Origin of the sequence: Stenotrophomonas sp. EMP41, from assembly GCF_047495535.1 — a bacterium.
Classification (GTDB): Bacteria; Pseudomonadota; Gammaproteobacteria; order Xanthomonadales; family Xanthomonadaceae; genus Stenotrophomonas; species Stenotrophomonas sepilia.
The window spans coordinates 1,302,844-1,357,546 of sequence record NZ_CP179923.1 but is presented as its reverse complement, the minus strand read 5'-3'; the positions used below and the strand labels follow the sequence as shown (position 1 = coordinate 1,357,546).

Below are 54,703 nucleotides of genomic sequence, written 5' to 3'. Positions count from 1 at the left end.
AAGCACCGCGTGCCGATGGACGAACTGGGCGCGCAGCGCGAGCGCATGCATGCCGAAGTGGAGCAGCTGCGTGGCGCCGACGAGCGCCTGCAGCGCCTGGCCGGCGAGATCGACAAGGCCGCCGCCGCCTGGCGCGTACAGGCTGAAGTGCTGACCGCCAGCCGCCGCAGCGCCGCTGCCGAACTGTCGGCCACCACCACCGGCATCATCGCCGAGCTCGGCATGGGCGGCGGCCAGTTCCTGATCGAACTGGAGCCACAGGACAGCGGCAAGCCCGACCCGCAGGGTGCCGAGCGCGTCGAGTTCCTGGTGGCGGCCAACGCCGGCCAGCCGCCGCGCGCCCTGCGCAAGGTGGCCTCGGGCGGTGAACTGTCACGTATCTCGCTGGCCATCGAAGTGGCCGCGCTGGACCTGGATGCAGTGCCGACCATGGTGTTTGACGAGGTCGACTCCGGCATCGGTGGCGCGGTGGCCGACATCGTCGGCCAGAAGCTGCGCGCGCTCGGCGAGAAGCGCCAGGTGCTGTGCGTGACCCACCTGCCGCAGGTCGCCTCCAAGGGCCACGCCCATTACCGGGTCAGCAAGGCCCCGGTGGAAGGCATGACCCAGAGCGCAGTGGAAAAGCTGGACAACAAGGCGCGCGAGGAAGAGCTGGCGCGCATGCTCGGCGGCGTGGAAGTGAGCAAGGAAGCGCGCGCCGCCGCCCGCAAGCTGCTGCAGGTGTAACGCCGGCCGAGCCGGGCATTGGCTCGGCTTCCGCACGGTAGTGCCGGCCGCTGGCCGGCACCCCGATGCGGGTGGATGAAGGTCATGGGGTTGCCGGCCAGCGGCCGGCACTACCCCCGTGGCTGCGTCAGATCGACCTGTTCCACCAGGAAATCGAGGAACGCGCGCACCCGCAGCGGCAGGTAACCGCCCTGCCCCAGGAACACCGCGTGCACCTCTTCCAGATCACCGGGATTGGCCTCTTCCAGCACCGGCAGCAAGCGCCCGGCAGCAATGTCCTCCTGCACCTGGAATGCCGCCAGCCGCGCCATGCCGAGCCCTCCCAGCACCAGCTGGCGCAGCGCATCGCCGTTGCTGGCACGGGCATTGCCACTGGGCAGCAGCATCCGCTCGCGCCCCTCCTGCAGCAGCGGCCACCCCTGCATCGCACGCGCATGGCCGATGTCCAGCCGGTTGTGCGACTGCAGTTCCTCGACGGTGCGCGGCAGCCCATGCCGCTGCGCGTACGCTGGCGCAGCCACGATCATCATCCGCGTCGCACCCAGCCGTCGCGCCACCAGACTGGAGCTCTTCAGCGGCCCGGCCCGCACTGCCACGTCGGTGCGCTGCTCCAGCAGGTCGATCACCTCGTCGTTGAGGGTCAGGTCCACGCCCACCTGCGGATTGCGCTCAAGGAACGCCGGCAGCAGCGGCAACAGGAAATGGCGGCCGAACGGCACGTTGGAGTTGACCCGCAGCCGCCCGCGCGGCTCGGCATGGGCGCTGGCACAACGCTCGGCCTCCTCCAGGTCGGCCAGCACGCGCAGGCCACGCTCGTAGAACGCGCAGCCTTCCGGGGTCAGCTGCAGCTGGCGGGTCGAGCGTTGCAGCAGGCGCGTACCCAGCCGCTGCTCCAGCCGGGCCACCAGCTTGCTCACTGCTGACGGCGTCATGTCCAGGGTGCGTGCGGCGGCGGAGAATCCACCGGTCTCGATCACCCGCACGAACACTTCCAGTTCGCCGGATCGGTTGATGTCGGGTCGCGCCATGGCAATGAATCCAGTTCACAGATGATTGTCCACGCGCAGTCTAGTTCACAGATAAGCTCGGAATCACCATGGCGGTCCCTCCACTCGGGACCGCCCGATGAACCGATTCAGCCAGCTCACCGCCACCGCCCTGCTCGCCGTGTCCGGCGCCGCCAGTGCCGCATCCGCCCCGCACTGGGTCGCCAGCTGGCAGGCCAGCCCGCAGCCGGTCTGGAACGCGGATTTCCTGTTCCCGACCCTGGTCCCGGGCACACTGCAGGACCAGACCTTCCGCCAGACGGCGCGCATCAGCCTGGGCGGCCCGCGGCTGCGGGTGCGGCTGAGCAATGCCTACGGCACCCAGCCGCTGCGGATCGGGGCGGCCAGCGTGGCCGCACGCGCGGGCGCCATCCCGCAACCGCTCAGCTTCGGCGGCCAGCCCGGGGTGTTGATCGGGCCCGGTCAGGAACAGCTGAGCGATCCGCTCCCGCTGGCCACGGATGACCGCCAGGCATTGCAGGTCAGCGTCTTTGTGCCGGGCCCGGCAACCGTTCAGACGTTCCATTGGGAAGGCCGCCAGACCAGTTGGATCGCCCCCGGCGACCAGAGCCGGGCCCAGGCCCTGAGCGCAGCCAGCAGCACCACCGCCCGCCTGCTGCTGACCGGAATTGACGTCGAGGCCGACGCGCGCAGCGTGGTGGTGATCGGGGATTCGATCACCGACGGTGCCACCGCCAGCCTCGACCAGGACCAGCGCTGGACCGATCATCTGGCCGCACGCCTGGCAGCGCGGGGCATAGCCGTGGTGAACGCCGGCATTTCCGGGGGGCGGCTGCTGCGCGACGGCATGGGTGAATCCGCCCTGGTGCGCTTCCGGCGCGACGCGCTGGACCAGCCTGCGGTATCCAGTGTGATCGTGCTGATCGGCATCAATGACATCAGCTGGCCTGGCACTGCGTTCGCCCGGAACCAGGCCCGGCCCACGCTGGCCGAACTGCAGGCGGGGTATCGCGCGCTGGCAGAACAGGCCCGCCATCGTGGCGTGCGGATCATTGGCGCCACCCTGCCGCCGTTTGCCGACGCCCTGCCCGGCACGCCACTGGACGACTACTACCACCCGGACAAGGATGCCCTGCGCCAACGGATCAATGCCTGGCTGCGCACGGACAGCCCGTTCGACGCAGTGATCGACCTGGACGCGGCGCTGCGCGACCCGGCCGATCCCTCACGGATGGCCGCCGCCTACGACTCCGGCGACCACCTCCACCCGGGTGACGCCGGCAACCGGGCCATGGCTGAGGCGGTGGACCTGGAGATCCTGCTGGGCCGCAAGGGGCCGGATCCCATTCCTGAAGGGAAAGGGCTCTGACCCCATCAACGAAAAACCCCGGGCAGGCCCGGGGTTTCGTCGCATCCAGCTGGCCGGAACGGCTTACTTGCGCTTCTTGCGCACGTACAGCACCAGCGAGTGCTCTTCCAGCTCGTAGCCATGGTCTGCGGCGATCTTGCGCTGCAGCTCCTCGATCTCGTGGCTTTCGAACTCGATGATCCTGCCACTGTCCACGTCGACCATGTGGTCGTGGTGGCCGCCACGGTCCAGTTCGTAGACCGCCTGGCCGCCCTCGAAATTATGCTTGAGCACGAGGCCGGCGGCCTCGAACTGGGTCAGCACCCGGTACACCGTGGCCAGGCCGATCTCGTCGCCATGCTCCAGCAGCTGGCGGTAGATGTCTTCGGCGGTCATGTGGTGCTGGGCATTGCGCTGCTCGAGCAGCGCCAGGATCCGCATCCGCGGATGGGTCACCTTCAGGCCGACTTTACGCAGGTCGTGGGTTTCCATAGGTCTCCGTTCATTGGCGATTTAGCGCCAGCTGCCTCGGATTGGGTCGCGGTGGCACGCCGGGAGTGTATCATCGGTTTGATTTCCCCAACCGCCATTCCCGATGCGCAATCTCCTGTTGGTCGCCGCCGTCGCCCTGTCCACCACCGGGTGCGGCATCATCTACAAGCAACCCATCTATCAGGGCAACCTGATCCGGGAAGATGCCGTGGCCAAGCTGCAGGTCGGGCAGAGCAAGCAGCAGGTCACCGCGCTGCTGGGCACCCCGTCCATTCCCGACCCGTTCCACGCCCAGCGCTGGGACTACACCTCCAGCCAGCGCGTGAACCGCCTGGGCCGTACCGAAGTGAAGAACTTCGTGGTGTTCTTCGAGAATGACGCCGTGACCCGCTGGGAAGGCGATTACTTCCCGGGCAACGACAAGGCCCTGGCCCAGCAGACCGTGCGCCAGTTCGGCCGCAATCTGCCGAAGGACAAGAAGAAGAAGGGCCGTTAATCGCCCATCCCCGTCCGCAGGGACGGGTTACCGGGATCAGCCGCCGAGCGCGCGACGCCGGCGGTTGTCCTTCGGATCTGCCAGCAGTGGGCGCAGCAGTTCGATGCGGTCGCCGTCCAGCAGAACCTGTTGCGGGCGCGCCAGTACGCCATGCACGGCGACGGCGGGACAATCGGCACTGCCGTCCAGTGCGGCCGCCGCGACAGCATCGGCGACGGTGGCCCCCTCTTCCAGCTGCAGGCGGCACGACAGCACCCGCTGCGGCCAGGCCAGGACCACCTCGACTTCGATCATCGCTCAGCCCTCGTCGGCGACGCGGACGAAATCGTTGACCATGCGATCGGCCAGCCCCTGGAAGCCGATCGCCAGCGCCGGACCGAGCAGGCGCGAGCTGGGTTCGAACTCCAGGGTCAGGGTGACCTTGCAGGCATCCTCGGCCAGCGCATGGAATTCCCAGCGGCCGTGCAGCTGCTTGAACGGGCCATCGCGCAGCTGCATATCGATGCTGTGCGGGCGCTGCAGGATGTTTTCGGTCTGGAACCAGGTACTGAACGAGCCCAGGCCCAGGTCCAGTCGCGCCACCAGGCGGTCTTCGCCCTCCTCAAGGATCTGGGCAGCCGAGCACCAGCGGAAACGGCGCGGATAGGCCTGGACATCATTGACCAGGTCGAACATGCGCGCGGCCGAATGTTCGACCAGGGCGCTGCGGCGGATAGTAGGCATGAATACAGGACGTTTCGGCAATCGACCGGGCGGGCCCGAATCGGAGACAATACGGAAATGAGCAAGAACAGCGGCAAGGATAAAGCAAAGAGCGCGACGGCCAACAAAACCATCGCGTTGAACAAGCGTGCCCGCCACGAGTACCACATCGAAGAACGGTTCGAGGCCGGCCTCGCCCTGCAGGGCTGGGAGGTCAAGTCGATCCGCGCAGGCCGCGGCAACATCATCGACGCCTACGCCTATGTGAAGCGCGGCGAGATCTACCTGATCGGCGCACAGATCACCCCGTTGATCCAGGCCTCCACCCACGTGGTGGCCAATGACCGGCGCGAGCGCAAGCTGCTGCTGCACCGGAACGAGATCGACAAGCTGATCGGCAAGGTCGAGCGCGATGGCTACACGATCGTGCCCACTGCCATGTACTGGAGCAAGAACAAGATCAAGCTCGAAGTCGCGCTGGCCAAGGGCAAGCAGACCCATGACAAGCGCGATGCCGCCAAGGACCGCGACTGGGCGATCGAGAAGCAGCGTGTGATGCGTCGCGGCAACCGCGACGCGTAAGGCCGCTCCATATCACCACGTAGAGCCGAGCCAAGCTCGGCTGACCGGCCATTCTGTAGAGCCGAGCCAAGCTCGGCTTCGGCACACAAGCAGTCGAGCATGGCTCGACGCCAGACAAGGCGGGTCACCCTGCCAACACGCCCTGCCCGCGCATGCGCGGTGCCAGCGCCGCGTGCATCACGGCCAGGTGCATTACGACTGCCAGTTCCGGGGCATGCCGGTCATCACCCGCGCGCCACTGCTGTGCCATCTGGGCCGCATCGGCCGGCAACAGGGCCAGCAGCTGGGCGTCATCCAGCGAATCGGCAGCGCCCTGCAGCTGTCGCGCCAGCTGCCGCGACTGCCACACATGCACACCGATGCTGAGGCTGGCCAGCGACATCAGGACCACGGCCAGCCCGTGCTCGAACCACTGCGACAGCACTTCCGGCCCCCACAGCAGGGCCGCCAACACCGCCATGCCCGGCAGACGCCAGCCCAGCCAATGGATGCGACCGCGCTGCGACCAATGCACCACCACCGCACTGGCGACCAGTGCTGCGGCCGCTGTGGCCGGCAGTTCGGTCAGCGCGGTGGCCGCAAGCAGCACACCCAGCACGGCCCAGACCCAACCGGGGGGCAAGGCCCGCCGCTGGTAGTCGGCCCCGACGGGTCCGACCAGCTGTCGCAGGCTGCGTTGTTGGCTTGCATCGGTCACCCACAGTCTCCGTGTTTGTCCTGGCCCGGATGGTCGCCGCCAGTGTGTCGCAAATTCGTGCCAGGGACGTTACCAATCCGCTATGACGGAGGCTCTACAACTTGTTGCGGATTGCCAAGGTGACTGTTCAGCTGTTTTGGCGTAGCATTGCCAGCGTTGGGCAGGCACTGAGCGTGGCGACACGAAACAGGCCTTGTACCTTGCAGAACTTGAAGAAACCGGGGGTGCATTGGTTTCGACGGGGGTTGTGAAGTCGCCTGGCGCATGCCGAGGGGGTAGCTTTCCTCGTAAATCCAGCTGCAAAACTCTAGTTGCCAACGACGACAACTACGCTCTGGCCGCTTAAGGCCTAAGCCTCGAAACCGCTTGTGTCCATGCTCGCGGTGTAGAGTCACTATCATGGAATCGCGCTGGACGGCTGCCTGTCAGTCCGGCACTAGAACACAACAGGCTGGTTCCCGGATGCGCTTCGCGCACCGTGCTGTTCGGGGACGAGATCCAACGGTGAGCTAAGCATGTAGTGCTGGGGATGGAGTGCCTTCGGACGGCGGTTCAATTCCGCCCACCTCCACCATCTGTATGGCCTGTCGAGGCCGCAAGAAGCCGGATCTCCCGTCAACTGGGGTTCCGGCTTTTTTGTGCCTGCCCGTCGCGCAGGGACGTGTGTCGCATAATCGGGATGACACCGCCAACACAACAGTCCCTCCATCCGCGACCGCCAGAAGGATCTGCCATGAAAGCGCCCCTCGCGATGTCCCTGCTCCTCACTGCCCTCGTCGCAGTCCCAGCCACGCTCGCCGCCGCCCCAGCCACGCACGCCGCAGCCCGGCCATCGCGCCGCCCGGCACCGCCACGTTGGAGGCGCTGCTGGCTTGCAAGGCAGGCTCGGATTTCAGTGCGGCCGACGCCATCGATGTCCTGCAGGCGGCCGGCCTGGCCAAGCAGCCGGGCGGCACCTTCGAGCCGGAGGACAGGCCGGTCGCGCTGTTTGGCGGCACGGTCAGCAGTGCCGATGTAAACGTGGCCGAGGGCGAGAAGAGCCTCTTCGTGTACTTGAACGGTGTCGACGCCAAGCGCCTGGCCAGGGCCTGGTCGGTGACCGAGGTCAACGAGCATGCCAATACCGAGGAACCTTCGTACGTTAGGCGCATCGACAAGCGCCACACCCTGCACGTGATCGCGGGTGACGACTACGAGGGCTATTCGGCGGCGGTGAAGTGCCAGATCAGCCGCTGATGGCGTAGCCGACGCTACAGCCAGCGTGGCACGCGATGACGGTACTGCGCATACGCCTCGGGAAAGCGGACCATCAGTGCCCGCTCCTCCGGCAGGATCTGCAGCCAAGTGATGTACGCCAGGAACAGCGGCACCACCAGCAGCGCGATCGGGTTCTGCAGGTACACCATGGCACCAAACAGGACCAGCGCCTGGCCGAGATACATCGGGTTTCGGGTGCGGCGGTAGATTCCGCTGGTAACCAGCGCGCTCGACGCCGAAGGTCGCAGAGGATTGACCGTGGTACCGGCGCGCCGGAAAGAGACCTTGGGCAGGAGGTTGAGCCCGACACCCAGCGTCACCGTCACCCCTGCGAGCAGAACCGGCACCGGCACCCGAAGGTGGAAACCCGGCCACAGCCAGCGTGCTGCAAACCCCGCAGCGGCGAACAGCAGCATTACCACTGGCGGGGGAATGCGGGTTTCCAGCCAGGCCATCGCGATCACCGTGTCCTTTCCATTCGCCGCAGTGTCACACGGGAATGGCTGAATCGCCCAAGGCGGCCTGGCCCAAACCGCCCGTCCGGTCTATTCCGCTTTGACAGGCCGGCCGCTAGAGTGGCGCCACCGCGAAGGAGGATCGCATGGCTACCACGGGCTTGGGCTTGATCGGCCGCACGACCCTCATCATCACCGTGCTGCTCGCCCTGGGCGGCTGCGCGACGCTGCGCCAGTTCGGGCCGTCGGTGCAGGTTGCCTCGGTCACGCCCGGCCAGTACATCGCGCTCAAGCGCGGTGACATCCTGACCTCCGGCAAGCTCAGCGCGGCGACCATCGAGACCCTGCGCGTGGCCGGGCTCGACGAGGGCGTCTGTGCCAAGCCCGGCCTGCCCTGCATCGAGGCGATGGAAAGCAGCATCGTGGTGCGTGAGGAAGACAAGCGCTCCAGCCTGGCCGAGCTGTGGCTGCAGTATGCGATGACCCTGCCGGCGCCAAAACGCGAGTACTCGGCATCCGGCCGCGCCAAGACCGCAATCACCGAGCTGGATGCCGACTTCCAGCCACGCCTCGATGCGTGGATGCAGGTCGCGCGCCAGGCCTATGCCTATCTGTTCTTCACCGAGCGCACGGCGAACCAGCGCGGCTTCGAAGACCGCCAGACCCAGGTGCGCGATTACTACAACCTGGCTGTGCAGGAAGCCTCGGTGCAGCTTTACAACGCCTATGCCACCGGGCGCGTGCACGGCCAGGCCAGCCATTTCCAGCTGGGCCGCTGGACCTTCGTGCTGGCCCCTTCAGACGAAGCATCGGCGCTGGACCAGCGTACCCCCAGCGAGCTGGTGCCCGCCGCCTCGCTGTCGTTCACCGGTACGCTGCGAAGCGTGCATCGCCGCGATGGCTTCGGTGCCGAACTGGTGGCAGTGATGGATGACCCGGCCGGCAGCACGGCCACCACGCCTCCGGCAGCGGCGCAGGCAACGCAGGCAAGCCGTCCCGCCACGCAGAGCTGGAGCGAGATGCCCTCGCCATCGATGACGGTGCTGCTGCGCTTCTCGGGAAAAAACCTGTGGGAGGTGCTGCACGATGACGAGCCGGAGCTGGAGATCCACGATCCCTACCAGGTTGCGGAAGTGACCCTGCACGGCCAGCAGGTGCCACTGGCGGCCAACTTCACTGCCGGCTATGCGCTGTGGCTGGCCCGCTCCAACTTCAGCCGACAGTCGTTGCGCACGCTGTTCGGTGGCAAGGGCGGCATCGACACGCCGCATCTGTACATGATGCAGCCCTACGACCCGAACCGCCGCGTGCTGCTGATGATCCATGGCCTGGCCAGCAGTCCGGAAGCCTGGGTCAACGTGGCCAACGAACTGCTGCGCGACGACGAGATCCGCCAGGAGTTCCAGGTCTGGCAGTTCTATTACCCGACCAACATGCCCATCGCGATGAGCCACGATGCGATGCGCCACACGCTGGCTGAAGTGTTCAAGCACTTCGACCCCAGCGGCAAGGCGCAGGCCTCGCATGACATGGTGCTGGTGGGGCACAGCATGGGCGGGGTGATCGCACGGTTGATGATCTCCTCCTCCGGCGACCACCTGGTCGACACCCTGCTGGCCACCGCGCAGATGACGCCCGCCCAGCGCGAACTGCTGCGCACCAAAGGCGCACCGGTGCTGACCTTCCTGCCGGAACCGGAAGTGTCCCGCGTGGTGTTCATCGCCACGCCGCATCGCGGTACCGACGTGGCGGGCACCCGTCTCGGCCGTTGGATCGGCCGGCTGGTGCGGTTGCCACTGACCGTGCTGGAAGACGTCGCCACCATCGCCAACGACGGCCAGATCGACCGCAATGACGGCAAGCACGGCTACCAGATGAACAGCATCCAGAACCTGGACAAGGACGATCCCTTCGTGCGCGCGGTGGCCGACCTGCCGATGTCGCCGAAGGTGCACTACCACTCGATCATCGCCCGCGCCAAGGCCGATGGGCCGCTGGAAAAGACCGACGACGGGCTGGTGCCCTACTGGAGTTCGCACCTGCCGCACGCGGATTCGGAGAAGGTGATCGTGTCCGGACACAGCGTGCAGGAAGCTACGCCGGCCATCGTCGAGCTGCGGCGGATCCTGCATGAGGACATGCAGGAACACGGGCGAACGGGAAAGTAGGCCGCCGTCCCGACAGATCAGGCACCGGCCGTACGCCGCGAGAACGTGCCATGCAGCGCCGCCGGAATCGCAAAGCCCTCCATGCGCACCTCGGGCCGATAGTCGGCGCTGGGGGTGAAGCGGAACTCGCGTGCCAGCAGCGCGCACAGCAATACCAGCTGTGCGTTGCCGACCGCCGATCCCACGCAGGAACGCGTGGGGAAGCCATAGGGCACATAGATGCCGGCGGTACGCTTGCGCCGTTCGGGCAGCCAGCGATCGGGATCGAACTGCAGCGGGTCATCCCAGTACTTCGCCGAGCGATGCTGGATGAACGAACTCAACTCGAACACTGTGCCTTCGGCGATGGCCTGCCCTTCCACCTGCAGATCGCAGGCGGCCACCCGACGGTTGTTGAAGGGCGTGGAGTACAGCCGCATCACTTCCTTCAGGAAGCGCATCGTGCAGGGAATCCTGGCCATCGGCAGCGCATGGATCTCCGCATCCGAGAGCGGCGCGAATTCCTCCTCGATGCGCTGGCGCCAGTGTGGATGCATCTGCATCGCCAACAGCAGGCAGGCAGCCATCATGCCGGGCACGCCGGAAATGGCGATCAGCTGCACGGTGACCAGGTAGATGACCTTGTCCAGGCCGATGCGCTCTCGCAGGCTCAGCAATGACTGCGCGTAGTCCAGCGCCGAACGCCCGCTGCGGACCCGGCGCTTGAGTTCGGCGGCGATCGCCCGTGATTCGCCACGGCCGATGAGGAAATTGCGCAGCAGGTGGCGGCGATGGATGACCTGCTCGACCTGGGTGGTGTAGCGCAGATGCAGGGCGCGTTCGATGGCTGCGGTGCCGCGGGCATCGAGCCCGTCGATCACCAGTGGCACCAGCGGATGCGCCATCACCTTCCACACGGCTGGCGTGGCATCCAGCTCGCGCCCGCACAGTGCGTCCAATGCCTGCCGCATGCGCGACTGCAACGCCTCCAGAGTCTGTGCACTGGTGAGGTCAGCACTGCGCGTGGCAATCAGGCTGCGCACTTCGGTCCAGCGCACGCGTTCGTGTCGGCGGAACAGGTCGGCCAGCGACTCGACCACGAACAGGTGCTCGGAATTCTCCTTGTCGACCTTGCCGGCCAGTTCCGGGCAGAAAACCCCGATACCGCCGGTTTCCAGTTTCAGCACCGGCCCCTCGCGCTCCACGCGCGCAGCCAGGCGCTCGGCAGCAATGGCGCTGCCTTCATTCGACATCCCTTGCATGCAGTGCGTCTCCGGCAGGAAGGGACTCGAAAGACGAGTCCCTTCGTCTTGCTACCGCTCAATCGCGGGTTTGGCCCGCAGGATCAGAATTCGACCCACAGAGGCCACGTATCCCACACGCTGCTCTTTTCGTTCGGATGAATATTCAGAGTGACGCGCAATGCTCGGGCGAATCTTTTCATTTTCATTCCTTTGCTTGCTGTGTGGTTATGCCGGGATTATCCCGGCACCGGCTAGATAACACGACATAATCCCGCTGTCCAACCGGCCGGGTGGCGCGCTGCAGCATCCGGGTTGCGTCCGATTGAGGGGAATCCCTCATCGCGCCTGCGCACGCAGCCTCCTATGCTGGGCTCACTTTCCCCCAACGGAGGTCTGCATGAACACGCAAGAGCCCAGCCGCCAGCCCAGCCCCGATCCGGCCGAGCGCGATGCCTTCTTCCCGTCGCCGTATTCGCTGTCGCAGTTCACCTCGCCCAAGAGCGACCTGTCCGGCGCCGACTATCCGGATGCACGCCGCGATGGCCGCTGGAAGGTGCTGATGATCGCCGCCGACGAGCGCTATCTGCCGACCGCCAATGGCCACCTGTTCTCCACCGGCAACCATCCGGTGGAAACCCTGCTGCCGATGTACCACCTGGACAAGGCCGGCTTCGACATCGACGTGGCGACGCTGTCCGGCAACGCCGTCAAGTTCGAATGGTGGGCCTTCCCGCACGAGGACCGCGAGATCGGCGCCCTGTACGAACGCTATGAGGCGCGCTTCCGCCAGCCGTTGCAGCTGGATGAGGTGGTGGCCGGCCTGGGAGCCGATTCAGACTATGCCGCCATCTTCATTCCCGGTGGGCACGGCGCGTTGATCGGCCTGCCGGAGAGCGCGGCGGTGAAGGCCGCGCTGCAATGGGCCATGGCCGGGCAGCGCCACATCATCACCCTCTGCCATGGCCCGGCGGCGCTGCTGGCGGCGGGCGTCGACGAAGCCGAGGGTGACTCGCTGTTCCGTGGCTACCGCATCTGTGCCTTCCCCGACGCAATGGACCGGCAGACACCGGAGATCGGCTACATGCCGGGGCAGCTGCGCTGGTTCTTCGGTGAGCGGCTGGCGCAGCAGGGCGTGCAGATCGTCAATGAGGGCATCGATGGCAGCGTGCTGCAGGATCGGCTGCTGCTGACCGGCGACAGTCCGCTGGCTGGCAACGCGCTGGGCAAGCTGGCCGCGCGTACGCTGCTCGACGCGTTGGCCGGGCGCTGAGCCTGTGCCCACGCTGGTGCCCGCGTTGCTGGAACTGGAACAGGCGCGGTCACTGGCCGCGGTGGGCGGCGTGCTGCGCCGCGCCGCCTCGCCACTGGGCTACGACCGCCTGCTGCTGTTCGCTACCGCAACCGGCCTGGAACGCGGCGCACAGCGCGTGTACTGGATCGAAGGTGACTGGTTCGACGACGGCAGCGCCACCGGGCTCGCCCGCTACCTGCACGCCTGCCCGGTCAACCGCCATGTACTGGACAGCACTGCGCCGTTCTTCTGGAGCAAGCGCCAGGGCGTGCGCGGCGAACGCTATGTGGTGGTGAAGCAGCCGCGCGGCGATGGCCTGCATGGGCTGCAGGTTCCAGTGTTCGGCCCGACCGGTCTGGAAGGCGCGGTCAGCTTCGGCGGCACCTCGATTGATGCGTCCGCCAGCGCGCGCGTGCTGCTGGACATGGTCGGCACCTCCGCCTTCCGTGCGGCGCGGCGTCTGGCCGAAGCGCCGGCGGAGGCTCCTGCGGGCACCTTGAGCGCGCGCGAACGTGAAGTGCTGCGCTGGGTCGCGGCCGGGCGGCGCCAGGCGGACATCGCGGCCACACTGGGGCTGTCTGCGCGCACGGTGGAGAACCACCTGCGTCGAGCGCGGCAACGGCTGGGCGTGGCCACCACCGCGCAGGCGGTGCGCGCGGCCGGCCGCCGAGGCGAGATTGACGACTGAGCCACGCATGTGGCCACCGTCATGCGCGCCGCGGCGTCAACGTACCGATGAAGTCGACCGGGATGGCAAAGCCCTCCAGCTGCATCCAGGGTGCTGGCACCTCCTGCACCGATAACTCGAAATCGCGGGTCACCAGCGCGCAGAACAGCAGCAGCTGGGCATGGCCGACCGCGCTGCCGATGCAGGCACGCGATGAGAATCCGAACGGGACATAGGCGCCCCTGTTGGCCTGGCGGCGCTCGGGCAACCAGCGATCCGGATCGAGGCTGTCCGGGTTCTGCCAGTACTCCGGCGAATGATGCTGGAAGTAGGACGACAGCTCGTATGCCCCACCCTTGCGGATGCAGACACCCTCGATGTCGATATCGTGCGAGGCGGGACGATGCAGGGCGAACAGTCCCGGCCACAGCCGCAGAGTTTCCTTGACGAAACGCGACGTGCACGGCAGGGACTTGATCGGCAGTGCATACAGCTGCTCCAGGCTCAGCGCCGAGGTTTCCTCGCGAATGCGCGCATGCCAGTGCGGAAAACGGTGCATCGCGTAGAGCAGGCTGGCGGCAGTGATACCGGGCAGGCCCGACATGCCGGCCAGCACCATCGACACCAGATAGGCAACCCGGTCCACCCCGACCCGTTCTACCAGCGGCAGCAGCGATTGCAGGAAGTCCTCGCGCGGCGCGCTCTGCTGCGCACGACGCCGGATGTGCCGTGACACGGTGCGCGCCGCGCGGCGGGAAAGGTGGAAGTCGATGATCCGCCGCCAGAACGGGAAGTTCTGCAGCACGATGGCGTTGTAGCGGGTCCTCTGCTCGCCGATGAGGGCGTCGACGTCGTTGCGGCTGAGGCCATCGATCAGCAGCGGCAACAGTGACTGCGAGATCGTCCACCAGCTCAGTTCGCTGAGGTCATGCGCACGATCAGCACGCTGGGCGAGGAAGCCGTGCATGCGCGCGTAGAGATCGCGCATGTGCCCGGGGCTGGCCAGGCGTCCGGCCTGTTCGCTCAGCAGTCCACGCACCTCACGCCATGCGACGGGGTCGCGGGCACGGCGCAGGCCAAGATAGTCAATCAGCGAATCCGGTACCGTGTGCCGGTCGGTGTTGGCCTTGTCGACCCTGACCGCCAGGGCCGGATCAAAGATGCCGACAACATCATTGTTGAAGCGCAGGACCGGCCCTTCGCGGCGCACGCGATCGAGCAGGTCGTCGATGGAAACCACTTCCGCATCCGCTGCACGCTCATCCATGCCCTGCCCCCCGATGCCAGGGAAGATCATCGACCTTCCCTGGCGATGTCATCGAATATGTGGCGTCCTTCCGGTCAGAAGATGTTCCAGTAGCGATACTTGGAACGGATGCACTGGGTGGAATTGTCCGAACGCAGGTTCAGCGACACCTGCAGGGCGCGAATCAATCGTGTCATGGCACAGCTCCTTGTGGTTCCGTTGTGGGTTTGCTGCCGCGATGCCGGGTTCAAAGGCCGGAACGGCCGTTCTAGCACGCAGGCCCGGTCTGACGGGTCGATGCGCCGTCAAGGCCAGGCTGAATACGCCCATTCCCGACAGATGCCGCCAGCGCGTGCACAGCCATCCACCGGCAATCCGTGCGATGCTCCGTGAAACCGTTTTCATGGAATGGAGGGATTCCACGATGTTGTCGCGTTTCCGTCGCCCCGCGCTGTCTGCGCTGTTGGCGCTTGTCCTGCCTCTGACCAGCGCCTGGGCCGCAACCCCTGCGCCGTTGAAGGTGATGTCGTTCAATGTGCGCACCCCGGCCGATACCGAACCCGGCAAGCGCTGGCCCGACCGTCGCGATGCGATGGTGAAGGTCATCCTCGACGCGCACCCCGCGGTGATCGGTACCCAGGAGCTGGTGCAGGAGCAGGCCGACTACCTGGCCGAGCACCTGCCCGGATACCGTTGGTTCGGCGAGGGCCGCCGCGGCGGCAGCGGCGACGAGCACATGGGCGTGTTCTACGACAGCAAGGTGCTGGCGATCGAGCAATCAGGCAACTTCTGGCTGTCTGATACGCCCGATGTGCCCGGCAGCATCACCTGGGGCAACCTGTATCCACGCATGGTCACCTGGGCGCTGTTCCGCCGCATCGACGACGGCCGCCGCTTCTACTTCATGAACACCCACCTGCCCTACCGCGACGAGGACGAACCACGACGGGTGAAGGGTGCCGAGCTGATCGGCAGGCGCGTGGCCAAGCTGCCGGCCGACCTGCCGGTGGTGCTGACCGGTGACTTCAACAGCGAACCCGGCGGCGACACCTACAAGGCATTCACCCGCGTACTGCACGACACCCGTACCCAGGTGAAGACCCCGCAGGGCCCGCGACTGACCTTCCACGATTTCACTGGCAAGGCCACCGCGCAGCTGGACTGGGTGCTGGTGCGCGGTTTCCACGCGCGCAGCTTCCTGACCGATGACCGCCGCATCGATGGCGTGCTGCCATCGGATCATTTCCCGCTGGTGGTCGAACTGGACTGGCCGAAGCACTGACCCCGCACGGCAGCCGCAGCTACAGCGGCGGCTGCCGCGACAGCAGGCGATACAGGGCCTGATGCTGATCGCGCGCCTGGCAGATGCGGGCCCCTATCGCCAGGAACACCGCCACGCCGATCAGGCCCAGTCCCAGCATCGAATCCTGCAGGCGCAGGAAACCGACCGCTGCGGCCATCGTCGCCAACACCAGCAGCACGACGACTGCCACTGACAGCCCCGCACCCGGTGGACCCGGATCACCGAACAACATCCGTTGAGTATCCCGCCTTCCGTCCGCCATCGCCTGTCCTCCCGAGTGCCTGACCCACTAGTTACACGGCGGGCTCGCAATCCGGCAGAGTCAGAAACGTCACGAAGGTGAAGACGTACACGGAATGCACCGCGCTACCCTGCCGCGTACCCCTCGAACTGCGGAGCAGCACATGGCACACCAGAGCCGGCTGGCTGGATTCATCATCGACTGCCAGGACCTTCCCGCCGACGAAGGCGCCCGTTTCTGGGCCGCCGCGCTCGGCCTGCAGGCACAGGCGGCGCGTGCCGAAGGGGGCGCCGAGTATGCCGACCTGCTGGGCGCACCGGCGGGCCTGGACGTTGAAGTCCAGCGGGTCGATCACCCGTCACGGGTGCACCTGGACATCGAGAGCGACGACATCGATGCCGAGGCCGACCGCCTGGAAAAACTCGGCGCCCGTCGCATCGGCTTCGTCAAACGCTGGTGGGTGATGGAAGCGCCCAGCGGCCATCGCTTCTGCATCGTGCGCATGCGCGAGCGTGAGGTGCCGGCCAATCAGTGGCCCTGAAAGAGCAAAGGGACGGAAGCCACGGCCTCCGTCCCCCCGGATTCACTGCACCTGCGCCACGCTCGGTTGCTGCGGTGATTGCCCCCAGCCGCCCAGCGCCTTGTACACGCCCACCACGCTGACGTTGACCTCGGACTCGGCCGCCGCCAACGCATCATCGGCCGCCAGCTGCGTGCGCTGCGCATCCAGCAGGGTCAGGAAGTCCTCCGAGCCCTCGCGATAGCGGATCTGCGCCAGCGATTCGGCACGCCGTGCCGCCTGCGCCTGCTCGACCACGATCGCCAATCGTGCCTGCTGCTTGGAATAGCGGGTCAGCGCGTTCTCGGTGTCTTCCAGGGCCAGCAGCACGGCCTGCTCGTACTGCGCGGCCACGCCTTCGGCTTCAGCCTTGCTGGCACGCAGGCGTGCACGCACGGTACCGAAGTCGAATGCTGCCCAGCTCAGCGACGGGGTCAGCGACCAGGCCTTGTTGTTGCCATTGACCAGGCCACTGGCATCGCCGCCGAGGAACCCGACGAAGCCGGACAGCGACAACCGCGGGAACAGGTCCGCAGTGGCCACGCCCACGCGTGCGGTCGCAGCCGCCAGGCGACGCTCGGCCACGCGCACGTCGGCGCGCTGGCGCAGCAGTTCGCGGGTATCGCCCAGCGGCAGCGCCTTGGCGAAGGCCGGCACGTCGTGCGGCGCGAGCATGTCGGTCAGCACTTCCGGGCGCTGGCCGAGCAGCACGGCCAGCCGGTTGCGCGACTGCGCCTCGGCCACTTCCAGCAACGGGATGTCGGCCTCGATCGCCTTCAGGCGGGCGCGGCTGCTCTGCACATCCAGCTCGCTTCCCGCGCCCAGCTCCCAGCGTGCCTCGGTCAGCTTCTGCGTATCGCGCAGGTTTTCCAGCGTGTGCTGGGCCACCGCGATGCGCTTCTGCGTACCGCGCAGCTCGAAGTAGTTGCGTGCCACTTCGGCGGCGACCAGGACCTGCGCATCGGCCAGGTTGGCCTGCTCGGCACCTAGGTCCGCGCGCGCGGCTTCGGCGGCACGGCGCTTGCGGCCGAACAGATCCAGCTCCCAGCCGGCGTCGAAGCCGAGCTGGTAGCTTTCACTGAACACCCGCTGCCCATCCAGCTGCGGATCGGGTTGCTTGCGGCGGTCGTAGCTGCCGCCAGCGGTGACGTGCGGAGCCTGGTCGAAGCGGCTTTCCACGAACACCGCGCGGGCCTGGCTGACGCGGGCCACGGCCACGCGAAGGTCCAGGTTGTCCGACAGTGCGCCGTGCACCAGCTGTTCCAGCACCGGATCATCGAACTGCGCCCACCAGCTGGCGACCGGCGAAGCGGTACTGAACACCGGCTGCTGTGCACCCTGCAGGACCACCGGTTCCTGCACCGGGGCCTTGTAGTTCGGGCCGACGCTGACACAGCCCGCCAGCACCAGGCTGGAGACGGCCATCGCCAACGTGCGGATCACCATGGCAGCACCTCGCCCAGGTAGGTGAAGCTGCCGCTGGCACCGGTTTCACCGATCAGCGCCATTTCCACGCTGGAACGCGCGCCTTCGCTGATTTCGATCTCGCCGTTGCCACCGTTCATGTCGGTCTTCACGTAACCCGGATGCACGGTGTTGACCTTGATCGGCGTGTTGCGCAGCTCATAGGCCAGGCTCAGGGTCCAGCTGTTCACTGCGGCCTTGGACGCGTTGTAGGCCGGGATCTTGAAATCGTAGATGCCCGAGGTCGGATCTGCATGCAGGGTCTGCGAACCGAGCATGCTCGACACGTTGACGATGCGCCCGGACTTGGCCTGCCTGATCAGCGGCAGGAAGGCCTGGGTGACTGCCACCAGTGCATAGACGTTGGTGTCGAAGGTGCGCTTCCAGGTGTCCAGCGACTGCTCCGACGGTGCCTGCGCCGGGTTCTCGATCATGATGCCGGCATTGTTGACCAGGATGTCGAGGCGGCCATGGCGCTGGCGCACCTGCTCGACCGCTTCGGCGATGCTGGCCGCGTCGGTCACGTCCAGCTGCAGGGCTTCGACCGGCAGGCCTTCAGTCTGCAGCTTCAGGGCCAGCTCCACCGCCGTTTCGCGCTTGCGACCGGCCAGCAGCGTGTGCACGCCGGCCTCTGCCAGCTGGCGCACGGTTTCCAGGCCGATGCCACGGGTAGCGCCAGTGACCAGCGCGATCTTGTTCTGATGGGTATTCATGGATGCATGCCTTGTCTGTGGGAAGAGTGGCCGCCGGCCAACGACCGGCGGCGGAGTTCCGTATCAGTGGTGGATGGTCGGTTCGCCGTGCTGCACCAGCTGGCCGCCACCGTTGCGGGTAACCAGCTTGCGCAGCGCCACGTAGAACACCGGGGTGAGGAACAGGCCGAACAGGGTCACGCCCAGCATGCCAGCAAACACCGTGATGCCGGTCACCGAGCGCACTTCGGCGCCTGCACCGTGCGACAGCACCAGCGGCACCGTGCCGGCGATGAACGCGATGGAGGTCATCACGATCGGGCGCAGGCGCAGGCGGCAGGCTTCCAGCGCGGCTTCAACGATGCCCTTGCCACCCATCTCCAGCTCTCTGGCGAATTCGACGATCAGGATCGCGTTCTTGCACGCCAGGCCCATCAGCACCACCAGGCCGACCTGCACGAACACGTTGTTGTCACCGCCGGTCAGCCACACGCCGAACAGCGCGGACAGCAGGGTCATCGGTACGATCAGGATCACCGCCAGCGGCAGCGACCAGCTCTCGTACAGCGCGGCCAGCACCAGGAAGGCCAGCATGATCGCCACCGGGAACACGATGAAGGCGGCCTTGCCCTGGGTTGCCTGCTGGTAGCTCAGGTCGGTCCATTCGGTGGTCATGCCGACCGGCAGTACCTTGCCGGCGATCTCGGTCAGTTTGGTCATCGCCTCGGCCGAGGACAGCAGGCGCGGGTCGGCTTCACCGGCCAGGTCCGCTGCCGGATAGCCATTGAAGCGCAGCACCGGGTCCGGGCCGAAGGTCTGCTTGATGGTGACCATCGAACCGATCGGCACCATCTCGCCGCGGTCGTTGCGGGTACGCAGCTTGCCGATGTCCTCGACCGTCTCACGGAACGGACCATCTGCCTGGGCGATCACCTGCCAGGTGCGGCCGAACTGGTTGAAGTCGTTGACGTAGGCCGAACCCAGGTAGGTCTGCAACGTGTCGAACAGCTCGGTGAGCTGCACGCCCTGTGCCTTGGCCTTGACGCGGTCCACCTCGGCATCGAGCTGCGGCACGTTGGCCTGGTAGCTGGAGATCGGGAAGGCCATGCCTGGGGTCTGCGCGACGGTGCCCTGCATGGCCTGCACGGCATTCTGCAGTGCGCCGTAGCCGAGGTTGCCACGGTCCTCGATGAACATCTGGTAGCCGTTGCCATTGCCCAGGCCGAGGATCGGCGGCGGCATCATCGCGAACGCGAAGCCTTCCTGCAGGCCGGCGATCTTCTGGTTGATCTCGGCATTGATCTGCGCGGCGGTGCGGCCATGGCGCTCGGCGAACGGCTTGAGCGGGATGAACGCCACACCGGTGTTCGGCGTGTTGGTGAACTGCAGCGCGTTCAGACCGGGGAACGAGATGGTGTGAGCGACGCCATCGGTTTCCTGGGCGATCTTGGCGACCTTGCGCAGCATTTCATCGGTACGCGCAATCGACGAACCTTCCGGCAGCTTCACACCGGCGATCAGGTACAGCTTGTCCTGGGTCGGAATGAAGCCCGGCGGCACCAGCTTGAAGATCACGCCGGTACCGACCAGCAGGATCGCGTAGACCACGAACACCGCACCGCGGCGGCCGAGGATGCGGGCCACACCACGCTCGTACTTCTCCGAACTGGACTTGAAGAAGCGGTTGAACGGACGGAACACCCAGCCGAACAGGCGGTCGATCAGGCGGCTCGGGCCGTCCTTCGGAGCGCCATGGGCCTTCAGCAGGCGCGCGGCCAGGGCCGGCGACAGGGTCAGCGAGTTGATCGCCGAGATCACCGTGGAGATGGCGATGGTGACGGCGAACTGCTTGTAGAACTGGCCGGTGACACCGGACAGGAAGGCCATGGGCACGAACACGGCGCACAGCACCAGCGCGATCGCCACGATCGGGCCGGACACTTCGCGCATGGCCTGGTGGGCCGCAGCGGTGGGCGACAGGCCTTCCTCGATGTTGCGCTCGACGTTCTCCACCACCACGATCGCGTCGTCGACCACGATGCCGATCGCCAGCACCAGGCCGAACAGGCTCAGCGTATTGATCGAGAAGCCCAGCAGGTACAGCGCGGCGAAGGTACCCACCACCGACACCGGCACCGCGATCAACGGGATGATCGAGGCACGCCAGGTCTGCAGGAACAGGATCACCACCAGCACCACCAGGGCGATCGCTTCCAGCAGCGTGGAGACCACGGCCTTGATCGAGTCGCGCACGAAGATGGTGGTGTCATACACCGCTTCGTACTTCACGTCGGCCGGCATGGTCTTCTGCATCTCGTCCATCGTCGAGATGACCTGGTCACGGATTTCCAGCGCGTTGGCACCCGGCGACTGGAAGATACCGATACCCACCGCGTTCTTGCCGTCCAGCTGCGAGCGCAGGGTGTAGTCGCCCGCACCCAGTTCCAGGCGGGCCACGTCGGACAGGCGCACGATCTCGCCATCGGTGCCGCTCTTGAGCACGATGTCGCCGAATTCCTTTTCGGTCTTCAGCCGGCCCTGGGCATTGATCAGGGTCAGGAACTTGCTGTCCGGCAGCGGTTCGGCGCCGAGCTGGCCGGCCGAAACCTGCACGTTCTGCTCGCGCATGGCACGCACCACGTCGCTGGCGGTCAGGCCGCGCGAGGCGACCTTGTCCGGGTCCAGCCAGGCACGCATGGCGTAGTCGCCGCCACCGAAGATCTGCGCGTCACCCACGCCCGGAATGCGCGCCAGCGCATCCTTGACGTGCAGGCGCGCGTAGTTGCGCAGGTACAGGGTGTCGTACTTGCCTTGCGGCGAGGTCAGGTGCACCACCATCAGGAAGGTCGGCGACTGCTTCTGCGTGGTCACGCCCTGCCGGCGCACGTCCTCGGGCAGGCGTGCCTGGGCCTGGGCCACACGGTTCTGCACTTTCACCGCCGCTGCGTCCGGGTCCGTGCCCGGGCGGAAGGTGACGGTCATCTGCAGCACGCCGTCCGAGCCGGCCACCGACTTCAGGTACATCATGCCTTCGACGCCGTTGATGGCCTCTTCAAGCGGCGTGGCGACGGTCTCGGCAATGACCTTGGGGTTGGCGCCCGGATACACCGTGCGTACGACCACCGACGGCGGCACCACTTCGGGGTACTCACTGATCGGCAGGATCGGAATCGTGATCAGGCCTGCGGCGAAGATCACGATCGACAGCACCGCCGCGAAGATCGGCCTGTCAATGAAGAAACGGGAAAAGTCCATGGAGGAATTCCTGGGAAAGGCGTTCGGCGGGCAACAGCCACCCTGCCCCTCGCCGGGATGACGAAGGCAGGGGAGGCTGCCGCTGGCGCCGGCAGCTAAGCGGGGACGCGGATCAGGAGCCGGCGGATCAGTGCTTCAGGGCAGCGGTGGCATCGCGGCCCGGTGCCGGCGCCGGCTGTGGCTGCATCGCCACCGCCTTGGCCTGCACCGGCATGCCCGGCATGAAGACCTTCTGCACGCCGTCGATGATCACCTTGTCACCGGCGGCCAGGCCGTGCTCGACGATACGCAGGCCGTCGGCGGTGCGGCCGAGCTGGATGTCACGGCGCTGGGCCTTGCCATCCTTGTCGACCACGTACACGTACTTGCGGTCCTGGTCGGTCAGCACGGCCTTGTCGTCGATCAGCAGCGCCTGGAACTGGCCGCTGCCAAGCAGCTGCACGCGGGCGAACAGGCCCGGCGTGAACTGGCGATCGGCGTTGTCCAGCAGCGCACGGACGCGGATGGTCCCGGTACTGCGGGCGACCTGGTTGTCGAGGAAGTCGACCTTGCCCGTGTGCGGGTAGCCTTCTTCACCGGACAGGCCGACCTTCACCGGCAGCGCGCTGTCACGCTCGCTCGGGCGCTCGCCCTTGCGTGCCATCTGGGCATAGCGCAGGAAGGTGCTTTCGTCGGCATCGAAGTAGACGAACACGGTGTCCAGCGAGACCAGCGTGGTCAGCACGCTGGCGCTGTCGCCGGCGGTGACAAGGTTGCCGGCGGTGACCATCGCGCGGCCGGCACGGCCGTCGATCGGTGCCCGCACCTTGGTGAACTCAAGATTGAGGCGGGCTGCATCCAATGCTGCCTGCGCGGCCTGCACGGCGGCGCCGGACTGGTCGGCAGCGGCACGGCGCTGCTCGGCGGTCTCGGTGGAGATCGCCTGCTGCTCGGACAGCCGCTTGGCGCGCTCGGACTCGCTGCGGGCCAGCGTGGCCTGGGTACGGGCGCGGGCCAGTTCGGCGGCCGCGCGATCGTACTCGGCCTGGTAGCTGCGCGCGTCGATGGTGAAGAGCACTTCGCCCTTCTTCACTTCCTGGCCTTCGACATAGTTGACCTTGTCGATGTAGCCGGACACGCGCGGACGCAGCTCAACGCTCTGTACCGCTTCGACGCGGCCGCTGAACTCGTCCCATTGGCTGACCTGCTTGACCAGCACCGGCGCGGCGCTGACCTGCGGCGGCGGCGGTGCACCGCCTTCTTCGGCATGGCCGCCGCTGCAGGCCGCAAGCACGGCCGCGGCGAGGATCGACACGCCGGCCATCGCAATGCGATGGCCGAAACGATGTGGGGTGGTATTGGGGGAAGTCATGGCATGCATCCGTACGGAGGGGTGGTACAGCTATATGAGAACGTGTTGCAAAAATGGGCGGCGAATACTGCGACCTCAACCATGGTTGAGGTCAAGCGATGCCTGCGGTGTCGCGCCACAGCGGAGGAACTTCCAGGTGCAGCAGGCCACGCGGCAATTCGGCATCGCTGCTGTCGCAGCGGACGATGGCGCGGTTGTCGCGGCACCCATCAAGCAGGGAGACCACACGACGACCGACCAGCAGCGAGCTGGGCCACTCGATGCAGGCATTGGCCGCGTTGGCCGGGGTACACACCGGGCTGCACACTTCCAGCATCTGCGCGCGCACGCCCAGCGCCTGCGCTTCCTGGTGCACCACCTGCGCATACATGCGCAGTGCGGCGGTGGTGATCGAGGTCTCGCCGTAGCCCGCCCAGGGCTTGGCGTTGGCCGGGCTGCCGATCATCACGTAACGACGCGCGTGCACGTTGTCCTGCAGCAGCGGCAACAGGTGGCGCACGGCGTGCACGTGCGGCATCAGATCGGCCTGCATCGCGCCCAGCAGTTCATCGCCGTTGCGGTCGGTCACCCGGCCGCGACGGTAGGGGCCACCCATCGCAGCGATCACTGCCGCCAGCGGGCGCGGGCGCTGCGCGATGCGTTCGGCCAGCGCGCGTGCCGAGCCGTCATCGCTGAGCGAACCCAGCAGCGTCTCCAGTCCGGGCTCATCCGCGAACTGCTCACGCAGCGCGGCCAGCCGGCCCGGATCGCGGCCAACCACCAGCACCGGGCTGCCGGCTTCCAGCAAAGCGCCGACCACGCCCTGGCCGACGGCACCGGTACCGCCAAGGACCAGGACTTCGGGCGTCAGTATCCCATTCACGGGACATTTCCTCCCAAATCCGGGATAGTCCCGGTCCGACGCAGGCGATCGCCCTTGTGCGGGACCAGGCGGATGGCACCGCCACGCTGCTGACGCATGGGCGCGGTAAACTCACGGAAGTCCTTGTGTACCAAGGAACTCGGACGGGCTTCGACGGTCATCGCCAGGTCCAGGGTGTTCTGGCCGGCGTTCCGGAGTCGGGCAAGAATGTTGCGCAGGCTCATGGCGGACGGGCTCCAATTAACGAATGGCGCCACGATAGACCTCAAACCTTTACTTGATTAGTCCTGATTAAGGGGAATAATCATCCCGCTCCCGGTCCAATCGTTCTGTCACGATTGTCCCATCCCCGACGTCCAGGATCCCCGACCATGTCCCACGATCTCAACGAGACGCTGATCTTCGTCAAAGTGGTCGAGCAAGGCAGCTTCATTGCCGCTGCCAAATCGCTCGGCCTGCCCAAGACCACGGTCAGCCGCAAAGTGCAGGAGCTGGAAACGCGCCTGGGTGCGCGCCTGCTGCACCGGACCACGCGCCGCCTCGGCCTGACCGAAGCCGGTTCGATCTACCACGAACACTGCCAGCGCATCGCACGCGAGCTTGAAGAGGCCGAAAGCGCGGTGAGCCAGCTGCAGTCCGGCCCGCGCGGCTGGCTGCGCTTCACCGTGCCCTACTCGATCGGCATCACCTGGATCGCCCCGCTGCTGGGCCAGTTCCATGCGCAGTATCCAGAGATCCGCCTGGACATGCACATGGGCAACGAGAAGCTGGACCTGATTGCCGGTGAAGCGGACCTGGCGCTGCGCGTGGGTGCCCTGCCCGATTCCAATCTGGTCGCGCGCAAGCTGGGCAGCCTGCGCACGCAGGTGTTCGCCAGTCCGGCCTACATTGAGCGCTATGGCGAACCGCTGCATCCGGAAGAGCTGCAGTTCCATCGCATCCTGGCGATGCGCAAGCCGTACCATACCGGCAACTCGCCGCGCTTCACCTGGCAGCTGGGCGAGAACGGCGGTGAACTGCGCGACTTCCCGGTCACCCCGCTGATGACCGCCAACGACATGTCTGCGTTGAATGGTGCATTGGTCTGTGGCGAAGGCCTGCTGCTGACCGGTGATGTGATGGCCAAGCCGTTCGTCGAATCGGGCATGGTGCGCCGCGTGCTGGCCGGCTGGACCGGCCCGGAAGTGGACTTCAATGCCGTGTTCGCCGGCGGCCGCCTGGTCTCGCCGAAGGTGCGTGCGTTTGTCGACTTCCTGGTCGAGAAGCTCAACTTCGATGCCAATTACATGCTGGCGCAGTGCCCGGGCGCGAAGCTGGCACAGCAGCAGAAGGCACAGGAAGATGCCGCGCTGGAAAGCAGTGGCAAGCGGATCCTGGAGAAGGTGGCCGCTTCGGCGGCGTAACCTGCAACAAGAGCGCTTATCCATCTCCTGGTAGATGCCGACCTTGGTCGGCATGGCTTACAGAGGAAGTCGAGCGCGGCTCGACTCTGCATGCGCTGTCGGCGTGCCGAGCAACGCTCGGCACCCACAAAAATGCCGCCTGCAAGGGCGGCATTTTCGTTCCGGCCGATGGCCGGACCGGCTCAAGCAGTAACGCTACGCGTTACTGCTTGAGCGGAATCACCCGAATCTCGACGCGGCGGTTCTTGGCGCGGCCGGCATCGGTGCTGTTGTCGGCAATCGGGTAAGCCTTGCCGGCGCCCAGGGTTTCGATACGCACGCTCTGCACGCCCTGGCCGATCAGGTACTGCGCGACCGAGTCGGCGCGTTCCTTCGACAGGCGGTTGTTGACCGCGTCGCTGCCGATGCTGTCGGTGTGGCCAACCACCTCGATCATGGTCTGGTTGTACTCACGCAGCGTACCGGCCACGCCGTTGAGCGAGCCATAGAACTGCGGCTTCAGGGTCGCCTTGCCGAAGTCGAAGGTGATGCCGTCCGGAAGGTTCAGCATGATGTTGTCGCCCTGGCGCTGCACATCGATGCCGGTGTTGGCGGTGCGCTCGCGCAGTGCGCGTTCCTGGCGATCCTGGTACTGGCCGACGGCGGCACCGCTGAGTGCGCCGATACCGGCACCGATCAGCGCGTGCTGGCGCCGCTCGGTAGCACTGTCGCCGGTCAGCAGGCCGGCCGCCACGCCGATGGCGGTACCGATCAGCGCGTTGCGGCCGGTCCGGTTCTGCTGTTCGGTCGGGTTACCGTACTGGTCACTCTGCACATAGGAGCCGCCGGTGGCGCAGGCCGACAGGACGGCCGCACTCATCAGGGCCAGTGCGACGTTGCGGGTGGTGTTGCGGATCATGAGGTTCTCCTTTGTTTCCGGTCGGCCGGCGGCTTGCGGGCGCAGAGAGGATAAACAGCCGAATGCGATGTCGGGATGATGATCCGGTGCGCCGACAGGGCCGCGTTCAGCTAACTGACCGGATCGCTCGGGTCCCCCTTTACCCCGCCCCCGACTGGCGGTATGCCGCCAGCGCAGCATCTCGGCCCTCAGCCAGGCCCACCATCGGCGTGCGTGGATAGCCAGGTGCGTGTGCGGCCAGGAGCAGAGGATGCTGCCACGGCGCAAACCGCGCCTTCACCGGCAGTGCCGCCAGCTCGGGCACCCAGCGGCTGATGTAGCGGGCCTGCGGATCGAACTTCTCGGCCTGGGTGACCGGGTTGAACACCCGGAAGTACGGCGCGGCATCGGCGCCGGTCCCGGCCACCCATTGCCAGCCCATCGTGTTGTTCGCCAGATCGGCATCGACCAGGGTGTCCCAGAACCAGCGCGCGCCATGCAGCCAGTGCGCGCGAAGGTGCTTGCACAGGTAACTGGCGACGATCATCCGCACCCGGTTATGCATGTAGCCGGTGTGCCACAGCTCGCGCAGTCCGGCATCAACGATCGGCACGCCGGTATTGCCGCGCTGCCAGTCGTGCAGTTGCGCTGCAGTCGGCGCCGCCCAAGGGAAGCGGTCGAAACGCGGATTGAGGTTGTCCGTGGGCGTCTTCGGAAAGTGATGCAACAGGTGGTAGGCGAAATCACGCCAGCCCAGCTGCCGCAGATAGCCGTCGATGTCGGCATCGGTGCCGGCGCTGCGCAGTCTTTCCAGCGCATGCGCGATGCGCCACGGTGCGATCTCACCGAAATGCAGGTGCGGAGACATCCGCGAGGTGCCCACACGGTCGGGCAGGTCTCGCTGCTCGCGGTAACCGCGCAAGGCACCGTCCTCGAACACCGACAGCGCCTCCAGCGCACCGGTTTCGCCCGGCTGCCAACACTCCCAGAAGCCGGTATCCCAATCCAGCGTCGGTGCAAGCTGGAGATCATCAAGTGCGAGGCTGTCGACCGCGTGCGTCGTCAGTGCCTCCGGTGCGGCCTGCAGTGCCGGCAGGCGCCAATGACTGAGCACGTTGCGCCAGTACGGCGTGAACACCTTGTACGGCTGTCCCTGCTGGGTCGCAATGTCCCAGGGCTCGAACAACAGGCTGCCATTGCAGCTCTGCGCGTCGATTCCCTGCTCGCGCAGCGTGCGCTTGATGGTGGCGTCGCGAGGCTGGGTGGCCGGCTCGTACTTGCGGTTCCAGTACACCGCCTCGGCGCCGGTCTGCTCGACCAGCAATTGGAGGGCCGGCAGGCTGTCACCGCCGCGCAGCACCAGTGACGAGCCGCGCGTGCGCAGGTCGGCATCCAAGGCGCCCAGTGAACGGTGGCGCCACGCATCGGAGGCCGCACCCGGCACCCACCCGCCCTCCTCGTGCGGCGCGTGGACGTAGACCGGCACCACATCGTGGCCCGCGTCCAGCGCGGCCTGCAGGGCCGGATTGTCCTGCAGCCGCAGATCACGGCGGAACCATACCAATGCTACCGACACAGACACCGCCCCCGTTGTTGAAGGCGGACATGATAGCCAGGGGCAGTGAAGGGGATGCGCGCGCCAGACCATCCACGCGTGGCATGGATCTACTTGCCGAAGCGCTGCATCGCCTCGCTGATCAGCGCACGCGCTTCGGCCGCGTTGCCCCAGCCATTGAGCTGCACCGGATTGCGCCCCGCCGGCAGCTCCTTGTAGACCCGGAAGAAGGCCTCGATGCGCTGACGCTCGACCTCCGGCAGATCCTCCAGATCGCGGACAGCCGCGTAGGTCGGGTCAACCCTGTCGGTCGGTACGCCGATGATTTTCTCATCGTGCTCGCCGCCGTCGATCATCTTCAGGTAACCGACGGGCCGGAAACGCACGATCACGCCCGGATGCAGGGGCTCGCGGGTCAGCACCAGCGCATCCAGCGGATCATTGTCACCGGCCAGGGTGCGTGGGATCGAGCCGTAATTGGCCGGATAGGCGACCGGCATGGACTGGAAGCGGTCCACATGCACCAGGCCGTCTTCCTTGATCTCGTACTTGGTGACGCTGCCGGCCGGAATCTCCACCGCCAGATTCACTTCCCGCGGGGCTTCCCTTGGCTGGGCCACCAGGAATGGATGCAGCACGGTATCGGCAGCGGTCACCACACTGGTCAGCAACAGCAGTGCGGCGCCGATGGCAGCGAGAGGAAGGATGCGACGGGGCGTGATCATCGGCCTCTCCTCATTCCCAGCAGCGATCGGCGCGACCCTTGGCGGTCTGCGCACGCGGGCAGTCGCGCGGTGCGATGCGGCCTTCGGTCAGCTCCATGCGCTGCTTTTCCCCCTTGGCATCGCGGCGCAGTTCGAAGGCATCGTAGAGACGGCCGGTCACGGTGCGCGCTTCATAGCGCAGGCGCTGCGGGTCGATGTTCAACACCTGGAACAACTGGGTGTCTTCGGCCACTGGGTTCATCGTCCTGCGCGCTTCATCGGACAGGCGGTACTGCTTCGGTCCGGCTACAGTCACCACGTACTGCGGCGTTGCGGCCTGCCCTTCGCCACGGCGGCCATAGGTGTGGTCGTGGCCCTGCAGCACCAGATCGACGTTGTGGCGGCGTACCACCGGCAACAGCACGTCACGCAACGCGGCGTTCTCGCGCCCTTCGCGCGGCGAGTAGAACGGCTGGTGCAGCAACACGATGGTCCACGGCTGGGGATTGCCGGCCAGCACCTTGTCCAGCCATTGTGCCTGTGCCGTGGCAGTGCCGAGGTCGAGTGCCGATGTGCCGTCTACCACGGCCACGCGCACGCCCTGCGCATCGAACCAGTAGCTGGTCTGCTGCGCAGCGCTGGCACCATTGCCCGGCAACGCGAACGTGACCGGCCAGTGGCGGCCCAGCACGCGGCGCTCCTGCGGGGTGTCCTCGAATTCCTCGAAGTACTCGTGGTTGCCTATGGCCGGCGCCACCAGCGTTTCCTGCGCCAGCCAGCCGACGGCGGCAAACCATTCTCCCCACTCGCTGTCATCCATGTTGTCGCCGCCGCTGACCAGGTCGCCGGCAAACAGGCTCATGCGTGCCTGCGGTGCGGCCTTCTGCGCGGCACGGACCACGCGGCTGACATGGCTGACGTTCTTGTTCTGGGTATCACCGAAGTACAGCAGGGTCAGCGGCTGGTCGGCGGCTGCCAGCGTGCGCAGCTGGTTCCATGCACTCCAACTGCCGTTGCCCTGCACACGGTAGACGTACTGGGTATCCGGCTGCAGGCCATCGATATCTGCACGATGGTGGTGCGACAGGCCGTTCTCGGTCCGCAGCGCGCGGGTCGTCGCACGGACCTGGCGGATGCCTTCGATGGCCGGCGAATCTGCGGCCAGCGCGATCTCCATCAACGGCGCCTGCACGCTGCCGTCGGTGCGCCAGGCCACCGCGAAGCCTTGGCTGGAATCGGCCGCCGGCGAGGCGACGATGCGGTCCGGCACCGTCGTCGCTGCGTAGTGGCGGCTGCCCGCCGGCACCTGGGTATTCGGTTCGGCCGCCGCGAACGACAGCGACGGCAGCGCCAGCAGCAGGCCCAGGGCCAGCGTGCGCATCACGCACTGCCGGCTCATGCGCCACACTCCAGCGGCAGCGCCAGCTGCTTGGCGATGCTCTCCCAGTCGAACGCCACCACGCCCTGGTCGTCATGCACGGCATACAGCGCACCGTGCGGGAAGCGCGTGCTGGCTTGCTGCATCATCCAGATGCCGTCGGTGTTGGCCACGGTATTGCCCTGGAACGCGCCGACCGGCTTCAGCGTGTGCCGGTCGAACAGATGGAACACGCTGCGCTGCTTGCCCTGTTCGGTGGTGATCCACCAGCCATCCTTGCCGCAGGTGCGCAAGGTCACGCCTTCGGCCTGCGCCTTGAACACATCGCTGCCGAAGGTGGTGCCGGTGAAGCGGCCCGCCAGGGTGTAGACCTTGAACTCGCTGGCGTAGCTCTCGTCCTCTTCGGCGATCAGCAGGCGGTCGTTCTCGGGATCGCCCCAGATCGACTCGACCACGCGCAGCGCTCCCGCCTCGGTGGTATCGCCGATGCTGGCCACCCGCTTCGCGTCGACCTTCTCGCCATCGCGCGTCACGTGATACTGGCGCACGCGCTTGTCCAGCTCGGCCAGCGGCGGCAGGATGTCACGCCCCTGTGCATCCTCGCCGTTGTCCCAGGAGTCGGTGACGTAGACGCTGTAGCCATCGGCACGACGGTCGACCCACAGTCCGTAAGGCTTGCGCAGGTCGTCCGCAGCGAACGTCGCCAGCGGCGTGAAGTCCGGCAGGCGCAGTACCTGCACGCGGTGATTGTCGCGCTCCACGATCCACAGCAGGTCGTCGATCACCGCGATACCGTTTGGGCGGTCGAACTGCCCCGGTGCGGTGCCGCTGCTGCCGACGTCACGCAGGTGCTGTCCGGTGCTGCCGTCGTAGACCACCAGCTTGTCGGTGGCCTTGGCGGTGGCGATCAGCCACAGCGCGCCGTCCGGCGCGCGCCAGGCTGCCGGCGAGTCTATGTTGTCGGCCGGGGTCATCGGTGACAGGAAGGCTTCGGCGATGGTGGTCACCACGCGCTCGCCCCCGGCGGCCGGCGCGGCCGCTCCCGCAACCGGATCGGTGCCGGTGGCCGGCGTGCAGCCGGCGACCAGCGCAGCTGCCAGCGCGGCGGCCAGCGCGGCGGCCAGGACGGTGACGCCCCGCCCCCTCACAGCGCCACCTTCAGGCCCAGCGCATAGGTGCGGCCGTACTCTTCCATCTGCAGGGTGCGCGAACGGGTGCCCTGGTAAAGCTCCAATGGCTTGTCCAGCAGGTTCTGCGCTTCGAAGTACACGCTCACGCGCGGAGTGAACTTGTAGTCAAGCGAGAAATCGAGCTGGGTGTTGGGTGCCACGTAGATGTCGAATGCGCGCCCCTTGCCGATGCTGTCCAGGTACTCGCTGCGGTACACGGCCGCCAGGCGCGTGCTCAAGCCGTACTTCTCGTAGCCGATGTGTGCGCTGTAGACGTGCCTGGAGGCGCGTGGCAGGGTGAAGTCCTCGCCCGCACGGTCCTCGATGCCGGCATCGAACTTCGTATCCAGCCAGGTGCCACTGGCGCCGACCAGCAGGCCATCCAGGCCGTCCGGCAGGAAGGCCAGCTGCTGCTGCCAGTTGAACTCCGCACCACGCACGGTGGCCTTGCGACCGTTGATCGGCTGCGTCACATCGAATCCACCGTAGGCCGGATCATTGGTGCGCACGGTTTCGACGATGTAGCCATCGATCGACTTGTGGAACAGGCCCAGCGAAACGATGCCGCTGCTGCCGATGTACTTCTCCACCGACAGGTCGATGTTCTTCGACTCGTACGGATCCAGTTCCGGGTTGCCCAGGCGCACTTCCTCGTCACCGCGGCTGTAACCCACGCGCGGCGAGACGTCGCCGAAGGACGGGCGCGATACGGTCTTGTTGGCCGAGGCGCGCAGCACCCAGTCATCGGCCGCGTCATAGCGCAGGTGCAGGCCCGGCAGCACGTTGGTGTAGCTGCTGTTGGCCACGCGCGGGGCAACAGTGAAGCTGCGGCCGTTCGCCGCCACGTCCACCTGGTTGCCGACGGCCTTGAAGCGGGTGTTCTCCACGCGCACGCCGCCGATGATGCGCAGCGCGCCCACGTCCCAGGTTCCCATGGCGTAGCTGGCGAAGATGTCCTCGCTGGCCACGTAATCCTCTTCCAGCGACGTCATCGCATTGCCGCCGACGTCCTGCGGGCGGGCGCTGTACTGGCTGCCATTGGCCGCCCAGAAGGCACTCATCGCAGCCGAATCCATGCCATCGCCGAAGTTGCCGTGGCGATGTTCGGGCGAGGAAGTGGTCCAGCCCGACAGCGCCACCTTCGGGCCGACGCGCAGTTCGCGCTCATCCACATTCACGTCGCGGTCGCGCCAGCGGCCCAGCAGACCGAACTTGATGCTGCTGCTGTCGCCGTCGAAGCGCACGTTGACCTGCGCGCTGTGCTCCTTGTCGTTCACCTGCTTGGGCGAAAGCACGAAGCGGTCGAACGCGTAGTTGCTGTTGTCCAGCCACTGCGGGTTGTCGAAGCTGTAGCTGGGCAGCCGGCTGCTCTGGTCCAGGCTGCCGTTGAACGCCTTGCCGTTGAGCTTGAAGCGCGCCTCCATCTCGTCGTTCACGCGCTCTTCGGTACGGGTGTAGCCGATCCGGTAATCGACCACGGCGTTGGTCAACTTGTTCTCGCCGCCCAGGCTGGCCGCGAAGGTGTTTTCCTTCTTGGTGCGGTAGCGCATGCGCTTGTCGATCGAATCCTTCGGCATGCCATCCAGGCGGTACTGGTCGGTGCCGGTCTTGACCATCGTCGCGTCGTCGAAGTTGAAGATCACGCGCTGGCGGGTCTCCGCATCGTCGAACTGGCTGTACAGCGTGCGCAGGTAGTACCTGCTGTCTTCGTCCGGCCGCCAGTCGAGGTTGAGGTTGGCGCCGATGCGCTTGCGCTCGATCTCGTACTTGCGGTGCTGCAGGTTGATCGCGGTCACGTCACCGGCGGCGGCATCGTCCTCGCCGTCGTACTCCACTTCGGTGTTGTCCGACTCGAACCTGCGCTTCTGGTAGTTCACGCCCAGCGCCACGCCGAAGGTGTCGTTGAACACTTCGCTGTAGTTGAAGGCCGCCTTCGGGCTGGTCTCGCCGGACAGCTGCTGATGACTGCCCTCGATCTTGCCACGCAGGCTGCGACCGTCGCGGTCGAAGGCCGAGGCCGATTCCACCAGCACAGCACCGCCGATGGCATCGCCGGGCATGTCCGGGGTCGGCGACTTCACCACGCGCAGGCGTTCGGTGGAATCGGAGGGAATCACGTCCAGCGGCGCGGCACGGCTGGAATCCTCCGGCGTGCCCACGGCGATGCCATCCACGCTGACACTGTTGAGATTGGCGTCCAGGCCACGGATGACCACGAAACGGCCCTCGCCCTGGTCACGGGTCACGCTGATGCCCGGCAGGCGCTGCAGTGATTCGGCCACGTTCTTGTCCGGGTACTGGCCCAGGGCATCGGAGGACACCGCGTCTTCGATGGCGTCGCTGCCGCGCTTGAGGTCGACCGCGCGGATCTGCGATTCGAGCTGGGCGCGCACCTCGATACGGTCAAGGTCGACCGCGTCGGCCGCCACGGTGCCGGTGGCGGCTACCGCCTGCTGCCCGGCGGCCTGCAGCGGTGCCGCGGCCCCCATTGCCAGGGTCAGGGTGATGGCAACGGCCAACGGAGTCTTGATATGCACTGGGAATCCCCATTCCTGTTAAGAATGGGTCTGCACGGTATGTCCGCAAGGTTGCATGGCCGTGACATGCGTCTGCACATTTCATGTACGGCGGCTGCGGGCCCGGTTTGGGCTTCGCCCCGCCAATCCGGCAAAATGGCGGCCTCTCTCCCTATTCCCCTTCCCGACCATGAAGATCGTCGAAGTGCGCCACCCGCTGGTGCAGCACAAGATCGGCCTGATGCGCAACGCTGCGCTCAGCACCAAGGATTTCCGCGAACTGGCCAACGAGCTGGGTACGCTGCTGGCCTACGAGGCCACCGCCGACCTGGATACCGAGCCGCACACCCTGGCCGGCTGGGCCGGCCCGGTGACGGTGCAGCGCATTGCCGGCGCCAAGATCACCGTGGTGCCGATCCTGCGTGCCGGCCTGGGCATGCTCAGCGGCGTGCTGTCGCTGATCCCGGCGGCCCGTGTCAGCGTGGTCGGCCTGCAGCGCGATGAAGAAACCCTGCAGCCGGTGCCCTACTTCGAGCGCCTGACCGGCCGCCTGGAAGAGCGCGACGCACTGATCCTCGACCCGATGCTGGCCACCGGCGGCACGCTGATCGCCACCATTGACATGCTCAAGCGCGCCGGCGCCCGTCGCATCAAGGGCATCTTCCTGGTGGCCGCGCCCGAAGGCATCGAAGCAGTGAAGGCCGTGCATCCGGACGTGGAAATCTACACGGCGGCCATCGATGCCCAGCTCAACGACAAGGGCTACATCCTGCCCGGACTGGGCGACGCGGGTGACCGCATCTTCGGCACCCGCGTCGGCTGATCCGGCGGAACCGGGGGCCAGAGCCCTTTCTTCGCAGAAGGACTCTGGCCACGACGACAGGGCCGGATCCATCCCCAGGGGGGTTATCCACCTACATCCAGCGTTCGCGGGTGCGCATCACCCCTGCGTGCGGACGCCAGACCACGTGGCGTGGCCAATGCGTGATTCTTCACGTGGCCTTGCCGGCCCAAGGCGAATGCTCCGCGCACCCGCCCCCTTGGAGCTCGCGATGAAGGCCTCTTTCCTGCTGGCCGCCGTCCTGCTGGCCGGCCTCCCCCTGGCTGCCAACGCCACCACCCCGCAGCAGCAACGCATGGCCGAATGCTCGGCCAAGAACAAGGGCTTGAAGGGGGATGCCTACAAGACCGCGCAGAGCTCCTGCCTCAGTGGCCAGGCCGCCGAAACCAAGCCGGTCAATACGCAGCAGGAACGCATGCGCAAGTGCAACGCTGACGCCGGCGCGAAGAAGCTGGCAGGCGATGCGCGCAAGACCTTCATGAGCAGCTGCCTGAAGGCGTCGTAACGACGAGTGATGTAGAGCCGAGCCCACGCTCGGCTCTGCCATTAGCCCAGCGCGCGCGCCTTCAGTTCGCCCTGTTCGTGCAGGGTCACGAAACGTCCCTTGTCATCACGGCCCAGCTGCGCCAGCGCCACCTGCGGGTCGTGGGTGAAGAACAGCCGCACGTTGCGCGCCAGCTTGTCTTCAAGGAACTGCCGCTTCTCGTCGATCAGCAATTCGGCATTGCGGTCATAGCCCATGGTGATCGGCACGTGCACCCATGAACGACCTGGGATGAGGTCGGCACAGAACACCACGCCACCGTGCGCATCTTCACCGGCATGCGCATGACCAACGATCTCGGCCAGCATCAGCCCCGGCGTATGCCCATCGCTGTAGCTGAAGCGCACGCTGCGGCCGAGCGCCTTCGAGTACTCCCCCTCCACCACTTCCAAGCGGCCACTGGCCTGCAGCAGGCCGGGCAGCTCAGGAATGAAACTGGCCCGATCGCGCGGGTGTGGCTGCACGGCGCGCTGCCAATGCTGCGCACCAACCACATAGGTTGCGTTGGGGAACAGCAGCTCGGGCTCGCGCCCTTCGCTCCATGCGGCAAGCAGGCCACCGGCATGATCGAAGTGCAGGTGGCTGAGCACCACCACGTCGATGTCCTCGTGCTCGAAACCCGCTTCGCGCAGTGAATCGATCAGCACGTGCTGGCTTTCCTGCACGCCGTAGCGCTCGCGCATGCGCGGGTCGAAGAACGCACCGATACCGGTTTCAAACAGTACTGTCTTGCCTTCCAGCGGACTGGCAAGCAGCGCACGGCAGGCCAGCTCGATGCGATTGAGCTCGTCCGGAGCCGCCCATTTTTCCCACAACGCGCGCGGCGCGTTGCCGAACATCGCGCCGCCGTCCAGGCGCTGCGAGTTTCCACGAATAGACCAGAGTTTCATGCGTCGATTATCGGCGCCGGACCGTTAAATAATCGCTAGAAAGGAAACAGGAAACCCCGCTGGTGGGCGGGGTCCTGGTGATCTGCCAGATTGCCGGCCAGTGGCCGGCACCACCACATCAGTGGGCCGGCACGACCTGGGCACTGCCCACCGGATTGCGCGGGTCGCTGCCGCCGAACAGCTTGTTCGCCTTGCGGTCCCATTCCACGGTCTGCAGGTTGCCCCACACGTGGCTGGAACCGCGACCGCCGGCGGCGACATTGCCCGGCAGGTCGATCCTGTGGCCCATCGCCTGCAGCTGCTTCACCGTCGCCGCGTCGAACGCATCGTCCTCGGCTTCGATCAGGTCCGGCAGCCACTGGTGGTGGTAGCGCGGCAGCGCGGCAACCTGCTGCGCGTCCAGGCCGGCGTCGTAGCCGAGGATGCCCAGCAGCACCATGGTGATGATGCGGCTGCCACCCGGAGTGCCCAGCACGATCACCTTGTCGCTGTTTTCCATGAAGGTCGGCGTCATCGAGCTGAGCATGCGCTTGCCCGGCTTCGGCGCATTGGCCTCGTAGCCCATCACGCCGAAGGCATTGGGCGTACCCGGCTTCAGCGCGAAATCGTCCATTTCGTTGTTCAGCAGCACGCCGGTGCCCTTGGGAATGAGCCCCGAGCCGTACAGCAGGTTGACGGTCTGGGTGGCGCCGACGCGGTTGCCGTCGCGGTCGATGATCGAGAAGTGCGTGGTCTCGTCGTCCTCCAGCGGTGTCGGGTTGCCCGACAGCAGGTCGCTGGGCGTGGCCTTCTCCGGATGGATGGTCGCGCGCAGGCCCTGTGCGTAGTCCTTGCTGGTCAGCACCTTCTGCGGGATCTGCACGAAGTCCGGATCGCCGAGGAAGAACGTACGGTCGCGGTAGGCGCGGCGCATCGACTCCACCACCAGGTGGGTACGGTGCGCCGGATCCATCTTCCTGATGTCCCAGCCTTCCAGGATCTGCAGCATGCTGGCCAGCGCGATGCCACCGGACGACGGCGGCGGCGCGGTGGTGATCTTCCAGCCGTTGTAGTTGAACACGATCGGCTCGCGCTGCTTCACGCGATAGCCGGCCAGCTCTTCGGCGGTCCACCTGCCGCCGGCCTGCCTGACGCCCGCCAGCAACAGCTTTCCGGTCTGGCCCTTGTAGAAGCCGTCGAAACCTCCAGCGGCCAGGCGCTCCAGCGTCTGCGCCAGCTCCGGCTGCTTGAACAGGTCACCGCTGGCGATCGGCTTGCCGTTGCGCAGATAGACTTCACGCGTGCCGGGATAGCGCTCCATCACTTCACGGCGCGACGCGTAGCCCTTGGCCATGCGCTCGTACACCGGAAAACCTTCGCGTGCGATGCGGATGGCCGGCTGCAGCGAGGCCGACAACGGCAGCTTGCCATGCCTGGCCGACAGTTCGACCAGCGCTGCGGGCAGGCCCGGGATGCCGGCCGACCACGCACCGTTGACCGAGCGGTCGCGGTCGAGGTTGCCCTGCTTGTCGAGGAAGGCCTGCGGCGTGGCCGCCGCCGGCGCGGTCTCGCGCGCATCCAGCATCACGTCCTTGCCGGTGGCCGCGTCGTGCAGCAGGAAGAAGCCGCCACCGCCCAGCCCGGAGCTGATCGGCTCGACCACCGCCAGCGTGGACGATACCGCCACCGCCGCATCGAAGGCGTTGCCGCCCTGCGCCAGGATATCGATGCCGGCCTGGGTGGCCAGCGCGTGGCCGCTGGCAATGGCCGCGCCATCGGGGCGTTCGGCACGGGCCGGGCCGTCGGCCCAGGCAACCGGGCTCAGCAGCAGGCCGAGCAGCAACATGGGGCGGACGATCAGCGTCTTCATTCGGATGGGGGCTCCGCGTAGAGTTCGGGGTGATCGTGCTGCAGTTGGCGCAGCTTGGCCAGCAACTGGTCTTCCGTTTCCACGATCTCCGGATCCGGGTCGATGCACTCGACCGGGCAGACGACCACGCACTGTGGTTCGTCGAAATGGCCCACGCATTCGGTGCAGCGGGCAGGGTCGATCACGTAGATGGTTTCACCCATCGAAATGGCCTGGTTCGGGCAGGCCGGCTCGCAGACGTCGCAGTTGACGCAGAGCTCGTTGATTTTCAGCGACATGGCGATACTCCTCGCCCGCGCCTTGGGACAAAGGACCGGCCAGCGCGGGCGCGCGGGCCGGTCAGGTCATCAGCGGCGCCCTTGCAGGACGCCGCCCGGGCCATGCCGGGGCATGGCCGCCATGGCTCGGTATTACTTGGCTTCGACGAAAATGTACTCGGCGCCGGTCGGCTGGATCGCCGCCTGCACGCGGGCGTTGTCGGCCGACTGGCCGATGAAGACGACGCGCACGCCCTTCATCGAATCCGGCGACACGTCCTTGAACACGGCCTGGATCATGTCAGCCATCTTGCCCGAGGCCGACGAACCGAAGGCCAGCATGTTGCCCGGCTGCACGCCACGGGCCACGGCCTGGGTCGCGCTCTCGGTCTGGCGCTCGTACTTGGCCTGGAAGTCCGGGTCCGATTCCGGCGAGAGGTAATACAGGAACGGGCTGTTGGTGATGTTGCCCATGTTCTGGATCGCCACTTCCTGCAGGTACTTCTTCCAGCCGGCATCGTCATCCTTGGCCGGAGCGACCAGGGCCTGCTTGGCTTCGTCGACCGGAGCGGCCTCTTCCTTCTTGCAGGCGGTGAAGGCCAGGGCCAACGAAGCGATCAGCATCGCGCGCATGGTGGTGTTCATGGGTTTCCTCCCGGAATGGTGCGTGGTGGTGTACGTAATGGGGTGCCGGTACTGCGGACTTACTGCTGTGCCGCCTTCGCTTCGCGGACCTTGCGCAGGGCTTCGAGCACCGCGGCCGGCACGAAACCGGACACGTCGCCGCCCAGGCGCGCGATCTCGCGGACCAGCGAGGACGAAATGAAGCTGTGCTGCTCGGCCGGGGTCAGGAACAGGGTCTCGACCTCGGGGATCAGGTGGCGGTTCATGCTGGCCATCTGGAATTCGTACTCGAAGTCGGACACCGCGCGCAGGCCGCGCAGCAGCACCCCGCCCTGGACCGAGCGTACGAAATGGGCCAGCAGGGTATCGAAGCCGATGACCTCGACGTTGCCATGGTGGCCCAGCGCGCCCCGCGCCAGCTGCACGCGCTGCTCCAGCGGCAGCGCCGGGCCCTTCGACGGGCTCTGCGCCACGCCGACCACGACCTTTTCGAACAGCGGCGCGGCCCGGCTCACAAGGTCGATGTGACCGTTGGTGATCGGGTCGAACGTGCCGGGATAGACGGCGATGCGGCGGTTGGCCACGGTCATGGGCGGTAGCAGATGTTCAGATGAGGTCAAAGTGTAGCAGTGGCACGGCGGTACAGGGCAAAGCGCACCTCACGGGTGCCTCCCTCGCGGTGCAGCAGCCAGTCTGGCGGCAGCACCGGCACGTGGCCGGCCGGCGATTCCAGGTACAGCCAGGCGTCGGCTGCAAGGTGCCGCGGCAGCTGGGCCAGCACGTCCTGCCACAGGCCATCGGCGAATGGCGGGTCGATGAACACCAGATCGGCCTGCTGCGCGGGCGCGCCCTGCAGCCAGCGCAGGGCATCGGCCTGCACGACGGTGATCTGGTCCACGGCCTGCAGCTTGGCGACGGTGGTGGTCAGGTTGCGTCCCAGCTGCGCATCGCGCTCGACCAGGGTGGCGTGGGCGGCACCGCGCGAGACCGCTTCCAGGCCCAATGCGCCGCTGCCGGCGAACAGGTCCAGCACCCGCGCCCCGCCCAGCTTGGGCATCAGCCAGTTGAACAGGGTTTCGCGCACGCGGTCGCTGCTGGGTCGCAACCCCGGCAGGGTCGGCACCGGCAGGCGGGTATTGCGCCAGCGACCGCCGATGATGCGGACCTGGCCATCATTGCCCCCGCGGCCGCTCACCGGCGCCCCCGGCGGGGTTCATTCGAGAATTTCAGCATGAGCGGGATTGTAGTTCGGCCGGGCGGCGCCCGGCACCCGCAGAAGCCACAGCAACGGCCGAAGCAACTTCAAAAGCTGGTTCCCTGGGGGTTGGCGGGGTGGGTCAGGTTGTGGGGGACGCCGTGAACCCGTCCATGGGGGCTTGGCCGCGGCATCCATGCCGCGGACACCCCCACAACCTGACCCACCCCGCCTTCGACAGTTTCCTGCGATCTGCCGAAGGGCTCTTGGGGTCAGATCCGTTTTCCTGCGGAAAACGGATCTGACCCTGGATTGGATTTCGATATCTGAGAGATTTCATCCACGCATGGCGTGGATCTACTGGCCGCCAGCCAACTGTCGAAGACGGGGCACCGTGGGTTTGCGGGGTGTGAGCGGCATGGATGCCGCGACCAAGCCCCCATGGATGGGTTTACGGCGTCCCCGCAAACCCACAGTGCCCCGCCATCCCAAGGATAGCCCGCTGTTGCTATTGCTGTTGCTGTTGCTTCGGCCCCGGCGGGTGCAGGGCTGCAAGCCCTGCCGACCAACCCCTTGATTTCGGGACAATCAGCCATACCCCTTGGCGAGGCCGCACGCGCTGGCGCGGCATTGCACATGGAGCCCTATCGATGACCGAGACCACCCAGACCGAAACCCTTGGCTTCCAGACCGAAGTCAAGCAGCTGCTGCAGCTGATGATCCACTCGCTGTACTCCAACAAGGAAATCTTCCTGCGCGAGCTGGTCTCCAACGCCGCCGACGCCGCCGACAAGCTGCGCTTCGAGGCCCTGACCCAGCCGGCGCTGCTGGAAGGCGACAGCGAACTGCGCGTGCGCGTCAGCTTCGACGCCGCCGCCCACACCATCACCATCGAAGACAACGGCATTGGCATGAGCCGCGCCGAAGCCATCGCCCACCTCGGCACCATCGCCAAGTCCGGCACCGGCGACTTCCTGCGGCAGCTGTCCGGCGACCAGAAGAAGGATTCGCAGCTGATCGGCCAGTTCGGCGTCGGCTTCTACAGCGCCTTCATCGTCGCCGACGAAGTGGAAGTGACCTCGCGCCGCGCCGGCCTGGCTGCAGCCGAAGGCGTGCGCTGGACCTCGCGTGGCGAAGGCGATTTCGAAGTGGCCACCGTGGACAAGGCCGAGCGCGGTACCCGCATCGTGCTGCACCTGAAGGACGGCGAGCACGACTTCGCCGATGGCTGGCGCCTGCGCAGCATCCTCAAGAAGTACTCCGACCACATCGGCCTGCCGATCCAGATGCCGAAGGAAGGCGAAGAAGGCGCCGCCGTCGAGTGGGAGACCGTCAACCGCGCCAGCGCGCTGTGGACCCGCCCGCGCACCGAGATCAGCGACGCCGAGTACACCGAGTTCTACAAGCACGTGGCGCACGACCACAGCGAGCCGCTGGCGTGGAGCCACAACAAGGTCGAGGGCAAGCTGGAGTACACCTCGCTGCTGTACGTGCCCGGCCGCGCGCCGTTCGACCTGTACCACCGCGATGCGCCCAAGGGCCTGAAACTGTACGTGCAGCGCGTGTTCGTGATGGACCAGGCCGAGCAGTTCCTGCCGCTGTACCTGCGTTTCATCAAGGGCGTGGTCGATTCCAACGACCTGTCACTGAACGTCTCGCGCGAGATCCTGCAGTCCGGCCCGGTCATCGACTCGATGAAATCGGCGCTGACCAAGCGCTCGCTGGACATGCTGGAGAAGCTGGCCACCGACAAGCCCGAGCAGTACGCCACGTTCTGGAAGGAATTCGGCCAGGTGCTGAAGGAAGGCCCGGCCGAGGACTACAACAACCGCGAGAAGGTGGCCGGCCTGCTGCGCTTCGCCTCCACCCGTGGCGACGGTGATGCGCAGACCGTGTCGCTGGCCGACTACATCGGCCGCATGACCGAAGGCCAGGACAAGATCTATTACCTGACCGGCGAGAGCTACAGCCAGGTGCGCAACAGTCCGCACCTGGAAGTGTTCCGCAAGAAGGGCGTGGAAGTGCTGCTGCTGACCGACCGCATCGACGAGTGGCTGATGGGCTACCTGACCGATTTCGACGGCAAGGGCTTCGTCGATATCGCCCGTGGCGATCTCGACCTGGGCGCACTGGAAACCGATGCGGACAAGCAGGCACAGGAAGCGGCAGCGAAGGACAAGCAGGGCCTGGTCGAGCGGCTCAAGACGGTCCTGGGTGACGAAGTGGCCGAGGTGCGCGTGTCGCACCGCCTGACCGATTCGCCGGCGGTGCTGGCCATCGGCGAGCAGGACCTGGGCCTGCAGATGCGCCAGATCCTGGAAGCCAGCGGGCAGAAGGTGCCGGACAGCAAGCCGGTGCTGGAGATCAACCCGGGCCATCCGCTGATCGCCAAGCTCGACGCCGAAGCCGATGGCGCGCGCTTCGACGACCTCGGCCGGGTGCTGTTCGACCAGGCCGCGCTGGCCGCCGGTGACAGCCTGAAGGACCCGGGTGCCTATGTGGCGCGCCTGAACAAGCTGCTGCTGGAGTTGTCGGCCTGATCGACAGATCGGGTGCCGGGCAGCGCCCTGATGGAGGCCAACCCTGGTTCACGCGCTTTTGTAGGGGCGAGCCATGCTCGACTGCTCCATGAGTGCCAACCAAGGTTGGCATCTACCAGGGCGGGTTGTTCAGGCCTCGCGATCCAGCAGCGCCCCCAGCATCTGGTCCTGGCGGCGGATCAGCGTGGCATTGGCGGCGAAGGCCACTACTTCGGCCTTGGCCGCCAGCAGATCGCCCAGCGGTGCGCCCGGATCGGGGTCGGTGGTGGTCACCGCCGTCGCCACCCCGCCCTGCTCGGCGGCACTGCGCTGTACCTGCAGGCGCCGGGCATCGGGGGTCGCCAGGTTGGCCACGTTGTGCGCGGCCACCTGCACGCCCTGCTGGGCCGCGCGCATGCCCCCCAGAGCGGTTCCAATCACGTTGTCCATGGCGGTCTCCGGGCCGCACGCCGCAGCCCTCCTGACCGGTTAACGGCCGGCACGCCGCAGCCTTGAGTCCACATCGGCCCGACAGGCCCGAGTGGTAGCATATCCCTCTGATTTCAGCGCCTTTTGCCAATGCTCAGTTTTTTCCGCCGCAAGAAGCCCCAGGATGCCCCCACCACGGAGGCACCCAAGACCCAGCACTACTCGGCTGAAGAGCTGGCGGCGGCGTTCCCGTCGGCCGCCCCGGCCGAGGACGCACCCACCGCCTCGGTGGTCGAAGCCAAGGCACCGGCGCCTGCACCGGAACCGGCCCCCGTCGCCGTACAGGCCCCCGTCGCCGAAGTGCCTGCCGTGCCAGCTGCGCAACCGGCCACCGCGTCCGAGGACGTCCAGGCTGAAGCGCTCGCTGCGGCCGCTGTGCTGGCCCCTCTGGCTCCGGTCATTCCGGTCGAGGAACCAACCGCCCCGGCCACCGACCTGCCGGCGCTGGTGGATGCCCCGCCGGCGCCCGCTGGCAAGCCCGGCTGGCGCGAACGCCTGCGCAACAGCGTCATCGCGCGCAGCTTCGGCGGCCTGTTCTCGCGCAACCCCAAGCTCGACGACGATCTGCTGGACGAGCTGGAAACCGCCCTGATCACCGCCGACGTCGGCGTGGGCGCCACCACCGATCTGGTCGAGGGCCTGCGCAAGCGCATGAAGTCGCGCGAGTTCGCCGACGCCAATGCGCTGCTGGCCGCGCTGCGCGCCGAGCTGATCGCGATCCTGCAGCCGGTGGCCAAGCCGCTGGTGATCGACCGCAACGCCAAGCCCTTCGTGGTGCTCACCGTCGGCGTCAACGGCGTCGGCAAGACCACCACCATCGGCAAGCTGGCCAAGCGCTTCAAGGATGACGGCCACAGCCTGATGCTGGCTGCCGGCGATACCTTCCGCGCCGCCGCCGTGGCCCAGCTGCAGGCCTGGGGCGAGCGCAATGGCGTGACCGTGGTCGCGCAGGGGCAGAACGCCGATGCCGCTTCGGTGGCGTTCGACGCACTGCAGGCCGGCAAGGCCCGCGGCACCTCGGTGCTGATTGCCGATACCGCCGGCCGCCTGCATACCCAGTCCGGCCTGATGAACGAGTTGGGCAAGATCCGCCGCGTGCTCGGCAAGATCGACCCCACCGCCCCGCACGAAGTGCTGATGGTGATCGACGGCACCACCGGCCAGAACGCGCTGTCGCAGCTGCGCCAGTTCAATGCCGCAGTGAACGTGACCGGCCTGGTGGTGACCAAGCTAGACGGCACCGCCAAGGGCGGCGTGGTGTTCGCGCTGGCCCGCGAGTTCGGCATTCCGATCCGCTTCGCCGGCATCGGCGAGCGCCCGGAAGACCTGCGCGTGTTCGATCCGGAAGCCTTCGTCGACGCCCTGCTGCCTGAAGCATTGGGCGCCTGATAGATCGCGCAGCCACCGCAATCTGGTGCAGCCCTCCATGGGATGGCTCTACCAGGGCGAAGCAGAGCCACCCCATGGGTGGCTGCCTCCTTCCGGAACACTCATGCACCGCCAGCCGCACGCCAGCGCCGACACTGCCCAGGAAGACGACTTCGTCGCCCGCCTGCTGCACTGGTTCGACGACCACGGTCGCCATGACCTGCCCTGGCAGCACCCGCGCAGCCCCTACCGGGTCTGGTTGTCGGAGATCATGCTGCAGCAGACCCAGGTGGCCACGGTCATCCCGTATTTCCAGCGGTTCCTGCAGCACTTCCCGACCCTGCCCGAGCTCGCCGCCGCCAGCAATGACGCGGTGATGGCGCAGTGGGCCGGGCTCGGCTACTACGCCCGTGCACGCAACCTGCATGCCGCGGCAAAGCGCTGCGTGGAACTGCACGACGGCGACCTGCCGCGCGATTTCGATGCATTGCATGCCCTGCCCGGCATCGGCCGCAGCACCGCTGCCGCCATCCTCAGCCAAGCCTGGAACGACCCGTTCGCGATCCTTGACGGCAACGTCAAGCGCGTACTCAGCCGCTATCACGGCATCGACGGTTTTCCCGGCCTGCCAGCCATCGAGAAACAACTGTGGGCGATTGCCGAGGCGCACGTCGCGCAGGTGCCAGCCGGGCGCATGGCCGATTACACGCAGGCGCAGATGGACCTGGGCGCGACGGTATGCAGCCGGGCCAAGCCGGCCTGCGTGATCTGCCCGCTGCAGGACGCATGCGTGGCGCGGCGCGAAGGCCGCACCGCTGAACTGCCCACGCCCAAGCCCAGCAAGACCCTGCCCGAACGCGAAGCAGTTGCACTGCTGCTGCGCGACGCCCAGCAGCGCGTGCTCCTGCAGAAGCGGCCGGACACCGGCATCTGGGCGCAGCTGTGGACGCTGCCGCAGGCCGAGGCCGGCAGCGACCTGCAGGACTGGTTCGACGCACATGTCGACGGCTCGCTGGAAGATGCAGAAGAACTGCCGGTGCTGCAGCACACCTTCAGCCACTACAGGCTGCACCTGCAGGTATTGTCACGGAGGGTGCGCGGCCTGCGCGTGGAAGAACCCACGCTGCGCTGGGTCGCCAGCGACGAGCTGCCCGCATTGGGCCTGCCGGCACCGATCCGCAAACTGCTCGACGGCGCCACGATCAAGACGCCGAAACGAAATTCCAGCAAACCCCGCAACCACGAGTGAATCCCATGCCCCGAACCGTCTTCTGCCAGTACGAACAACGCGATGCCGAGGGCCTGGACTTCGTGCCCTACCCCGGCGAGCTGGGCCAGCGCATTTTCAACAACATCGGCAAGCAGGCCTGGGCGGCGTGGCTAGCCCACCAGACCATGCTGATCAACGAGAACCGGCTGTCGCCGCGCACGCCGGAACATCGTGCGTTCCTTGAAGGCGAACTGGTCAAGTTCCTGTTCGAGAAGGACGCGGAAAAGCCCGCCGGCTTCACCCCGGAAGCCTGACCCACAGGTAGTGCCGGCCGCTGGCCGGCATCGCGCAGATGCCAGGTTGCCGGCCAGCGGCCGGCACTACCGCGCTATTTCGCGTTTTCCTCGCGCTCCTGCACCTGCGCCTGTCGCAGTTCCTGCTCGGACGCGCGCAGGGCCTTCACGTCCAGCTTGCGGATGCTGTTGATGAAGCACGGCAGGCGCGGCCCGCCGGTGGGGTCGCGCACCAGCACCTTGTCAAAGCGCGACGACACACGGCCCATGCTGCTGGTCAGGCCGATGGCGGTCGCATATGGCAGGTCCTGGCAGGGACCATTCAACTCCAGCAGATAGGCTTCGCTGGGACGGGTCCACACCGCCAGCGCACTGTCGCCCAGCTCGGTCCAGCCATTGAGGCTGCCAAAGAACTGCATGTCGTTCTGCGGCGCGCCGGCGTGGGCACGGTACAGATCCAGTTTCTCGGTACTGCTGAGCCGGCCGGTGGTCGCACAGGCGGCCAGTGCCAGGCAGAGTCCGGCCATCAGCATCGGGGTCTTCATGGCGATCTCCTCGGGGAACTGTCGCCATCATGCGCCTGGGCTGGCAATGCCGGCGCGACGGCTCGCGCCCCATTCAGCCGCCGGTCGGCGGCTACTGGCGGACCACGGTAGACGCCAACCCTGGTTGGCGCTTGCCCTGCAGGAGCAGCCGACCAAGGTCGGCTTCCACCAAAGCGGTCCCAGCGCTCAGACGTCGGCGTGGGCCAGTGCGTGCAGGCGCCCTTCGCGCAGCTCCAGCACCCGGTCCAGGCGCCGCGCCAGGCTGCGGTCGTGGGTCACCAGCACCAGACTGGTATGGCGCGCGCGGTTGAGTTCCAGCATCAGCTCGAACACGGTGCCGGCGGTGCGGTCATCCAGGTTGCCGGTCGGCTCGTCGCCGAGCACGCAGGCCGGATGATTGACCAGCGCGCGCGCCACTGCAGCACGTTGGCGTTCGCCACCGGACAGCTCGCCCGGCTTGTGGTCCAGGCGATGGCCGAGGCCGACCGCTTCCAGCAGCGTAGTGGCCCGGCTGCTCGCCTCGGCCACGGCGGTGCCGGCCAGCAGCACCGGCATCATCGCGTTTTCCAGCGCCGTGAACTCCGGTAGCAGGTGATGGAACTGGTAGACGAAGCCCAGCGCCTGGTTGCGCAGCAGGCCGCGCGCGGTATCCGACAGCGCCGACATGCGCTGGCCGGTCACATACACTTCGCCGGCAGTCGGAATGTCCAGGCCGCCCAGCAGGTGCAGCAGCGTGCTCTTGCCGGCACCGGAGGCGCCGATGATCGCCACCGTCTCGCCAGCAGTCACGGTCAGGTCCAGCCCATCGAACACCGGGGTCTGCATGCGCCCTTCGGCATAGGTCTTGCCCAGCGCTTCGGCGCGGATCACTTCATCGCCGCGGTTGACGACCTTATTCATAACGCAGGGCCTCCGCCGGCTGGGTGCGTGCCGCCCGCCAGGCGGGATACAGGGTTGCCAGGAAGCTCATCAGCAGCGCGACCACGGTGATCGCCACCACGTCGCCGGTCTGCATGTCGGTCGGCAGGCCGGTGATGTAATAGACGTCCTCCGGCAGAAGCTTGACGTTGAACACGCTTTCGATGGCGCCGAGGATGCGTTCCAGGTTGAGGGTCAGGGTGATGCCGCCGATCAGGCCGGCCAGCGTGCCGAAGATACCGATCAACGAGCCCTGCACCATGAACACCTGCATCACCCCGCCCGGGGTCAGGCCCAGCGTGCGCAGGATGGCAATGTCGGCCTGCTTGTCGGTCACCAGCATCACCTGCGAGGACACCAGGTTGAAGGCACCCATGGCGATGATCAGCGACAGCAGGATGCCCATCACCACCTTCTCCATGCGCAGCGAGTGGTAGAGGTTGGCGTTCTGCTGCGTCCAGTCACTCACGCGGTAGGCGCCACCGAGGCTCTGCGCCAGGTCCACGCCCACTTCCAGCGAGCGGTCCATGTCGTGCAGCTTCAGCCGCACGCCGGTGGCGCCGTCACTGCGCAGAACACGCTCCAGGTCCTGCATGTTGGCGAAGCCGACGCCGCGATCGACCTCGTTGTACCCGGCCTCGAAGAGGCCGCTGACGGTGAAGCGTTTCATCCGCGGCACCGCGCCGGCCGGCGTGCCCTGCACTTCGGCAAACGTCACCAGCACCTGGTCGCCAACGTCCACGCCCAGCCAGACCGCCAGCTCCTTGCCCAGCAGCAGGTTGAAGCTGCCCGGCTTGAGGCTGTCATAGCTGCCCTTGGTGACCTTCTTGTCGATCACCGAGACGTTCGGCTCCAGCGCCGGATCGATGCCCTGGATGATCGCGCCCTGCACGCGCGGGCCGCTGATCATCGACTGGATCTCGATGTACGGCGCGGCGCCGGCCACCCGCGGGTCCTTCTTGGCCACGTCGACCACCCGCATCCAGTCCGGCATCGGTTCGCCGTCGCGGCTGATGGTGGTATGGGCGGTCATCTGCAGCAGGCGGCTGCGGATTTCCTTCTGGAAACCGCTCATCACCGCCAGGGTGGTGATCAGCACCGTAACGCCGAGCGCGATGCCCAGGATCGATGCCATCGAGATGAAGGAGATGAAGCCGTTGCGGCGCTTGGCGCGCAGGTAGCGCAGGCCGATGGCCACGGGAATGGGTTTGAACATGCAGGCACGCCGGTCAATTCAGCTTATGGTGCCATCGACCGGGGCTGACGGGAAACGCTGCGTGCGGCCACGGCCAGTCGCAGTTCACGTTGCTGCCCGGAATCGAGCACATCCGGCCAGAACAGCAGGCGCCGGCGGCGCCGATCCTCACGCCACAGCAACAACAACCATGGGCCACGCACCACCAGCCGTGGCGTATCGACGTCCCGCCCGGCCACCTGCAATGGCCCGGGAAGCGGCGGAAGACGCACCTGCACGCGTGGCCTGCGCTGGCGCCAGGCCAGTTCGACCAAGCCGACGCCCCAGGCCAGCAGCAGCGCGGGCATCAGCAGCCGCGCAGGCAGATCCGAGGCGCGCAACAACCAGGGGGAGGCCAGCAGCACCGCCAACTGGGCGGCGGCCTGCAGCCGCGAGGGGCGCCACTCAAGGCTTGAGGGCGAGGATCTTCTGCATGAGGGGGATCGCGTGCGCATGTGGGCAAGCCTCATAGCCCATGAACCAGCGCCACAACTTATCGTCCTCGCAATCGAGCAGGAACAGGAAAACCTCGCGCTCTCCGGTCGGTGCAGTGCTCCACTCACGGTCCAGGTAGCGGCCGAACAGCTGGTCCAGTTCGCGCATGCCGCGGCGGCAGCGCCAGCGCAGCTTCTTCAGCAGGACATCGTCTTCCATCGTGCTTCTCCAGATACAGCAAAGCCACGCATGGCGTGGCTCTACTGAGGTGGTGCAGCCACGCGTAGCGCGGCTCCACCGGGTACAGCCAGGCCTGATCAGGCGCGGCGTTCCATCATCAGCTTCTTGATCTCGGCGATCGCCAGCGCCGGGTTCAGGCCCTTCGGGCAGGTGCGGGCGCAGTTCATGATGGTGTGGCAGCGATACAGCTTGAACGGATCTTCCAGATCGTCCAGGCGCGCACCGGTGTCCTCATCGCGCGAGTCGATGATCCAGCGGTAGGCCTGCAGCAGGATTGCCGGGCCCAGGTAACGCTCGCCGTTCCACCAGTAGCTCGGGCAGCTGGTCGAGCAGCAGGCGCACAGGATGCACTCATACAGGCCGTCCAGCTTCTTGCGGTCTTCCGGCGACTGCAGGCGCTCACGGTCCGGCGGTGCCGGGGTCTGGGTGCGGATCCACGGCTTGATCGAGGCGTACTGCGCGTAGAAGTGGGTCAGGTCCGGAACCAGATCCTTGACCACGTTCATGTGCGGCAGCGGGTAGATCGGCACTTCCTTCTTGCCGCAGTCCGAGATGGCTCGGGTGCAGGCCAGGGTATTGGTGCCGTCGATGTTCATCGCGCACGAACCACAGATGCCTTCGCGGCACGAGCGGCGGAAGGTCAGGGTCGGGTCGATCTCGTTCTTGATCTTGATCAGGGCGTCCAGGACCATCGGGCCACAGGCATCCAGATCGACTTCATAGGTATCGGTGCGCGGGTTGCTGTCGTCGTCCGGACTCCAGCGGTAGATCTTGAAGGTGCGCACGTTCTTGCCGCCGTTCTTGACGGGGAAGTGCTTGCCCTTCGTGATCTTGGAATTCTTGGGGAGTGAAAACTCGGCCATGGCTGCTCTCGTTGGCTCAGGCGGCCCGCGCCCGTGGGCGCGGATTGCATGGTAGGCGGGGTCGGATCAGTACACGCGCGGCTTCGGCGGCACCACGGACACGTCGTCGGTCAACGTGTACATGTGCACCGGACGGTAGTCGAAGCTGCACTTGCCCTTCTCGTCGACGCTGACCAGGGTGTGCTTCTGCCAGTTGACGTCGTCGCGGTCCGGATAGTCCTCGTGCGCATGCGCACCACGGCTTTCCTTGCGCTGTTCGGCCGAGTTGATCGTCGCCACCGCGTTGAGCAGCAGGTTGTTCAGCTCGTAGGTCTCGATCAGGTCCGAGTTCCAGACCAGCGAACGGTCGGAGACCTTCACGTCCTGGAACGAGTCGAAGATCTTGTCCATCTTCTCGCAGCCTTCCTTCAGCGTCTGGCTGGTACGGAAGACCGCCGCGTCGGCCTGCATGGTGCGCTGCATGCGATCGCGGATGACCGAGGTCGGGGTATCGCCGTTGGCGTGGCGCAGCTTGTCCAGCAGGCCCAGCGCCTTGTCGCAGGCATCGGCCGGCAGCGGCTTGTGCGCGGCACCCGGCTTGATGGTCTCGGCGCAGCGGTTGGCCACCGCACGGCCGAACACCACCAGGTCCAGCAGCGAGTTCGAGCCCAGGCGGTTGGCGCCGTGCACGGACACGCAGGCCGCTTCGCCGATGGCGTACAGGCCCGGCACCACGGCATTGTCGTTGTCGCCGACCTTCTGCACCACTTCACCGTGGTAGTTGGTCGGGATGCCGCCCATGTTGTAGTGCACGGTCGGAATGACCGGGATCGGCTGCTTGTGCACGTCGACGCCGGCGAAGATGCGGGCGCTCTCGGCGATGCCCGGCAGCTTCTCGTCGATCACGCCCGGGCCGAGGTGGGTCAGGTCGAGCAGGATGTGGTCCTTGTGCTCGCCGACGCCGCGGCCTTCGCGGATCTCGATGGTCATCGAACGGCTGACCACGTCGCGCGAGGCCAGGTCCTTGTAGTGCGGTGCATAGCGCTCCATGAAGCGCTCGCCGCTGCTGTTGCGCAGGATGCCGCCTTCACCGCGGACACCCTCGGTGATCAGGCAGCCGGCGCCGTAGATGCCGGTCGGGTGGAACTGCACGAACTCCATGTCCTGCATGGCGATGCCGGCACGCATGGCCAGGCCGCCACCGTCGCCGGTGCAGGTGTGCGCCGAGGTGGCGCTGAAGTAGGCACGGCCGTAGCCGCCGGTGGCCAGTACCACGCCCTGGGCGCGGAACAGGTGCAGCGTGCCATCGGACATGTCCAGGGCCAGCACGCCGCGGCAGGCGCCTTCGTCGTCGAAGATCAGGTCAAGCGCGAAGTACTCGATCATGAAGCGCGCATCGTGCTTCAGCGACTGCTGGTACAGGGTGTGCAGCATCGCGTGGCCGGTACGGTCGGCCGCCGCGCAGGTACGCTGCGCCGCCGGGCCTTCGCCGTACTTGGTGGTCATGCCACCGAACGGGCGCTGGTAGATCTTGCCTTCGGCGGTGCGCGAGAACGGCACGCCGTAGTGTTCCAGTTCGATGATGGCCGGGATGGCCTCACGGCACATGTACTCGATGGCGTCCTGGTCACCCAGCCAGTCCGACCCCTTGATGGTGTCGAAGAAGTGGTAGCGCCAGTCGTCCTCGCCCATGTTGCCGAGTGCGGCCGAAATACCGCCCTGGGCGGCAACGGTGTGCGAACGGGTCGGGAAGACCTTGGTCAGGCACACGGTCTGCAGGCCCTTGGCGGCCAGGCCGAACGTGGCGCGCAGGCCGGCACCGCCGGCGCCGACCACGACCATGTCGTACTTGTGTTCGGTGATCTTGTAAGCGGACATCTAATCTGGATTCCTGTGTAGGTGCCTGGGCTCAGGCAACGCCGAGGGCGATGCGGCCCACCGCAAACACACTGACGATCATGCCGAGCACGGCGACGAACTTCACCGCGGTCTGCAGCACCAGGGCCAGCAGCGATTCGTGGATATAGTCTTCCAGCACGACCTGCATGCCGAGCTGCGCGTGCCAGAACATGGCGATCAGCAGGCCGATCAGCGGCACTGCATTCCACGGCTTGGCCACGGCGGCGGCGGCGGTCGCGTAGTCCGAGCCCAGCAGGCCCAGCACGAAGACCAGGAACCAGATGCCCAGCACCACCAGCGCGGCGGCGGTCAGGCGCTGGTGCACGAAGTGCTCGGTGCCGGTCTTGGCCGAGCCCAGGCCGCGCACGTTCTTCAGCGGGGTACGGAACTTGCTCACGCGGCACCTCCGAACATCACATAGGCCCACACCAGCAGGGTGATCACCAGGCTGCCGGTGACCGACAGCCAGCTGCTGCGGATGAAGGCGGGGATGCTGAAGCCGATGGCGAAGTCCTGCACCACATGGCGGATGCCATTGCACAGGTGATAGGCGAACGACCATGTCCACGCGAACAGGAACACGCGGCCATACCAGGCCCCGGCATGGCCGGTGAAGCAGTTCCAGGATTCGGGCCCCATCATCAGGGCCAGCAGGCCGGCAGCGATGATGAGGGCACCAACAGACAGAAAGATGCCGGTGGCTCGATGCAGGATCGAGGTGGCCATCTGAATCTGCCAGCGATACACCTGAAGGTGCGGGGAAAGTGGGCGTTGTCTGGTCGCCATTCGCTGGGCTCGTTGTCTCGGCTGGGCGGCACGCGGCCGCGTTGGCTCAATGCTGATCAGAAATCGATGCAGCGTCCGTTTTTCTCCCAATCGCCATACCGCACCGGATCAAGTCCGCCGCGGCCGCCGAATTCCTCTGCTTTTTCCTGTTCCACGGGCACGGGTGCCGCGGGGACCAGCGGGGCTTCAGATTCGTCGTCGGGAGTGGGGGTTGTTTGGCCTATCATGTTCGGTCTCGCAACGCACAAATTTTAGACCTCGTTCACGTGCCTGACAACCTGCCCCCTGCTTTCGTCGGATATCCGCGCCTGCCCGGCCACCAGCTGCTGAGCCTGCAGGGCCCGGATGCGGCCGTCTTCGCCCACGCCCAGTTCAGCAGCGACGTCACCGCCCTGCCCCTGCTGCACTGGCAGTGGAGCGCCTGGCTGAGCGCCAAGGGCCGCACCCTGGCGGTGTTCCAGCTGCTGCGATTGTCTGATGACCAGGTGATGCTGGTGCTGGCAGATGGCGATGCCGATGCGATTGCGTCGCAACTGCAGCGCTTCGTGTTCCGTCGCAAGGTGAAGGTACAGGTGCGCAGCGATCTGGCCGTGGCCGGTGCGTTCACTGCGCCCGAGGCTGCCAGCGGCGCCGCGATCGCGCGCGCTGCAGGTGACGGCTGGGAGCTGGACCTCGGCAGCGACGCCCTGCCGCGCACCCTGCGCATTGGGGCGGCGGACGCCGTTGCATCCGGCAGCGAAACCGATCAGGCCGCCTTCGCCCTCGCCTGGCGCCAGGCCGACCTGCGCTACGGATTGCCGCGCTTGGACGAGAGCCAGCGCGAAGTGTGGACCCCGCAGCAGCTGGGCCTGGACCGCCTGAATGGCTACAGCGTGAAGAAAGGCTGCTACCCGGGCCAGGAAATCGTCGCCCGCACCCACTTCCTCGGCAAGGCGAAGCGCGCGGTGCAGCTGCTACACACCGCGGCACCGGCACAGGCCGGCGATGGCGTGCTGCAGGACGGCGCGACGCTGGGCACGATCGCCAGCGTGGCCGGTGACCTGGCGCTGGCGGTGCTGCCGCTGGAAGCCAGTGACGCCGACCTGCAGGTGGGCAGCGCCACCGCCCAGCGCGTGCCGTTGCTGGACGGGCTGGCGCGCTGAATGAGTGGTAGTGCCGGCCGCTGGCCGGCAACCACGCATGATTGAGGTTGCCGGCCAGCGGCCGGCACTACCGGTTACAGGCGCTCGCCGCTCTCTGCGTTGAAGAAATGCAGGCCCTGCGGGTGAATCGCCACGCGGATCTGCTCGCCCACTGCTGGCAGCGCCTGCGGTGCCACGCGCATGGTCAGCGCATGCTGGCCACTGCTCAGATTGACGAAGATCTCGTTGCCGACCGGCTCGATGCCTTCAATGCGCGCGATGAACGCATGCGCGTCATCGGCAGCAGCAGGCTGCAGGTGCTCCGGCCGCACGCCGACCGCGATCGGCTTCTGCAGCCACGCTGGATTGATCGTGGCCTGTCCCAGTGGCGCGCGCCATTCGCCGTCGACCACGCTCACGCCGCCGGCATCGCCCTGCAGCGTGCCACGCAGCACGTTCATCGCCGGGCTACCGAGGAAACCGGCCACGAACAGGTTGGCCGGGCGGTCGTACAGCGCCATCGGCGTATCGATCTGCTGGATGATGCCGTCCTTCAGCACCACGATGCGCTGGCCCAGCGTCATCGCTTCAACCTGGTCGTGCGTCACGTAGATCATGGTGGTGCCCAGCTTGCGGTGCAGCTGCGCGATCTCGGTACGCACGCTGTGGCGCAGCTTGGCGTCGAGGTTGGACAGCGGCTCGTCGAGCAGGAACACCGCCGGCTCGCGCACCAGCGCCCGGCCCAGTGCCACGCGCTGACGCTGGCCACCGGACATCGCCTTGGGCAGCTTGTCCATCATCTCGGTCAGGCCCAGCGTCTGCGCCGCCTCGGCAATGCGCTTGTCGATGGTCGCCTTGTCATGCCCGCGCAGCTTCAGGCCGAAGGCCAGGTTCTCGGCCACGGTCATGTGCGGGTAC

At 66.7% G+C, this 54,703-nt stretch carries 56 protein-coding genes, 1 other RNA gene and 1 pseudogene (2 of these 58 running past the window's edge); 19 read left to right on the top strand and 39 right to left on the bottom strand.

What is annotated here, in order from left to right:
* Positions 1–726 carry the 3' portion of a DNA repair protein RecN gene (gene recN / locus ACMGRF_RS06295; protein ID WP_049416922.1) on the top strand. 936 nt of this gene lie to the left of the window's left edge, so only the last 726 of its 1,662 coding nucleotides appear in the window; the start codon falls outside the window, past its left edge; the stop codon is at positions 724–726.
* A 110-nt stretch (positions 727–836) separates the two neighbouring features.
* Here recN and ACMGRF_RS06290 read toward each other — a convergent pair whose 3' ends face one another.
* A complete protein-coding gene (locus ACMGRF_RS06290) occupies positions 837–1,754 on the bottom strand; it encodes a LysR family transcriptional regulator (protein ID WP_049414014.1) in 918 nt (305 codons plus the stop codon).
* A gap of 97 nt (positions 1,755–1,851) precedes the next feature.
* Between ACMGRF_RS06290 and ACMGRF_RS06285 the strand changes: the two genes are divergently transcribed.
* Positions 1,852–3,102 (top strand): SGNH/GDSL hydrolase family protein, encoded by a 1,251-nt coding sequence (locus ACMGRF_RS06285; RefSeq protein ID WP_049414015.1) that lies wholly within the window; start codon positions 1,852–1,854, stop codon positions 3,100–3,102.
* 63 nt (positions 3,103–3,165) lie between these two features.
* Here ACMGRF_RS06285 and fur read toward each other — a convergent pair whose 3' ends face one another.
* Positions 3,166–3,573, bottom strand: coding sequence for a ferric iron uptake transcriptional regulator (fur, locus tag ACMGRF_RS06280; protein ID WP_049414016.1), 408 nt, complete (start codon positions 3,571–3,573; stop codon positions 3,166–3,168).
* 103 nt (positions 3,574–3,676) lie between these two features.
* Between fur and ACMGRF_RS06275 the strand changes: the two genes are divergently transcribed.
* On the top strand, positions 3,677–4,069 hold the full coding sequence (locus ACMGRF_RS06275) for an outer membrane protein assembly factor BamE (protein ID WP_014036847.1): 393 nt from the start codon (positions 3,677–3,679) through the stop codon (positions 4,067–4,069).
* Between the two features lie 36 nt (positions 4,070–4,105).
* On the opposite strand, the gene ACMGRF_RS06270 is transcribed toward ACMGRF_RS06275, so the two are convergent.
* Both ACMGRF_RS06270 and ACMGRF_RS06265 read right to left on the bottom strand, forming a co-directional pair.
* The gene (locus tag ACMGRF_RS06270; protein WP_100477939.1) at positions 4,106–4,363 is read right to left on the bottom strand and encodes an RnfH family protein; all 258 of its coding nucleotides are present in this window, start codon (positions 4,361–4,363) and stop codon (positions 4,106–4,108) included.
* A 3-nt stretch (positions 4,364–4,366) separates the two neighbouring features.
* Positions 4,367–4,792 carry a type II toxin-antitoxin system RatA family toxin gene (locus ACMGRF_RS06265; RefSeq protein ID WP_049439501.1) on the bottom strand — a complete coding sequence of 142 codons (426 nt, stop codon included), beginning with the start codon at positions 4,790–4,792 and terminating at the stop codon, positions 4,367–4,369.
* A gap of 57 nt (positions 4,793–4,849) precedes the next feature.
* Between ACMGRF_RS06265 and smpB the strand changes: the two genes are divergently transcribed.
* Positions 4,850–5,353 (top strand): SsrA-binding protein SmpB, encoded by a 504-nt coding sequence (smpB, locus tag ACMGRF_RS06260; protein ID WP_005416174.1) that lies wholly within the window; start codon positions 4,850–4,852, stop codon positions 5,351–5,353.
* 124 nt (positions 5,354–5,477) lie between these two features.
* Here smpB and ACMGRF_RS06255 read toward each other — a convergent pair whose 3' ends face one another.
* Positions 5,478–6,050 carry a hypothetical protein gene (locus ACMGRF_RS06255; protein ID WP_049439503.1) on the bottom strand — a complete coding sequence of 191 codons (573 nt, stop codon included), beginning with the start codon at positions 6,048–6,050 and terminating at the stop codon, positions 5,478–5,480.
* A 220-nt stretch (positions 6,051–6,270) separates the two neighbouring features.
* On the opposite strand from ACMGRF_RS06255, the gene ssrA reads away from it, so the two are divergent.
* Together ssrA and ACMGRF_RS06245 are read left to right on the top strand one after the other, a co-directional pair.
* Positions 6,271–6,624: a transfer-messenger RNA gene (ssrA, locus tag ACMGRF_RS06250) on the top strand.
* 159 nt (positions 6,625–6,783) lie between these two features.
* Positions 6,784–7,286 (top strand): annotated as a pseudogene (locus ACMGRF_RS06245) (hypothetical protein).
* Positions 7,287–7,300: 14 nt separating this feature from the next.
* Here ACMGRF_RS06245 and ACMGRF_RS06240 read toward each other — a convergent pair.
* Positions 7,301–7,762: a methyltransferase family protein gene (locus ACMGRF_RS06240; RefSeq protein WP_262257733.1), complete on the bottom strand. Its 462-nt coding sequence runs from the start codon at positions 7,760–7,762 to the stop codon at positions 7,301–7,303.
* Positions 7,763–7,908: 146 nt separating this feature from the next.
* Between ACMGRF_RS06240 and ACMGRF_RS06235 the strand changes: the two genes are divergently transcribed.
* Positions 7,909–9,930 carry an esterase/lipase family protein gene (locus ACMGRF_RS06235; protein WP_049414605.1) on the top strand — a complete coding sequence of 674 codons (2,022 nt, stop codon included), beginning with the start codon at positions 7,909–7,911 and terminating at the stop codon, positions 9,928–9,930.
* Between the two features lie 17 nt (positions 9,931–9,947).
* Here ACMGRF_RS06235 and ACMGRF_RS06230 read toward each other — a convergent pair whose 3' ends face one another.
* On the bottom strand, positions 9,948–11,171 hold the full coding sequence (locus ACMGRF_RS06230; protein WP_065426567.1) for a cytochrome P450: 1,224 nt from the start codon (positions 11,169–11,171) through the stop codon (positions 9,948–9,950).
* A 379-nt stretch (positions 11,172–11,550) separates the two neighbouring features.
* Here ACMGRF_RS06230 and hchA point away from each other — a divergent pair, with 379 nt between their 5' ends.
* Both hchA and ACMGRF_RS06220 read left to right on the top strand, forming a co-directional pair.
* Entirely contained in the window at positions 11,551–12,423 is an 873-nt protein-coding gene (gene hchA / locus ACMGRF_RS06225) for a glyoxalase III HchA (protein WP_099486965.1), read from the top strand.
* A 4-nt stretch (positions 12,424–12,427) separates the two neighbouring features.
* A complete protein-coding gene (locus ACMGRF_RS06220) occupies positions 12,428–13,132 on the top strand; it encodes a PA1136 family autoinducer-binding transcriptional regulator (protein WP_099486963.1) in 705 nt (234 codons plus the stop codon).
* Between the two features lie 19 nt (positions 13,133–13,151).
* Here the strand turns inward: ACMGRF_RS06220 and ACMGRF_RS06215 are convergent, their stop codons facing one another.
* Positions 13,152–14,408 (bottom strand): cytochrome P450, encoded by a 1,257-nt coding sequence (locus ACMGRF_RS06215; protein ID WP_414485712.1) that lies wholly within the window; start codon positions 14,406–14,408, stop codon positions 13,152–13,154.
* Between the two features lie 373 nt (positions 14,409–14,781).
* Here ACMGRF_RS06215 and ACMGRF_RS06210 point away from each other — a divergent pair, with 373 nt between their 5' ends.
* Positions 14,782–15,639: an endonuclease/exonuclease/phosphatase family protein gene (locus ACMGRF_RS06210; RefSeq protein WP_099486961.1), complete on the top strand. Its 858-nt coding sequence runs from the start codon at positions 14,782–14,784 to the stop codon at positions 15,637–15,639.
* A 19-nt stretch (positions 15,640–15,658) separates the two neighbouring features.
* On the opposite strand, the gene ACMGRF_RS06205 is transcribed toward ACMGRF_RS06210, so the two are convergent.
* The gene (locus tag ACMGRF_RS06205; protein WP_049414598.1) at positions 15,659–15,922 is read right to left on the bottom strand and encodes a hypothetical protein; all 264 of its coding nucleotides are present in this window, start codon (positions 15,920–15,922) and stop codon (positions 15,659–15,661) included.
* Positions 15,923–16,064: 142 nt separating this feature from the next.
* On the opposite strand from ACMGRF_RS06205, the gene ACMGRF_RS06200 reads away from it, so the two are divergent.
* The gene (locus ACMGRF_RS06200; protein WP_049414413.1) at positions 16,065–16,442 is read left to right on the top strand and encodes a VOC family protein; all 378 of its coding nucleotides are present in this window, start codon (positions 16,065–16,067) and stop codon (positions 16,440–16,442) included.
* A gap of 42 nt (positions 16,443–16,484) precedes the next feature.
* Here ACMGRF_RS06200 and ACMGRF_RS06195 read toward each other — a convergent pair whose 3' ends face one another.
* From ACMGRF_RS06195 to ACMGRF_RS06170, 6 genes are all read right to left on the bottom strand, one after another.
* Positions 16,485–17,906, bottom strand: coding sequence for an efflux transporter outer membrane subunit (locus ACMGRF_RS06195; RefSeq protein ID WP_049414414.1), 1,422 nt, complete (start codon positions 17,904–17,906; stop codon positions 16,485–16,487).
* The gene (locus tag ACMGRF_RS06190; protein WP_049414415.1) at positions 17,900–18,637 is read right to left on the bottom strand and encodes an SDR family oxidoreductase; all 738 of its coding nucleotides are present in this window, start codon (positions 18,635–18,637) and stop codon (positions 17,900–17,902) included. Before ACMGRF_RS06190 ends, ACMGRF_RS06195 begins: the two co-directional genes overlap by 7 nt.
* A gap of 63 nt (positions 18,638–18,700) precedes the next feature.
* The gene (locus tag ACMGRF_RS06185) at positions 18,701–21,871 is read right to left on the bottom strand and encodes an efflux RND transporter permease subunit (RefSeq protein WP_099494590.1); all 3,171 of its coding nucleotides are present in this window, start codon (positions 21,869–21,871) and stop codon (positions 18,701–18,703) included.
* Between the two features lie 127 nt (positions 21,872–21,998).
* Positions 21,999–23,222: an efflux RND transporter periplasmic adaptor subunit gene (locus ACMGRF_RS06180; protein WP_049414417.1), complete on the bottom strand. Its 1,224-nt coding sequence runs from the start codon at positions 23,220–23,222 to the stop codon at positions 21,999–22,001.
* Between the two features lie 91 nt (positions 23,223–23,313).
* Complete coding sequence (locus ACMGRF_RS06175) at positions 23,314–24,084, bottom strand: SDR family NAD(P)-dependent oxidoreductase (RefSeq protein WP_049414418.1); 771 nt, start codon at positions 24,082–24,084, stop codon at positions 23,314–23,316.
* Positions 24,081–24,308, bottom strand: coding sequence for a hypothetical protein (locus ACMGRF_RS06170; protein ID WP_414485711.1), 228 nt, complete (start codon positions 24,306–24,308; stop codon positions 24,081–24,083). The genes ACMGRF_RS06175 and ACMGRF_RS06170 overlap by 4 nt, the downstream gene beginning before the upstream one ends.
* Positions 24,309–24,455: 147 nt before the next feature.
* Here ACMGRF_RS06170 and ACMGRF_RS06165 point away from each other — a divergent pair, with 147 nt between their 5' ends.
* Positions 24,456–25,487, top strand: a complete 1,032-nt coding sequence (locus ACMGRF_RS06165; RefSeq protein WP_005416157.1) for a LysR family transcriptional regulator — start codon at positions 24,456–24,458, stop codon at positions 25,485–25,487.
* Positions 25,488–25,689: 202 nt separating this feature from the next.
* Here ACMGRF_RS06165 and ACMGRF_RS06160 read toward each other — a convergent pair whose 3' ends face one another.
* From ACMGRF_RS06160 to ACMGRF_RS06135, 6 genes are all read right to left on the bottom strand, one after another.
* Entirely contained in the window at positions 25,690–26,385 is a 696-nt protein-coding gene (locus tag ACMGRF_RS06160) for an OmpA family lipoprotein (protein ID WP_005416156.1), read from the bottom strand.
* A 139-nt stretch (positions 26,386–26,524) separates the two neighbouring features.
* The gene (locus ACMGRF_RS06155; protein ID WP_262257734.1) at positions 26,525–27,940 is read right to left on the bottom strand and encodes a cryptochrome/photolyase family protein; all 1,416 of its coding nucleotides are present in this window, start codon (positions 27,938–27,940) and stop codon (positions 26,525–26,527) included.
* A gap of 89 nt (positions 27,941–28,029) precedes the next feature.
* On the bottom strand, positions 28,030–28,644 hold the full coding sequence (locus ACMGRF_RS06150) for an inorganic diphosphatase (protein WP_262257729.1): 615 nt from the start codon (positions 28,642–28,644) through the stop codon (positions 28,030–28,032).
* A gap of 10 nt (positions 28,645–28,654) precedes the next feature.
* On the bottom strand, positions 28,655–30,004 hold the full coding sequence (locus tag ACMGRF_RS06145) for a purple acid phosphatase family protein (protein ID WP_262257735.1): 1,350 nt from the start codon (positions 30,002–30,004) through the stop codon (positions 28,655–28,657).
* Between the two features lie 14 nt (positions 30,005–30,018).
* A complete protein-coding gene (locus tag ACMGRF_RS06140) occupies positions 30,019–31,149 on the bottom strand; it encodes a phytase (RefSeq protein ID WP_414485710.1) in 1,131 nt (376 codons plus the stop codon).
* Positions 31,146–33,659: a TonB-dependent receptor gene (locus ACMGRF_RS06135; RefSeq protein ID WP_414485911.1), complete on the bottom strand. Its 2,514-nt coding sequence runs from the start codon at positions 33,657–33,659 to the stop codon at positions 31,146–31,148. The genes ACMGRF_RS06140 and ACMGRF_RS06135 overlap by 4 nt, the downstream gene beginning before the upstream one ends.
* 217 nt (positions 33,660–33,876) lie before the next feature.
* Here ACMGRF_RS06135 and upp point away from each other — a divergent pair, with 217 nt between their 5' ends.
* Together upp and ACMGRF_RS06125 are read left to right on the top strand one after the other, a co-directional pair.
* The gene (upp, locus tag ACMGRF_RS06130; protein WP_005416149.1) at positions 33,877–34,509 is read left to right on the top strand and encodes a uracil phosphoribosyltransferase; all 633 of its coding nucleotides are present in this window, start codon (positions 33,877–33,879) and stop codon (positions 34,507–34,509) included.
* Between the two features lie 229 nt (positions 34,510–34,738).
* Positions 34,739–35,032, top strand: a complete 294-nt coding sequence (locus tag ACMGRF_RS06125; RefSeq protein ID WP_049413317.1) for a PsiF family protein — start codon at positions 34,739–34,741, stop codon at positions 35,030–35,032.
* A gap of 41 nt (positions 35,033–35,073) precedes the next feature.
* Here the strand turns inward: ACMGRF_RS06125 and ACMGRF_RS06120 are convergent, their stop codons facing one another.
* From ACMGRF_RS06120 to rsmD, 6 genes are all read right to left on the bottom strand, one after another.
* Positions 35,074–35,961 (bottom strand): MBL fold metallo-hydrolase, encoded by an 888-nt coding sequence (locus tag ACMGRF_RS06120; RefSeq protein WP_019661213.1) that lies wholly within the window; start codon positions 35,959–35,961, stop codon positions 35,074–35,076.
* Between the two features lie 118 nt (positions 35,962–36,079).
* Positions 36,080–37,810 (bottom strand): gamma-glutamyltransferase, encoded by a 1,731-nt coding sequence (ggt, locus tag ACMGRF_RS06115; protein ID WP_414485709.1) that lies wholly within the window; start codon positions 37,808–37,810, stop codon positions 36,080–36,082.
* Complete coding sequence (locus ACMGRF_RS06110) at positions 37,807–38,088, bottom strand: YfhL family 4Fe-4S dicluster ferredoxin (RefSeq protein ID WP_010484376.1); 282 nt, start codon at positions 38,086–38,088, stop codon at positions 37,807–37,809. The genes ggt and ACMGRF_RS06110 overlap by 4 nt, the downstream gene beginning before the upstream one ends.
* Before the next feature lie 132 nt (positions 38,089–38,220).
* Entirely contained in the window at positions 38,221–38,712 is a 492-nt protein-coding gene (locus ACMGRF_RS06105; protein WP_005409092.1) for a hypothetical protein, read from the bottom strand.
* 59 nt (positions 38,713–38,771) lie between these two features.
* Complete coding sequence (coaD, locus tag ACMGRF_RS06100) at positions 38,772–39,281, bottom strand: pantetheine-phosphate adenylyltransferase (protein ID WP_049413313.1); 510 nt, start codon at positions 39,279–39,281, stop codon at positions 38,772–38,774.
* Between the two features lie 26 nt (positions 39,282–39,307).
* Positions 39,308–39,886 carry a 16S rRNA (guanine(966)-N(2))-methyltransferase RsmD gene (rsmD, locus tag ACMGRF_RS06095; RefSeq protein WP_049435227.1) on the bottom strand — a complete coding sequence of 193 codons (579 nt, stop codon included), beginning with the start codon at positions 39,884–39,886 and terminating at the stop codon, positions 39,308–39,310.
* A 650-nt stretch (positions 39,887–40,536) separates the two neighbouring features.
* On the opposite strand from rsmD, the gene htpG reads away from it, so the two are divergent.
* A complete protein-coding gene (gene htpG, locus ACMGRF_RS06090; RefSeq protein WP_100477926.1) occupies positions 40,537–42,426 on the top strand; it encodes a molecular chaperone HtpG in 1,890 nt (629 codons plus the stop codon).
* A gap of 129 nt (positions 42,427–42,555) precedes the next feature.
* Here htpG and ACMGRF_RS06085 read toward each other — a convergent pair whose 3' ends face one another.
* A complete protein-coding gene (locus ACMGRF_RS06085) occupies positions 42,556–42,855 on the bottom strand; it encodes a hypothetical protein (RefSeq protein ID WP_180881158.1) in 300 nt (99 codons plus the stop codon).
* A 129-nt stretch (positions 42,856–42,984) separates the two neighbouring features.
* Between ACMGRF_RS06085 and ftsY the strand changes: the two genes are divergently transcribed.
* From ftsY to ACMGRF_RS06070, 3 genes are all read left to right on the top strand, one after another.
* A complete protein-coding gene (gene ftsY, locus ACMGRF_RS06080; RefSeq protein ID WP_414485708.1) occupies positions 42,985–44,283 on the top strand; it encodes a signal recognition particle-docking protein FtsY in 1,299 nt (432 codons plus the stop codon).
* Positions 44,284–44,386: 103 nt separating this feature from the next.
* Positions 44,387–45,511: an A/G-specific adenine glycosylase gene (mutY, locus tag ACMGRF_RS06075; protein WP_180881156.1), complete on the top strand. Its 1,125-nt coding sequence runs from the start codon at positions 44,387–44,389 to the stop codon at positions 45,509–45,511.
* A gap of 5 nt (positions 45,512–45,516) precedes the next feature.
* The gene (locus ACMGRF_RS06070) at positions 45,517–45,786 is read left to right on the top strand and encodes an oxidative damage protection protein (RefSeq protein ID WP_014036808.1); all 270 of its coding nucleotides are present in this window, start codon (positions 45,517–45,519) and stop codon (positions 45,784–45,786) included.
* Positions 45,787–45,860: 74 nt separating this feature from the next.
* On the opposite strand, the gene ACMGRF_RS06065 is transcribed toward ACMGRF_RS06070, so the two are convergent.
* The 10 genes from ACMGRF_RS06065 to ACMGRF_RS06020 form a co-directional block, all read right to left on the bottom strand.
* Positions 45,861–46,310 carry a DUF6491 family protein gene (locus tag ACMGRF_RS06065; protein ID WP_111190742.1) on the bottom strand — a complete coding sequence of 150 codons (450 nt, stop codon included), beginning with the start codon at positions 46,308–46,310 and terminating at the stop codon, positions 45,861–45,863.
* Between the two features lie 186 nt (positions 46,311–46,496).
* Complete coding sequence (gene lolD / locus ACMGRF_RS06060) at positions 46,497–47,210, bottom strand: lipoprotein-releasing ABC transporter ATP-binding protein LolD (RefSeq protein ID WP_099486934.1); 714 nt, start codon at positions 47,208–47,210, stop codon at positions 46,497–46,499.
* A complete protein-coding gene (locus ACMGRF_RS06055; RefSeq protein WP_414485707.1) occupies positions 47,203–48,444 on the bottom strand; it encodes a lipoprotein-releasing ABC transporter permease subunit in 1,242 nt (413 codons plus the stop codon). Before ACMGRF_RS06055 ends, lolD begins: the two co-directional genes overlap by 8 nt.
* A 23-nt stretch (positions 48,445–48,467) precedes the next feature.
* Positions 48,468–48,917, bottom strand: a complete 450-nt coding sequence (locus ACMGRF_RS06050; protein WP_414485706.1) for a hypothetical protein — start codon at positions 48,915–48,917, stop codon at positions 48,468–48,470.
* Positions 48,868–49,116 carry a succinate dehydrogenase assembly factor 2 gene (locus tag ACMGRF_RS06045; RefSeq protein ID WP_049413478.1) on the bottom strand — a complete coding sequence of 83 codons (249 nt, stop codon included), beginning with the start codon at positions 49,114–49,116 and terminating at the stop codon, positions 48,868–48,870. Before ACMGRF_RS06045 ends, ACMGRF_RS06050 begins: the two co-directional genes overlap by 50 nt.
* A 98-nt stretch (positions 49,117–49,214) precedes the next feature.
* Complete coding sequence (locus ACMGRF_RS06040) at positions 49,215–50,000, bottom strand: succinate dehydrogenase iron-sulfur subunit (protein ID WP_005409079.1); 786 nt, start codon at positions 49,998–50,000, stop codon at positions 49,215–49,217.
* Positions 50,001–50,066: 66 nt separating this feature from the next.
* Positions 50,067–51,857 (bottom strand): succinate dehydrogenase flavoprotein subunit, encoded by a 1,791-nt coding sequence (sdhA, locus tag ACMGRF_RS06035; protein WP_014036803.1) that lies wholly within the window; start codon positions 51,855–51,857, stop codon positions 50,067–50,069.
* A gap of 31 nt (positions 51,858–51,888) precedes the next feature.
* Positions 51,889–52,275, bottom strand: coding sequence for a succinate dehydrogenase, hydrophobic membrane anchor protein (gene sdhD, locus ACMGRF_RS06030; protein ID WP_005409077.1), 387 nt, complete (start codon positions 52,273–52,275; stop codon positions 51,889–51,891).
* A complete protein-coding gene (gene sdhC, locus ACMGRF_RS06025) occupies positions 52,272–52,664 on the bottom strand; it encodes a succinate dehydrogenase, cytochrome b556 subunit (protein WP_049413479.1) in 393 nt (130 codons plus the stop codon). Before sdhC ends, sdhD begins: the two co-directional genes overlap by 4 nt.
* 56 nt (positions 52,665–52,720) lie before the next feature.
* Positions 52,721–52,891 (bottom strand): DUF1674 domain-containing protein, encoded by a 171-nt coding sequence (locus ACMGRF_RS06020; RefSeq protein ID WP_005409075.1) that lies wholly within the window; start codon positions 52,889–52,891, stop codon positions 52,721–52,723.
* Between the two features lie 39 nt (positions 52,892–52,930).
* On the opposite strand from ACMGRF_RS06020, the gene ACMGRF_RS06015 reads away from it, so the two are divergent.
* Positions 52,931–53,806, top strand: coding sequence for a YgfZ/GcvT domain-containing protein (locus tag ACMGRF_RS06015; RefSeq protein ID WP_414485705.1), 876 nt, complete (start codon positions 52,931–52,933; stop codon positions 53,804–53,806).
* Positions 53,807–53,880: 74 nt separating this feature from the next.
* Here the strand turns inward: ACMGRF_RS06015 and ACMGRF_RS06010 are convergent, their stop codons facing one another.
* A protein-coding gene (locus tag ACMGRF_RS06010) for an ABC transporter ATP-binding protein (RefSeq protein WP_049413484.1) crosses the window boundary here: on the bottom strand, positions 53,881–54,703 show its 3' portion. It continues 260 nt past the right edge of the window; only the last 823 of its 1,083 coding nucleotides appear in the window; its start codon lies off the right edge, out of view; it ends in the stop codon at positions 53,881–53,883.

What these genes read in the sequence shown, in the direction of transcription:
- ACMGRF_RS06290 (WP_049414014.1), bottom strand. Translation starts at nt 1,754, where the DNA reads ATGGCGCGACCCGACATCAACCGATCCGGCGAACTGGAAGTGTTCGTG.
- ACMGRF_RS06285 (WP_049414015.1), top strand. Translation starts at nt 1,852, where the DNA reads ATGAACCGATTCAGCCAGCTCACCGCCACCGCCCTGCTCGCCGTGTCC.
- fur (WP_049414016.1), bottom strand. Translation starts at nt 3,573, where the DNA reads ATGGAAACCCACGACCTGCGTAAAGTCGGCCTGAAGGTGACCCATCCG.
- ACMGRF_RS06275 (WP_014036847.1), top strand. Translation starts at nt 3,677, where the DNA reads ATGCGCAATCTCCTGTTGGTCGCCGCCGTCGCCCTGTCCACCACCGGG.
- ACMGRF_RS06270 (WP_100477939.1), bottom strand. Translation starts at nt 4,363, where the DNA reads ATGATCGAAGTCGAGGTGGTCCTGGCCTGGCCGCAGCGGGTGCTGTCG.
- ACMGRF_RS06265 (WP_049439501.1), bottom strand. Translation starts at nt 4,792, where the DNA reads ATGCCTACTATCCGCCGCAGCGCCCTGGTCGAACATTCGGCCGCGCGC.
- smpB (WP_005416174.1), top strand. Translation starts at nt 4,850, where the DNA reads ATGAGCAAGAACAGCGGCAAGGATAAAGCAAAGAGCGCGACGGCCAAC.
- ACMGRF_RS06240 (WP_262257733.1), bottom strand. Translation starts at nt 7,762, where the DNA reads ATGGCCTGGCTGGAAACCCGCATTCCCCCGCCAGTGGTAATGCTGCTG.
- ACMGRF_RS06235 (WP_049414605.1), top strand. Translation starts at nt 7,909, where the DNA reads ATGGCTACCACGGGCTTGGGCTTGATCGGCCGCACGACCCTCATCATC.
- ACMGRF_RS06230 (WP_065426567.1), bottom strand. Translation starts at nt 11,171, where the DNA reads ATGCAAGGGATGTCGAATGAAGGCAGCGCCATTGCTGCCGAGCGCCTG.
- hchA (WP_099486965.1), top strand. Translation starts at nt 11,551, where the DNA reads ATGAACACGCAAGAGCCCAGCCGCCAGCCCAGCCCCGATCCGGCCGAG.
- ACMGRF_RS06215 (WP_414485712.1), bottom strand. Translation starts at nt 14,408, where the DNA reads ATGATCTTCCCTGGCATCGGGGGGCAGGGCATGGATGAGCGTGCAGCG.
- ACMGRF_RS06210 (WP_099486961.1), top strand. Translation starts at nt 14,782, where the DNA reads ATGTTGTCGCGTTTCCGTCGCCCCGCGCTGTCTGCGCTGTTGGCGCTT.
- ACMGRF_RS06205 (WP_049414598.1), bottom strand. Translation starts at nt 15,922, where the DNA reads ATGGCGGACGGAAGGCGGGATACTCAACGGATGTTGTTCGGTGATCCG.
- ACMGRF_RS06200 (WP_049414413.1), top strand. Translation starts at nt 16,065, where the DNA reads ATGGCACACCAGAGCCGGCTGGCTGGATTCATCATCGACTGCCAGGAC.
- ACMGRF_RS06195 (WP_049414414.1), bottom strand. Translation starts at nt 17,906, where the DNA reads ATGGTGATCCGCACGTTGGCGATGGCCGTCTCCAGCCTGGTGCTGGCG.
- ACMGRF_RS06190 (WP_049414415.1), bottom strand. Translation starts at nt 18,637, where the DNA reads ATGAATACCCATCAGAACAAGATCGCGCTGGTCACTGGCGCTACCCGT.
- ACMGRF_RS06185 (WP_099494590.1), bottom strand. Translation starts at nt 21,871, where the DNA reads ATGGACTTTTCCCGTTTCTTCATTGACAGGCCGATCTTCGCGGCGGTG.
- ACMGRF_RS06180 (WP_049414417.1), bottom strand. Translation starts at nt 23,222, where the DNA reads ATGACTTCCCCCAATACCACCCCACATCGTTTCGGCCATCGCATTGCG.
- ACMGRF_RS06170 (WP_414485711.1), bottom strand. Translation starts at nt 24,308, where the DNA reads ATGAGCCTGCGCAACATTCTTGCCCGACTCCGGAACGCCGGCCAGAAC.
- ACMGRF_RS06165 (WP_005416157.1), top strand. Translation starts at nt 24,456, where the DNA reads ATGTCCCACGATCTCAACGAGACGCTGATCTTCGTCAAAGTGGTCGAG.
- ACMGRF_RS06160 (WP_005416156.1), bottom strand. Translation starts at nt 26,385, where the DNA reads ATGATCCGCAACACCACCCGCAACGTCGCACTGGCCCTGATGAGTGCG.
- ACMGRF_RS06150 (WP_262257729.1), bottom strand. Translation starts at nt 28,644, where the DNA reads ATGATCACGCCCCGTCGCATCCTTCCTCTCGCTGCCATCGGCGCCGCA.
- ACMGRF_RS06145 (WP_262257735.1), bottom strand. Translation starts at nt 30,004, where the DNA reads ATGCGCACGCTGGCCCTGGGCCTGCTGCTGGCGCTGCCGTCGCTGTCG.
- ACMGRF_RS06135 (WP_414485911.1), bottom strand. Translation starts at nt 33,659, where the DNA reads ATGGGGGCCGCGGCACCGCTGCAGGCCGCCGGGCAGCAGGCGGTAGCC.
- upp (WP_005416149.1), top strand. Translation starts at nt 33,877, where the DNA reads ATGAAGATCGTCGAAGTGCGCCACCCGCTGGTGCAGCACAAGATCGGC.
- ACMGRF_RS06125 (WP_049413317.1), top strand. Translation starts at nt 34,739, where the DNA reads ATGAAGGCCTCTTTCCTGCTGGCCGCCGTCCTGCTGGCCGGCCTCCCC.
- ACMGRF_RS06120 (WP_019661213.1), bottom strand. Translation starts at nt 35,961, where the DNA reads ATGAAACTCTGGTCTATTCGTGGAAACTCGCAGCGCCTGGACGGCGGC.
- ggt (WP_414485709.1), bottom strand. Translation starts at nt 37,810, where the DNA reads ATGAAGACGCTGATCGTCCGCCCCATGTTGCTGCTCGGCCTGCTGCTG.
- ACMGRF_RS06110 (WP_010484376.1), bottom strand. Translation starts at nt 38,088, where the DNA reads ATGTCGCTGAAAATCAACGAGCTCTGCGTCAACTGCGACGTCTGCGAG.
- ACMGRF_RS06105 (WP_005409092.1), bottom strand. Translation starts at nt 38,712, where the DNA reads ATGAACACCACCATGCGCGCGATGCTGATCGCTTCGTTGGCCCTGGCC.
- coaD (WP_049413313.1), bottom strand. Translation starts at nt 39,281, where the DNA reads ATGACCGTGGCCAACCGCCGCATCGCCGTCTATCCCGGCACGTTCGAC.
- htpG (WP_100477926.1), top strand. Translation starts at nt 40,537, where the DNA reads ATGACCGAGACCACCCAGACCGAAACCCTTGGCTTCCAGACCGAAGTC.
- ACMGRF_RS06085 (WP_180881158.1), bottom strand. Translation starts at nt 42,855, where the DNA reads ATGGACAACGTGATTGGAACCGCTCTGGGGGGCATGCGCGCGGCCCAG.
- ftsY (WP_414485708.1), top strand. Translation starts at nt 42,985, where the DNA reads ATGCTCAGTTTTTTCCGCCGCAAGAAGCCCCAGGATGCCCCCACCACG.
- mutY (WP_180881156.1), top strand. Translation starts at nt 44,387, where the DNA reads ATGCACCGCCAGCCGCACGCCAGCGCCGACACTGCCCAGGAAGACGAC.
- ACMGRF_RS06070 (WP_014036808.1), top strand. Translation starts at nt 45,517, where the DNA reads ATGCCCCGAACCGTCTTCTGCCAGTACGAACAACGCGATGCCGAGGGC.
- ACMGRF_RS06065 (WP_111190742.1), bottom strand. Translation starts at nt 46,310, where the DNA reads ATGAAGACCCCGATGCTGATGGCCGGACTCTGCCTGGCACTGGCCGCC.
- lolD (WP_099486934.1), bottom strand. Translation starts at nt 47,210, where the DNA reads ATGAATAAGGTCGTCAACCGCGGCGATGAAGTGATCCGCGCCGAAGCG.
- ACMGRF_RS06055 (WP_414485707.1), bottom strand. Translation starts at nt 48,444, where the DNA reads ATGTTCAAACCCATTCCCGTGGCCATCGGCCTGCGCTACCTGCGCGCC.
- ACMGRF_RS06050 (WP_414485706.1), bottom strand. Translation starts at nt 48,917, where the DNA reads ATGCGCACGCGATCCCCCTCATGCAGAAGATCCTCGCCCTCAAGCCTT.
- ACMGRF_RS06045 (WP_049413478.1), bottom strand. Translation starts at nt 49,116, where the DNA reads ATGGAAGACGATGTCCTGCTGAAGAAGCTGCGCTGGCGCTGCCGCCGC.
- ACMGRF_RS06040 (WP_005409079.1), bottom strand. Translation starts at nt 50,000, where the DNA reads ATGGCCGAGTTTTCACTCCCCAAGAATTCCAAGATCACGAAGGGCAAG.
- sdhA (WP_014036803.1), bottom strand. Translation starts at nt 51,857, where the DNA reads ATGTCCGCTTACAAGATCACCGAACACAAGTACGACATGGTCGTGGTC.
- sdhC (WP_049413479.1), bottom strand. Translation starts at nt 52,664, where the DNA reads ATGGCGACCAGACAACGCCCACTTTCCCCGCACCTTCAGGTGTATCGC.
- ACMGRF_RS06020 (WP_005409075.1), bottom strand. Translation starts at nt 52,891, where the DNA reads ATGATAGGCCAAACAACCCCCACTCCCGACGACGAATCTGAAGCCCCG.